The organism is Paenalicyclobacillus macrosporangiidus, from assembly GCF_900116805.1.
GTDB lineage: Bacteria > Bacillota > Bacilli > Alicyclobacillales > Alicyclobacillaceae > Alicyclobacillus_H > Alicyclobacillus_H macrosporangiidus.
In genome coordinates this window covers 57,672-115,342 of record NZ_FPBV01000011.1, presented here as the reverse complement: position 1 = coordinate 115,342, position 57,671 = coordinate 57,672, and the positions used below count along the sequence as shown (strand labels likewise).

Here is a 57,671-nt window from a genome sequence, read left to right as displayed (position 1 = left end):
CAAAAAATTCAGGACGATGTCGGCGACCTGGTTCGCCTGCGCGCTGTAACACAACATGTGTCCCGCGTTCGGGATCAAGTGCAGTTCCTTGACCGGGCTTTGTACCGCGCCGTGAACATACAGCGCGGATCGCGGCTCCACCACTTCGTCCTTTTCCCCATGCACCACGCACACCGGCAGCGTGAGATACGGCAGCGCGGACTTGCCCAACTGCACCGCGCGCCGGAATTGCATCAAGCTCTGCAGCGGCGTGTTCGCCACCTTGTCGATCCGCTGGCGCAACTGGCCCGGCGTCGCCCTCGTCGCCCAGGTGTCCTTGATCACCCCGGCGATCTGCCGGAACATCTGCGTCGGCCCCGCATAATACACGGCCGGCGCCAGCATGGTCAGCGAAGCCACCGTCTGCCGGCGGGCCACGGTGGCGCAGATCATCGCGCCCATGGAGAACCCCACCAGATGCACCGGCTTGGTTCCGGCGGCCGCGCGCACGTGAGAGACCACACTCTGGATCCACGCGCTGGCCGTCGCCCGCCTCAGATCATCCTTTGCCTGGCCGTGGCCGGCCAACAACGGCAGGGCCACCTCATAATGGGCTTCGCGCAGCCTGTCCGCAAGCGGAGTCAGTTCTTCCGGGGAACCCGTGAACCCGTGCACCAATACACACAACCCGGCCGTCATCGCGTGACCTCCTCCTGCATGGGCGTATCCCTTCGTTCATGCTGCGCGCCGCGGCTTGCGCAGCAGAAGCGAAACGGCCCGCCCGGCCCGCGCAAACAGAAAAGTGCCGTCCCGCGACGGCACTCACCGAAGTCCTTCAGGATTGATGCACAAAGAGGTAGGCGATGGTGAACGTGGTGATGAAGAACAGCACCGCGAGAACCACGGTCACCTTGGCCAAGAACGAATCCATGCCGCGCGCACGGCGGCCCACCATCTGGTCGGGCCCTCCCGTGATGACACCCGACAGGCCCGCGCTGCGCCCCGATTGCAGCAGAATCACCGCAATGAGGATCACCGACAGGACGGCCAACACCACTTTTGCGGCCGCAAGCATCCTATCACCCCCTGCCTTCCACCCTCTCCGAACACCCGCCCGGACGGGCAGGCTTGGGCGGAGACACGCCGGTATCCACAGATGCCTTCAGTCTATCACGGAACCCGGCAGGCTGACAATGGACAGCCCTCGACCGGAATGGCCGTGTAAAACCCGCCTGGAACGGAAACCCTGTGGAAACGAGCGCCATCCGGTGCGCACAACGAGGGAGGGTTTTGGCGTGCTGCAGAAGACCATGTTTGAACTCATGGGCGGAGAGGCCAAGCTGGACGGGCTGTTGGACGAGTTCTTCCGCCGTGTCCAAGCGGATCCCGACCTGGGACCGTTGTATCCCGACGACATTTCGCCCATCAAAGCGGCCTACAAGGATTTCGCCATGGAGATGCTCGGCGGACCCAAACGATGGACCCAAAGGCACAGCGACTTTCGCATGCACGAGGCGCATCGGCACATCCCCATCACCGAAGACCGAGCGAACGCGATGATCCGCTGTGCGAAAGACGCGATGAACCAGTTCCGGATCCCGAAGTTCGTCCAGGAGGCAGCCCGGCAACGGTTGGAGAGCGTGATCTACGACCTGGTCAACACGCCCGCCGCGACGTTCGCGGATCCCCCGGCGGAGAAAGGGGACCCGCCGCAGCCTTGGGCGTGACGGCGTGACAAAGGGGGGCGTTTTACGCCCCCCTCTTCGTGCACCACGCGCTTGTGAAGCTCCTCCAGCCGCCGGTTCACCCGGTCACTGCGGCAACTTCGCGAATGCGACCGCCCCCGCGTACACCGCGGCAGACCCCAACTGCTCCTCGATGCGCAGAAGCTGATTGTACTTGGCGACCCGGTCGGTGCGGCTCGGCGCCCCCGTCTTAATCTGCCCGGCATTCGTCGCCACGGCGATGTCGGCGATGGTCGTATCCTCCGTCTCCCCCGAGCGGTGGGAAATGATGGCGGTGTACCCGGCCGTCTTCGCCATCTCGACGCAGGCGAACGTCTCGGTCAGGGTGCCGATCTGGTTGACCTTCACCAGGATGGAGTTGCCGACCCCCCGGGCGATGCCCTGGCTGAGGCGCTCCGTGTTGGTGACGAAGAGGTCATCCCCCACCAGCTGGACGCGGCCGCCGAGAGCCCGGGTGAGGTTCTCCCACCCCTCCCAGTCGTCCTCCGCCAGTCCGTCCTCAATGGAGAGGATGGGATAGCGGGAGATGAGCTCCTCCAGATAGCGGATCATCTCGTCGGAGGTGCGCGTCACGCCTTCGCCCGCGAACACGTAGCGGCCGTCCTGGTACAGCTCCGAGGAGGCGACGTCCAGCGCGATGGACACCTGATCCCCCGGTGTGTAACCCGCCTTCTCGATGGCCCGAACAATCAGGGCGATGGCGTCCTCGTTGGTCTTCACGTTCGGCGCGAAGCCGCCCTCGTCGCCGACGGTGGTGGCGAGGCCCTGGTCCTTCAGGACGGCCTTCAGGTGGTGGAACACCTCGGTGCCCATGCGCAGCGCCTCACGGAACGTCTTGGCCCCGTGCGGCACCACCATGAACTCCTGGATATCCACCGTGTTGTCCGCGTGCTTGCCGCCGTTGAGGATGTTCATCATCGGCACCGGCAACAGGCGCGCGTTGAAGCCGCCCAGATAGCGGTACAGCGGCATGTCCGCATCCGCCGCGGCCGCTTTGGCCACCGCCATGGAGACGCCGAGGATGGCGTTGGCGCCCAACTTGCCCTTGTTCGGCGTGCCGTCGAGGGCAATGAGGGTCTGGTCGATGGCGACGAGATCGTTCGCGTCTTCGCCAATCAATTCCGGTCCGATGATTTCGATCACGTTCTTGACCGCCTGCCGCACACCCTTGCCGAGGTAGCGCTGCTTGTCGTTGTCGCGCAACTCCACGGCCTCATGGGTGCCGGTGGACGCGCCGGACGGCACAATCGCCCGCCCGATGGCCCCGGTCTCCAGTTGCACCTCCACCTCGACGGTGGGATTGCCGCGCGAGTCGAGCACCTCGCGGGCGTGGATGTCAAAGATCTCGGACATGGGATCCCCCTCTTTTTTCGGTGGACCGGCCGCCGCGGCCGGCGCCACACGGTGTCATCCTCAGGATTTCACAATCAGCGAATGGCCGGTCATCTCTTTGGGCTGGGCCACGCCGAGCAGATCGAGCATGGTCGGCGCCAGGTCGGCCAGGATGCCCTCCTGGAGCGCGATGCCCGGTTTCGTGACGATGAGCGGCACCCGGCTCAGGGTGTGCGTGGTGCACGGCCCGCCGTCCGGGTTAATCATGATGTCGGCGTTGCCGTGATCGGCCGTCACCAGAGCGATGCCTCCCTGGGCGAGCACGGCGTCCACCACCTTGCCGAGGCACTCGTCCACGGCCTCGACGGCTTTGACCGCCGCCTCCATGACGCCGGTGTGCCCGACCATGTCCGGGTTGGCAAAGTTGAGGATCATCACGTCAATCTCCCCGGACCGAATCCGTTCCACCGCCACGTCGGCCACCTCGTACGCGCTCATCTCCGGCTTGAGGTCGTAGGTCGCCACCTTCGGCGACGGGATGAGCACCCGCTCCTCCCCCGGGAACGGGTCCTCGCGCCCGCCCGAGAAGAAGAACGTCACGTGCGGGTACTTCTCCGTCTCGGCGATGCGCAGCTGCCGCAGGCCGTTTTGCGCAAACACCTCGCCCGCGGTGTTATCCAAATTCACGGGCTGGTAGGCGACCGTCCCGCCGACCAGCTCACTGAACTTCGTCATGCACACGTAGTGCACGTGCGGGAATTTGGGTCCGCGATCGAACTCGCGGAAATCTTCATTAGTGAACACCCTGGAGATCTGGATGGCCCGGTCAGGCCGGAAATTGAACATGATGACCGCGTCGCCGTCCTGAATCAGCCCCACCGGCTTGCCGTCCTCGCCGACGATGACGGTCGGGAGGATGAACTCGTCCGTGATGCTCCTGCGGTAGCTGTCCTCCAGGGCCTGCAGGGGATCGGTCGCCCGCTCGCCCTCCCCGTACACCATCGCCCGGTAGGCCTTCTCCGTGCGCTCCCAACGGTTGTCCCGATCCATGGCATAGTAACGCCCTTGGATGGTCGCGATGCGCCCGGTGCCCAGGTTCTCCATCTCGGCCATCAGGCGCTCGATGTCCTGCCGCCCCGAATGCGGGTCTACGTCACGTCCGTCGAGAAATGCGTGCACGAACACCTTCGGCACGCGCATCCGGTGCGCCATCTGCAGCAGCGCCACCAGGTGCCGGACGTGGCTGTGCACGCCCCCGTCCGACACCAGCCCGTACAGGTGCAACGCCGTCCCGTGGCGCAGCACGTGCTCCATCGCCCCGCGCAAGGCCGGGTTCTCGAAAAACGCGCCCGTCTCGATGTCCTTGTTGATGCGCGTCAGGTCCTGGTAGAGGATGCGCCCGGCGCCGATGTTGGAGTGGCCGACCTCGGAGTTGCCGAACTGCCCTTCCGGAAGCCCCACCGCCTCTTCGCTCGCCTTGAGTGTCGTGTGCGGGTACTTCGCCCACAGGGCGTCGAACACCGGCTTTCGCGCCTGCGCCACCGCGTTGCCGTACGTCTCCTCGCGCAGGCCGAAGCCGTCCAGGATGATGAGCGCGACCATCCCGACGCCCGAGGGCGGCCGCCGCCGCTCAAACGGATCGCTCGACCAGGTGTGCTGCCCGACCGTCATGCGCTCGCCCCTTTCGTGATGGCTTTGGCCATGCGGACGAACCCGTCCGGTTGGAGGCTCGCCCCGCCGACCAGCGCCCCGTCGATGTCCGGCTGCGCGGTGAATCCAGCGATGTTGTCGGCCGTGACGCTGCCCCCGTACAGGATCCGCACGCGCCCGGCCGCCTCCTTGCCCTTCTCCTGTTCCACCACGCGGCGAATGTGCGCGACCACCCGCTGCGCGTCCTCCGGCGCCGGAGTCTGGCCGCTGCCGATGGCCCACACCGGCTCGTACGCGATCACCACTTCACCGGCCCGGCCCGCATCGACCCCGGCCAGCGCGGCCTTCGTCTGCCGTTCGACCACGCGCTCGGTGTGGCCCAACTGCCGCTCGCGCAGGTCCTCACCGACGCACAGGATGGGCGTCATCCCCGCGCCCAGCACCGCTTCCACTTTCTTGCCGACCAAGGCGTCCGTCTCCCCGAACAGGTGACGCCGCTCGGAGTGCCCGACAATCACGTACCGGACCCCGGCTTCCGCCAGCATCTCGGCCGACACCTCGCCCGTGAACGCGCCCTTCGGCTCGAAGTACACATTCTGCGCCCCGAGCGCGACGCGCGCCGGCAGCGTGACGCGCAGGACGTGCAGCGCGGTGAAAGGCGGACACACCGCGAAATCCGCCTCGCCCGCAAACGCGTCCGCCTGTCGCCCGATAGCCTCCGCGAACGCCCGCGCCTCGGCCACCGTCTTGTTCATCTTCCAGTTGCCCGCCAACAATTGCCGCCGCGTCATCAGGATTCCCCCTTATCGCGCAACGCGGCGACCCCGGGCAAGGTCTTGCCCTCGAGGAACTCGAGCGACGCCCCGCCGCCGGTCGACACGTGCGTCATCCGATCCGCGAGTCCGGCCTGCTCCACCGCCGCGACGGAGTCTCCCCCGCCGACGATGGTCACGCCCTGCGCCTGTGCCATCGCCTCCGCGATGGCCAACGTCCCGCCGGCGAACGCGGGCATCTCGAACACGCCCATGGGGCCGTTCCAGATCACCGTCCTGGCCTGCCGGATGACCGCCTGATACTTCGCCGCCGTCTCCGGGCCGATGTCGAGGGCCATCCCGTCCGGCGGAACCTCACCCGCAGCGCACACGCGGCGCTCCGCGTCCGCGGCGAACCGGTCCGCCACCACCAGGTCGACCGGCAACCACAACTGCGCCCCGCTGTCCGCCGCCGCCTGCAACAACCGGCGCGCCGTGTCCAGGGCCTCCGTCTCCACCAGCGACTTGCCCATGTCGTGTCCCTGGACCGCGAGGAACGTGTTCGCCATCCCGCCGCCGATGAGCAGGTGGTCGACTTTCGGCAACAGGTTCTCAATCACGCCGATCTTGTCGGACACCTTCGCCCCGCCGATGATGGCCGCGAACGGCCGCTCGGGCTGCTCCAGCGCCCGCCCCATCACGTCAATCTCCCGCTCCATCAACAACCCGGCCACCGCGGGGAGGTAACGGGCCACCCCTTCCGTCGAGGCGTGGGCTCGGTGGGCGGCGCCGAAGGCGTCGTTCACGTACACATCCCCGAGGCGGGCCAGTGCCTGCGCGAAAGCGGGATCGTTTTTCTCCTCCTCCGGGTGAAAGCGCAGGTTCTCCAGCACGAGCACCTGCCCAGGCGCGAGGCCGCGGGCGGCCTGCTCCGCCTCGTCTCCGACGCAGTCCGTCGCGAAGCGGACCTCGACGCCCGGCAAGAGCGCCCGCAGGTGCTCCGCGACGGGCTCAAGCGAGTATTTCTCCACCCGCTGCCCCTTGGGGCGGCCGAGATGGCTCATCAGGATCACGGCGGCGCCGCGTTCGAGCAGGTAGCGCAGCGTCGGCAGCGCGGCCCGCATGCGCGTGTCGTCGGTGATGCGCCGGTCCTGCATCGGCACGTTGAAATCCACCCGCACCAGGGCTCGTCTGCCCTTCCAGTCGACATCGCGCACCGTCTGTTTGTTCATACGGTTCACCTCTAAAATGGTGTGGGGCGCGGCGCTTCGCTTCTGCTGCGCAAGCCGCTGCGCGCCGCGCCCCACCCCCTCCTCCAGCAACTAAACGAGCGGCCCCCGCCGCACCGGGAGCCGCCCATGCCACCCTGCGGCGAGCTGCGTGAGCAGTCGTCCCGCGCCCGTTCGGCCGCCGTGTATCGTCAGCCAAATCGTAACACACACAGGGATGATTTTCATCTCGTCTGCTGCATGGGCGTTTCGCGAAGTGACTTGCGCAGCCACACACGGAGCGAAACGCCCGTGAAACCTTGGCGGACTCAGCGGACGGCCGCCGGCAGCTTGCTCGCGATGTAGGCCGCGAGATCGACCACGCGGTTGGAGTAACCCCACTCGTTGTCGTACCAGGCGACGACCTTCACCAGGTTGCCTTCCATCACCATGGTGGACAGGCCGTCCACGATGGCCGAGTGCGGGTCGCCGTTGAAGTCCCGCGACACCAGCGGCTGGTCGGTGAAGGCAAGGATGCCCTTGAGCCCGTCCGCGGCCGCCGCCTGCAGCGCACCGTTGATCTCCTCCACGGTGGCCGGGCGCTTCAACTCCGCCGTCAGGTCGACCACCGACACGTTCGGCGTCGGTACGCGCATCGCCATGCCGTTCAGCTTGCCTTTGAGGTGCGGCAGCACCAGGCCGACCGCCTTCGCGGCGCCCGTCGTCGTCGGGATGATGGACAGCGCGGCGGCGCGGGCCCGGCGCAGGTCTTTGTGCGGCAGATCGAGGATCTGCTGATCATTCGTGTACGAGTGCACGGTGGTCATCAGGCCGCGGACGATCCCGAAGGTGTCGTCGAGGACCTTGGCCACCGGCGCCAGGCAGTTGGTCGTGCAGGACGCGTTCGAGATCACGTGATGGCGTTCCGGATCGTACGCCTGCTCGTTGACCCCCATGACGATGGTGATGTCCTCGTTTTTCGCCGGGGCGGAGATGATGACCTTCTTCGCGCCGCCGTGGGTGATATGCACCTGGGCCTTCTCCTTGTCGGTGAAGCGCCCGGTCGACTCAATCACCAATTCAACTCCCAGCTCGGCCCAGGGCAGATTGGCCGGGTCGCGCTCGGCCAGCACCCGGACGCGGCGCCCGTCGACGATGAGCGCCCCCTCCTCGGCCCGGACCTCGGTGCCGAGGCGGCCGTGCACCGAGTCGTACTCCAGCAGCATCGCCAGGGTCTTCGCGTCCGTCAGGTCGTTGACCGCCACAATCTCGACCTCTGGACGCTTGAGCGCCGCCCGGAAGACGTTGCGGCCAATGCGCCCGAAACCGTTGATCCCCACGCGGATTGTCATGATTCGTCCCCTCCTGTACGATGTTGCACACCATCCGCCAGGATGGTGGTTGCAGCGCCTTCATCTGTCACCAACACGTCCATCCGGTACGCTTTGGCGGCAGCGGCGATGGCCTTGGCCTTCGAGGCACCGCCCGCCACCGCGATGACGAGGCGGAGCTGGGCCAAATCCTCAAGCCGCAGCCCGACGGTCGTCATGGCGTGGACCGCTTCGCCTTGGGCGTCGAAAAAGTACCCGAAAGCCTCGGCGACCGCCCCCCGCGCGCGCAGGACAGCCAGTTCTTCGGCCGCCAACTGCCGCCGGCGGGCCATCGTCAGGGCGTCCCCAATACCGTGGACGACGACGGTGGCCTCGCGAACCTCCTGCAGCCGCTCCTGCACCAGCGGTTCACTGGTCAAGTGCTCCAACGTCTCCGGGCTCAACTGATCCGGGACGTGCAGCATGATGGAGGTGCCGCCCAGGCGCTCCGCCAGGCGCGCCGCGATGGTGTTCGCCTGGATGTCGACGTTCTCCCCGAGTCCGCCGCGGGCGGGGACGACCCGGATCCGCAGCCGCGGGCCCTTGGCCGGCATCATCTCGGCGACCGCCGACATCGTCGTGCCACCGGTCACCGCCAGGACGTCTCCCTCCGTCAGGGTCTCGCGCAGGTACAGTGCGGTCTGCAGGCCGAGGGTGTCCTTCACCCAGGCCTCCTCGTCGGAGTCGCCCTGCACCACCGTCACATGCGGGATGCCGAGCGCGCGCGACAGGCGTTGGGCGAGTTCTCCTCTGCCCTCGACGGCCGCCAGCACCCCTTCCAATTGTTCAAGAAGAGCGTACCCCTGTTCGGAGAGCGACATGCCCGCCGGGTTGAACACCAGCAGCCCCTGCCGGCGCAGGAATTCGACCTCCGCACGCAGCACCCGTTCCGTGATTCCCATCGCCGCGGCCAACGCCCGCCGGCCCACCGGCTGCAGCAGGCGAATGCGGTGCAGGATCTGGACCCGGGCCTGCAGCGTCTCCATCAATTCCGGCACGATCCGCCGAACGGCGGACAGCTCCAACACATCCACGCCTGTCGACCTCCGGGACCTTTTTGGTCCCTGTGTACTAAAAAATGTCCCACATGGAGGAAAAGAAACCGCGCCCGAGGAGCGCTCGTTCTTGACTCCATTGTATGCCAAGGCGCGGCCAAACGCAAATCAGAATGCGCCTTCAAAACGCGGGTGCAACGCGTCATTCGGCGAACCGCCGCCGCCGCCACGACGGCGGAATCTGCATCTCCTCACGGTACTTGGCCACGGTCCGCCGGGAGATGTACATGCCTTCGTCCTGCAGGCGGTGCGCCAGCGCTTCGTCGGAGAGCGGGTGCTGCGGGTCTTCCGCTTCGATGAGGCGCCGGATGGCGAACTTCACGGCGCCGGCCGAGGTCGATCCGCCGGCCGCCGCCACCTCGGCAGTGAAAAAGTATTTCATCTCGAACAGTCCGCGCGGCGTCAGCATGTACTTTCCGCGCGTCGCCCGGCTGATGGTCGATTCGTGAAGCCCCAGGGCCTCGCCCACCTGGCGAAGTGTCAGCGGTTTCAACGCGGAGACACCGTGATCGAAAAAGGCGCGCTGGTACTCGACAATCGCTTCCCCGACCCGGTACAGCGTCACCCGGCGCTGCTCCAGGCAGCGCGCGAACCACTGCACGGCGTGCAGCTTCTTGGCCAGGTACTGGCGGGTCTCCTCGTCCTCCGCCCGCGCCAGCATGCGGTGGTAGTGCGGATTGACGCGCAGCGAAGGCTCGGCGTGGTCGTTGTGCAGGACGACGTACCGGGCCCCGTCGCGATGCACCAAGAGATCTGGCACGATGTACTCGGGGCGCCCTGCCTTGTAGGCATACCCCGGACGCGGGTTGAGGCGGCGCAGCTCGTCCACGGCGGCCTGCACCTCTCTGGGGGAGGTGTGCAGTTGCTTGGCAATCGCGGCCAACTTGCCCGCCGCCACGGCGTCCAGGTGGTGATCAATCAGGGTCCGCACCAGGTCCCGCCGTCCGGCCGGCACCCGGTCCAACTGCAGGCGCAGACACTCGCGCAGGTGGCGGGCGCCAATGCCCGGCGGATCGCAGGACTGCAAAAGCGCCAGCGCCTCGGCAAACAGTTCCCGGGAGACACCCAGGGCTTCCCGCAAGGCATCCTCGGGCTCCCGCAGGTATCCGCTTTCATCCAGGCAACCCGCCAAAAACTCGGCACAGCGCACGACGGGCAGAGGTGCGGGCATCAGCCGCAGCTGCCGCACGAGCGCTTGAGTGAGGGTGTCCTCAGCCGCCACCACCTGCTCGAACGGAAACCCCGCCGCATCCTTGCGCACGCCGCCTGTGCCCGGCGCCGTGCGCCACCAGGGCTCCTGCCACAGCGCGGGCGGGGGCTCCACCTCCGCCAGCGGGTTGCTGTCGGCCAACTCCGCCAATTTCTCAATCAACTCCAGCGCATTGCACTGCAGCAGTTCGATGGCCTGTTTCATCTGCTGGGTCATGACCAAACGCTGCATCTGCTCCTGATACAGCCCGTACCCGAGATTCATCCCGGCCATCTCCCGTCCGTTGTGGTGTTGAAAAGACGATTCGACACGATTGGCACGATTCCTGCTAAAAGCGCTTACCTCATTCCACCATATGCGCGTCATGCTGTGAGCAATTCGCGTTCAGGCGAATACACATAAGTAAGCGGCGCCACGGCATTGGCCCGGCCAGGCGCACCCGCAGCCAGCGCGATCCCAAGGCACATTGGAGGCGAGACCATGCGCATCGGTGTCATCGGAACGGGGACCATCGGCAGCATGTTGGCCCAAGCGTTTGCCGTCAACCCACAGCACGAGATATGGGTCGTCAACCGGACCCGTGAAAAGGCGGACGCGATCGCCCGCTCCGCACCGAACATCCGCGTGGCCTGCGGCTTGGCGGACTTGACGGACCGCAGCCAACTGGTCTTTCTGTGCACCAAGGCACACGACGGCCGGCGGTTGATGCACGAACTCGGCCCGCTGCTGCGGCCGGACCAGATGCTGGCGGTCACCATCAGCTCGCTGCCCATCGCCTGGATCGAGCAGCGCGTCGCCTGCCCGGCCGCCAAAGTGATCCCGAGCGTGGTGCAGCTCGCCCGCAGCGGCGTCATCCTGGTCTGCCACGGGACGCGCGCCACCGATGCCGACCGAGCGCGGTTGGAGTCCGCACTGTCGGAGATCGCCACCCCGCACGCCGTCGAAGAGGACCAGATCCGCGTGGCCAGCGACCTCACCAGCTGCGGACCGGCGTTTCTCGCTGCCCTGCTGCGGCACTGGGCGGAGGCGGCCGAACAGACCGGGGCGATGACGCAGGAGGAGGCGGAACGGCTCCTCTCGGGCACCCTCGCAGGCATGACGCAACTGCTCCAGAGCGGGATGACCTTCTCCGACATCATCCACCGCGTCTGTGTCCCGGGCGGCGTCACCGAAGCCGGGTTGGTCTCCATTCGCCAAGAGGCCCCCGCGGTCTTCACCCGGCTGCACCAGACCACCCAACTCTTCTCCCAGGGCAGCGTGTTGGTCGTCCGTCTGCCGGGATGACGGCGCCCCCCGAACCATGCCCCGGCAGGTCCGTCCCGTGTCGCGCAGCCACCGCCTGTCGAATCCTGTCTACTTTTGTGGACAGCCTCCGATCCGGCGCGAATTCGCTTGTTCGCTGACAATAAAGTGAAGATAATAAGATTAATCACTTTCGGTTCGGGATGACTCGCGCGCGCAGGCGCGCGTAAGGGTGTGAATAAAACATGCGCCATCCGTCGACAAGAGCTCCGGGACAAGCCCTCCTGGGCAGCGCCCCGGTTTTTGGCACCCGTCTGCCGGAGCTGGGGGAGGGCCTCTCCGGGTTTCTGCAAAACGACGATTTGGTCCGGAAGAACCTGAATCTTCTCAAGGCATTCCGCAAACAGACGGCGGCATTCCAAAGGAGACCGCAGGCGGGCATCGCGGCCATCGCCATCTGCGACCGGGACGCCAAGGTGTTCGATCTCGCCGGCCCCTCGGACACCCTGCAGACCCTGCACGCCAGCGGTCTGGATGTGGGGACGGACGTATCGGAGCAGGAACTTGGGCGCAATCCGCTCGGCACCGCCCTCGCGGAGGGGGAGACCGTTTACATCCCGGCCGATCCCGCGGCCCCCTGGGCGGGTTTGGCCGGAGCCGGATCGCCCGTGCGGGGAGATCGCGGGCCGCTGGCGGGGGCCTTGGCCGTGATCGCCGACGCGGCCTTCCCCGGGTCCATGCTGGCCTCGCTCGCCGAATCACTGGCGTCGTCCGTGTATCACGTCTGGCAATTGGAGGAATCCCGCCAGGACATCCTGCGCGTGTTTCGAAGCCTGGTCAGCCATCTGGACTGTCACGTGCTCGTTCTGGACACCCGCAACCGGATGCTGGAGGAGCGCCACCCGATTCCGGTGACGGAGGAGATCCGGGATGCGATGATCCACATCGCGCAGTTGCCGGATCAGTACGAGCTGGAGGTGTCGCTGGGCGATCGGACGTATGTGGCCAACGTGCGGTCCCTGACCGATCACCGGGGGTATCTGCGCTGCAAACTGGCGATCTTCAAAGACATCACGAACCACAAGAAACTGGAGTCGCGCATCCTGGACGCCGAAAAGTGGTCGGTGCTGACCTCGCTCGCCGCCGGCATTGCCCACGAGATCCGCAATCCGCTGACGACCGCCCGCGGGTTCCTGCAGCTGTTCCTGGAGCGGTTGTGCGACGAGACGGACCGGCGCTTCCTGCGCCTGACCATCGACGAGCTGGACCGCATCCAGCGGCTGGTCACGGACTTCATGTCGCTCGCCAAACCGGGGCAATCCGTGTTCGGACTGGTCGACCTCGCCGCCGCCCTGAAGGAGGTTGCGGAATTCATCTCCCCGCAGGCGGCGTTGTCAAACGTGACGCTGGAGACGGAGCTGGAGGTCAACGACGCCTGGGTGTGGGGAGACGCCAATCAGCTCAAGCAGGTCGTCCTCAACCTCTTGCAGAATGCGTTTCAGGCCTGCAAACCGAAGGACACGGTCCGCCTGCGCCTGCATGTGCAGGCCGGCCTGGTGACGGTGGAAGTGGCGGACACCGGTTGCGGCATGACCCCCGAACAGATGGCTCGCCTCTTTCAACCGTACTACACCACCAAAACCACCGGCACCGGACTCGGGTTGACGGTCACCAAGCAGATCATGGAACGGCACGGCGGCGATGTCCGCATCAGCAGCCGGCCCGGAGAGGGCACCCTGGTCACCTTGGAGTTGCACCAGGCGGTGCAATCTCTTCCGAACGCTCCCATTTGAGCGGATGCACTTGCGCGACGGGCCGCTCCCAGGTGACCCATGCGGCGGCCTCATCCTCCCGGGCACTCGTCACGGACACCGCCGCGGCGAACCCGTGCTTGGTGAAGAAACGCTGCGCACGGGCGTTGTTGCGGGACAGCCGGACCGACGCCGCATCGCCCAGGTTCGCCAAGCGCACGAACTCAAGCAGTTTCTCCAGGGCTTGTCCGCCCAGCCCGCTTCTCCGCCAAGCGGGCAGAACGTAGATCCCCCGGATCTCCGCCCCGTGCGATCCCGCGCCGACCGCGCACATCCCTGCGAGTTCCTCGGCCTCGCCTCCGAAGGTGGCGAGGATGAAAAACGCGTGCACCCCCTCCGCCCTCCAGGCCCTTGCGGACCATCCCAAGGGCGCCCCGTCCGGTCCGGCAGGGGGGCGCCGTCCCTCGAGGGCCCAGACCTCCTCGGCGAGATCGTCGAGCAGGGATTGGAGCATTCCTTCCTGCTCCGGGCGAACGCGATCCAGCCGCACCGACGCCGTCCCCCGCCCGGACGCGGCGACGACGCGCTGGCCGGGAGACGCGGCTGCGGACGGGCGCGGACGGACGCGCGCCCGCTCCCGCCGCCGGATGCTCGCCTGGCGGCTGATCTCGTCGAAGAACCAAAAGACGCAGAACACCCCGCCATACGCCATCGCCACCTCGTCCCACAGCGGCGGCGCGAGGCCGTACGCGCGCCGCCAGCCCCAGATGGCGAAGGAGGCGAAGGCGATGAAGACGGAGATCACCAACACCGCTCGGCGCGCCCTTCTGCCGTCCACAGCCATCCCTCCCCAACCTCGCGCTCCCGGTCTGCCAGTGTTACGCCTGCAGCAAGGCGGCGAGATCGTCCACCAATCGCGTGAACAGGCGCAGAGTCTCCCGCACCGGCTCCGGCGACTCCATGTCGACCCCCGCCCGGCGCAGGAGGGGAATGGGATAATCGGACGCCCCGCCTTTCAGGAAGGACAGGTACGCCTCCACCGCCGGCTCGCCTTCGCGCAGGATCTTCTGCGACAGCGCGGTCGCCGCTGAAATGCCGGTAGCGTACTTGTACACGTAGAACGCGCTGTAGAAGTGCGGAATGCGCGCCCACTCCATCTCAATCGGGCGATCCACCGTGCACTCCGCCGAGAAGTAGTCGCTCACCAGTTGATAGTAGGTCTCGCACAGCCACTCCGGCGTCAGCGCCCCGCCCTCCTGAGCATGGCGATGCACCAGCTTCTCGAACTCCGCGAACATCGTCTGGCGGAACAAGGTCCCGCGCAGCGTCTCCAGGTGGTGGTTGATGAGGTATGCCCGCATCTTCGGATCGTCCGTCGTCTCGAGCAGGTGATGCGTCAGCAACGCCTCGTTGCAGGTCGAAGCCACCTCGGCCACGAAAATGGTGTAGTTGGCGTACACGAACGGCTGCGCGTTCATGGAGTAGTAGTAATGCATCGCGTGACCCAGCTCGTGCGCCAGCGTGAACATGTCGTTGAGCGTATCCTGGTGGTTGAGCAGGATATACGGATGCACCCCGTAGGTCGCCCAGGAATACGCGCCGCTCGTCTTGCCGCGCGTCTCAAACACGTCCACCCAGCCGGACGCCAGCCCTTCGGCGGCGACCCGCTGATACTCCTCGCCGAGCGGGCGGATGGCCTCCTTGACCGTCTCCACCGCCTGATCGTACGGGATCTTGACGTCCAAATCGGGCACGAGCGGCGTGTACAGGTCGTACATGTGCAGCTCGTCGAGCCCGAGTACCCGCTTGCGCAGCGCCAGGTACTTGTGCAACGCCGGCAAGGACTCGCGCACGGCGGCAATCAGGTTGTCGTACACCGCGACCGGAACGTCGTCCTCGTCGAGGGCGGCCTCGAGCGCCCCTGGGTAACGGCGCACCTGCGCGTAGAACAGGTCCTTTTTCACGCTCGCGGAATAGATGGCGGCGAGCGTGTTGCGGTTCTTCCGGTACGTCTCGAGCACGCCCTCGAAGGCCTCCCGGCGCACCCGCCGGTCGCGGCTCTGCAACATCTGCATGTAGCGCCCGTGCGTGAGTTGAACCGGTTTGCCCGATTCGTCCTCAATCACGGGGAACTGGATGTCCGCGTCATTGAACATGCTGAAGATGTGGCTCGGCGCGCTCGCCATCTCTCCCGTGCCGGCCAAGAGCTGCTCCTGTTCCGCCGAGAGGACGTGCGGTTTCTGGCGGATCAACTGTTCCAGGTAGAACCGGTACAGCGCGAGGCCCGGTTCCTGCTCCACATACGCGCGCAGAGTCTCCTCCGGCGTGGCCAGGATCTCCGGCACGACGAACGCCTTCTCGCTGTCCACCTGCACCGCGATGGACGTCGCCCGATCCGTCAACGCCTGGTACTTCGGATTGGCGTTGTCCTCGTCCCGCCGCATCTTCGCGTACACGAACAACCGGGACAGCCGCTCGTTGACCTGGTCCTGCAGCTTCAGCCCCTCGAGCAGGGTCGCTGCGGATGCCGTCAGCCGTCCCTTCAGCGACGCCAGTTTCCGGACGTCCTCGAGGACTTGTTTCGCGTCCGCCTCCCAACAGTCTTCATCCGGGTAGATGTCTTCCAGCCGCCACTTGTACCGGTCTTCCACCTCGCTGCGCAGGGGCAACTGCCCCGCGCCGCAGTTCACGCCTCCGGCTTCGCCGTCCGCCTCTCTGCGGATATCCTCCACCATGCCAAGCATCGTTCGATTCCTCACGCCACACCCTCCATTCGCCTCATCGACCGCCCGCCATCTGCGCGGGCCCAAATGCATCCGGCAACAGCTCCCCGACTGTCGTCCGCCGGACGGCACCGTCCGTGTTCGCCAGCCACACCGGCGTCTCGGGGCTGCAGAACTCGGCCAGCACCTGCCGGCACGCGCCGCAGGGCGCGACCGGATCGGGACTGTCCGCCATCACCGCCACCGCCACCACCCGGATTCCCTCAGCCCGGGCCGGCGAGGCGGCCCACTGAAACAGGGCCGTGCGCTCCGCACAGTTCGTCAGCCCGTACGAGGCGTTCTCCACATTCGCACCGGTGACCACTGTCCCGTCGGACAATCGCAGCGCCGCCCCCACGGGGAACCGGGAGTAGGGTGCGTAGGCGTGCTGCATGGCCCCCCGCGCCGCGGCCAGCAGGGCCTCGTCGAGGGCCTCGCCGGGGGCCGTCGCTGTTCGGGGAGTGGCCTCGTCTGCCGACGCATGGCCTCCTGCGGGATAGACCGCCCCGGACGTCGGCCCCTCCGCCGCAGTGCCGGCCCGGATGATCTCCAGGACCAGCGGAGGCGTGAACGGATGGCCCGCCGCCAGGGTGATGCACCCGCGAAGCCCGCGCGCTGCCTCCTCCGCCGCCGCTTCGCTCGCGGCGTGGATCTCCGCCACCACCTCGCCCCGGACCACCGGATCGCCCACCTTGCGGTGCAGCACAATGCCGACGGCGGGATCGATGGCATCCCCATGTTTCGCCCGGCCAGCGCCGAGGCGCATGGCGATAAGCCCAATCTCCTCCGCCTGCATCCCGGTCACCACGCCGTCCGCCCATGCGTGCAGGGGGCGGACGACCGGCGCCTTTGGCAGGAGTGAGAGATCGTCCGCGACACGGTCATCGCCGCCCTGCGCCCGGACGAATTCCTTCCACTTCGCGAGGGCGCTGCCGTCCGCCAAGGCCCGCTCCAACATCGCGCGGGCTGCCGCCGCTTCCTTCGCCTTGCCCGCCAGGAGGACCATCTCCGTGCCCAAGGTAAGGCAAAGTTCCGTCAGATCCGGCGGCCCCTGCCCGCGCAGCGTGAGCACAGCCTCGCGAACCTCCAGCGCGTTGCCGACGGCGTGCCCCAGGGGTTCGTCCATATTGGTCAGCACGGCGACCGTCCGCCGCCCGGCCAACTGGCCGATGGACACCATCGTCCGCGCGAGCCGCCGCGCCTGGTCCAGGTCTTTCATGAACGCGCCCGCCCCCACCTTGACGTCGAGGACGATGGCGTCGGCGCCGCTCGCGATCTTCTTGCTCATGACGGAACTCGCGATGAGCGGGATGGATTCCACCGTGTCCGTCACGTCGCGCAGCGCGTACAGCTTCTTGTCCGCCGGCGCCAGTTCCGCCGTCTGGGCGGCCACCGCGACGCCGATGCGGCGCACCTGGTCAAGGAACGCCTCCATCGACAGCTCGCAGGAGAATCCCGGGATGGACTCCAGCTTGTCGATGGTGCCGCCCGTGTGCCCCAGACCGCGGCCCGACATCTTGGCCACCGGCACCCCGACCGAAGCCACCAGCGGCGCCAGCACCAGGGTGGTGGTGTCCCCCACGCCGCCCGTGCTGTGTTTGTCGACCTTGACGCCCGGAATGGACGAGAGATCGAGCACATGACCCGATTTGGCCATCGCCAGGGTGAGGTCGGTCGTCTCCTCGTCGGTCATCCCGCGCCAGACGACCGCCATGGCGAACGCGCTCATCTGCTCATCCGGCACCTCTCCCCGGACGTACGCGTCGACCATCCACTCAATCTCGCTGCGTACCAGCACCTGCCCGGTGCGTTTTTTGTGAATGAGGTCGTACATCCGCATCGGCAACACCCTCATCGCGATGCACGCGTTTTCCCGGATCATACCACAGTCGGCAGACACATGCCTATTTCTCCAACCTTGCCGAGCCTGCGCACCCGTGGTACTTTCAGAACGTCGACGCCTCCAACGGGCAGGGCTTGGCCAGAGCCGGACAGCGCGGGCCAGAGCCGGAGGGTGCCGGCCAGTCCGGGACCCGCGTGCAAATTGGCGGGGCTTGGCCAGAGCTGCACCGGGGAGGCACAGAGAAGGAGGGACGGGCGTGAGCACCTCACGCACCACCTTGTTCACCATGATCTACAAGGGTGTCCTGTCGGGGCTCGGCTTCTTGAGCAGCGCCGCCCTGGCGTGGGCGCTCTCCAAAGCGGATCGCGTTGAATTCCAGTTCGCCGGCACCGTCGCCCAGACGGGGATGACGTTTGTCGGCGGATTCACCAATTATTACGCCTACGCGCTGCCCAAGCACCCGGAGGATGCCCGGGGCGTGGTACAGACAGGGAATCTGTTCGTGGGCCTCGCGAGCATCGTCGTCCTGCTGGTGGCGGGTGCCAGCTTCCTTGCGGGAGGGTTCGGAGGCGACGGGGATCGACCGTGGCGGTGGGCGCTGTTGTGCATGCCGCTCACCTTCATCTTCGGGTACGGATCGCGCCTGCTTCAAGCGGCGGACGAGATTTCCTGGTTGAACCGGGTGAACACCCTGCAACCGCTGATCTTCCTGCTGTTCGTCGGCGGGTTGTTCGCCTTGCCCTACGCGGAAAGAGACGCCGCCCGGCTCACGGGAGCCTATGCCGCGTGGATCGCCAGTTTCGCATTGGCGGCGGGCCTGACCATGGTCATCGCCTACCGGCGCCTCGGCATGCCACACGGATGGTCCTGGCGGCTGCACCCTCGGCACTGGCGGGGCACCTGGCAATACGGCGGATGGTCGTCCATCGCCCAGGTGGTCAACATCCTCAACTACCGCATGGACTTCTGGCTGGTGTACCACTTCCTGCCCGCCACCGAGGCGTCTGTGTACGGCATCGCCGTCGTCGCCTCGGAGGTGCTCCTGAACATCTCGGGTTCCATCCAGTCGGTGATGTTCCGGCGGATGACGGGAACTGACCAACGAGACGCCATCGCGGCGACGGAGCTGTCCTGCCGGCACACGTTGCTGTCCTCGGCCTTGGTCGCGATCGCGATGTTCGCGACCTTCCCATGGCTCATCCTGGTCGCCTATCCCGGGTACGGGGCGGCCATTGTGCCGTTCTTCATCCTCCTGCCCGGGCTCGTGGTCAAGGCCGCGAGTAACATCGTGATCCAATACGCCACCAACGCCCTCGGCCAGCCGAAGACGTCCATCTGGATGAACGGCGTGTCAGCGTTGGTCAACGCCGCCGCCTGCCTGATCCTGCTACCCACCCTCGGCATGGTGGGCGGCGCCATCGCCTCCACCCTGTCGTACGCGATCTCGTTCGTCATCTACATCATCTGGTTCGGCCGCGTCACCCGCGTCCATCCGTCCGGCTTGTACCGCATCAGGCGGACCGACCTGGCGCCCTACCTGCGCATGTGGTCGGCGGTTCGCCGACGTTTCGGCGGAAACCCGAGTTAATGAAGGGCACGGGTGACGGAAGGGGCTCGGCGGCGGAAGGCTCCGGCGGTGGCCGTCGGGTGTCCGAGGCCAATAAAGCCCCCACGGCCCTGGGGTCCGCCCGTCCCGTGTGGTTGGCACCGCACGGGGCCTACCTTGGCACAGCCCGGCTCTGCACGACGGGTCACATCGTGATCTGCGTGGGAATGGGGGAATGGGTTGCCAATGGGGTGTGAATGGGGGGAATGGGGGATCAATGGGTTGATGGATTGTCCACGATGGCCATTTCGAAATGCAAAGCGCCCGTCCCCCTGCATCCAGGGGACGGGCGCTGGCGGGCGCTCGGCGTCGTCCGCGACTCGCGCGAACACCGGCTCCCGATTCACGCAATCGCTGGCTCCCGACTCACACGAACACCGGCTCCTTGAGATCCTCCAGCTTCACGAGCGAGTGATCGGCGACATCCTTGTGCAAGGAGTTGCCGTGGGCGTCCATGGTGACGATCGCGGGGAACGCCTCCACCTCCAGGTGCCACATGGCCTCCGGGATACCGAATTGCTCGAGCAGGTCGACCCCGTTGACCTTCTTGATGCACCGGGCGTAGTACTGGGCCGCACCCCCGATGGCGTTCAGGTACACCGCGCCCGACTTCTGCAGGCCGGCCAGGGTCTTGGCCCCCATGCCGCCCTTGCCGATGACCGCCCGGATACCGAACTTCTCGATGATGTCCGCCTGATAGGGCTCCTCGCGCGAGCTGGTGGTCGGGCCTGCCGCCTTGACCTGCCAGTTGCCCTGCTCGTCCTTGAGCATCACCGGGCCGCAGTGGTAGATGATGCCGCCCCGCAGATCCACCGGTGCGTCGTGCTTCATGAGGTACTTGTGGATCTCGTCGCGACCTGTGTGAATCTCGCCTTCGATGAGCACCACGTCGCCCACCTTGAGCGAGCGGATCTGCTCCTCCGAGATGGGGGCGCGCAGGACAATGGCGTTCTTGACATCAAATCCACCCTGCGGGCGCTCCATCGCCTCGGGCTTGTCGCGATAGAGCCACTCTTTGATTTCCCCGGTCTTAGCGTCAACGACGATGCCGAGGCGCCGGAACGCCCAGCAGTTGTACGCCACGGAGACGTAGAAGCTCGCCGGAATCCGGTTCATCACGCCGATCTTGCAGCCGAGCAAGGTGACCTTGCCGCCGAAGCCCATCGTTCCGATGTCCAACTGGTTGGCGGTCTTCAGGATGTACTCCTCCAGCTCCGCCAACACCGGGTTCGGGTTGGTGTCCTCGAGGGGACGGAACAGTTGCTCCTTGGCCAACTCGTATCCGCTCGTGCGATCCCCGCCGATGCCGACCCCGATGAACCCGGCGCTGCAGCCTTGACCCTGCGCCTGGTAGACGGCGTGGAGGATGCATTTGCGAATGCCGTCGAGATCGCGGCCCGCACGGCCGAGGCCCGGCAGGTCGGTGGGCAGGGCGTACTGGATGTTCTTGTTCTCACATCCGCCGCCTTTGAGAATCAGTTTGATCTCGACGTCGTCCCGCTCCCACTGGTGGAAGTGCACCACCGGGGTGCCGGGACCCAGGTTGTCGCCGGAGTTTTTGCCGGTCAGCGGATCGACCGAATTGGGACGCAGTTTCCCAAGCCGCGTGGCCTCCGCCGTGGCCGCGCGGATCTCCTTCTCGAGTTCAATTTGGTTGTAGCCGACCGGTGTATGCACGATAAACGTCGGCATGCCCGTATCCTGGCAGATGGGTTGTACGTCCTCTTCCGCCGAGATAATGTTGTCGATGATGGTATTGAGCGCCAGCGCTGCGCGGGTGCCCACTTCCTCCTGAAGCTGAGCCCGCTTGATGGCCCGACGGACATCCGGGGGCAGGTTGGTGGAGGTCTCGGTGATCAAGCGGACGAGACTATCGCGAATCGCGCTCATGTCGGATGCCTCCTTGTGTGCGTTCGCCCCTCATTATATCACCTCTACCTCGGACCGGCGCCAGAACAGGAAAGGGGAACCGGCTCCGCGGTTCCCATCGAAGCGTTGGCCCCGCGGCGCAATTGGCGTACAATGCGGGCAGGGGTAGATTTGCTCCTCGGAGAGGAGGTCGGCCATGCTCCAAATGACCGCGGCGGCCCAACGATTTCTGCAAGCTGTGCTGGCGCAGGAACCGGGATCGCTCATTCGCATCCACATCGCTCCTGGGTGTAGCGGACCCCGGTACTTCGCGGTTCTGGAGGAGTCCGCTTCAGCGCACGACACGCGGATCGACGTCGAAGGCATCCCGTTCGTGTACCCGTCGAATCTCGCATATTTAATGGAAGACCTCGTGCTGGACTGCGAGGAGTCGTGGGAGGGTCCGGAACTGGTGTTCCGGTCGCTGCGCGGAGGATGCTGCTGATCCGCCCAGCCCCATCAGCCCCGGCGCAGCGGCCGATCCTGCCGCAGCAGATCCTCCCACGTCTCGCGCTCGACCACGACAGTCGCCTCCCCGTCCCGGACGAACACCACCGCCGGGATGGGGTTGCGGTTGTAATGGCTGGCCATGGAGTAGTTGTACGCCCCCGTGCAGAACACCGCGAGGATGTCCCCCGGGCGCGGATCCGGCAGCGGCGCCTCCCAGATCAACATATCTCCGCTCTCGCAGCACTTGCCCGCGACCGCCCAGACCCCTGTCGGCGCATCCACCGCCCGGTTGGCCAGCAGCGCCTCGTACTTCGCCCCGTACAATGCGAGCCGCGGGTTGTCCGTCATCCCGCCGTCGACGGAGACATAGTTGCGCACCCCCGGGATCAACTTGTGCGTCCCGACCGTGTACAGCGTCGTCCCCGCTTCGCCGACGATGCTGCGACCTGGCTCCACCGCCACCTCGGGCAGCGGCAGCCTGTGCACCGCGAACGCCGATCTCACCGCATCCACGATGGTGTGGATCTGCCGGCGAATGGGCTCCGGATCGTCCTCGGCCGTGTAGCGGATGCCAAATCCGCCGCCCACGTTCAGCACGCGCAACGGCAGGCCCAGCGCCACCCCTTCGGCATACAGTTCTGTGACCCGCTCAATCGCCTTGACGAATCCGCCCGCGTCAAAGATCTGCGATCCGATGTGCGAATGCAACCCGATGCAACGCAGATGCCGGCAGGCCGCCACCCGCCGCACCGCTTCCCGGGCCTGTCCGTTCTCCCAGTCGAATCCGAACTTGCTGTCCTGCTGGCCGGTCGAGATATACTCGTGCGTGTGGGCCTCAATTCCCGGCGCCACGCGCAGCAGCACATCCACCGTCGCGCCCGCCGCCGCGGCCACCGCGTCCAGCATCTCCAGCTCGACAAAGTTGTCAACGATAATGTATCCGATCCCGCTGCGCACCGCCAGCTCCAGCTCGGCCTGCGTCTTGTTGTTGCCGTGCAGGTGGATCCGCTGCCGTTCCACACCCGCGCGCAGCGCCGTCAACAGTTCCCCGCCAGAGACGGCGTCCACCGCCAGTCCTTCCTCCGCCGCAAGTTCGCACATCGCCAGCGTGCAGAACGCCTTCGCCGCGTAAGCGATCTCGTAGGTCAGACCGGTCTCCCGGAACGCCTGGTGGAACGCCCGGATGCGATCACGGATGAGCGTCTCGTCGTAGACGAACAACGGGGTCCCGAATCGCCGCGCCAACTCCACGGTGTCGCACCCGCCGATCCACAGGTGTCCCTCCGGCCCAATCCGCATCGTGCCGCGTAGCGGCACACGCACGGCGCACGCCGGGTCGCGCCGCACCTCGTCATCCTCCGGGTGTTGTGGCTCCAACTCCGTCCACTCCTGCTGGGGTGTCTCTGTGCGCACTCCGCTCCGCTCCTCTGTGCTGTGCTTTTATAAGCCATAAGTATAACACGGAAGCGGGCACCCGGCCGTGGAAAGTTTGTGGGCGGCGAAAGCGGCGGGATCGGGGCAAATTTTTATTGGCACAATGCTCAGGAAGACGGGGACCGCGGAAGAGGGGGTCCGATTGAGTAAGAATCGCATCCATATAGGATGTGTTCTACGCTGCGCACGGATTATCCAACACTCGTTAGCTGAACTGAAGTGTCTCGACCATTGATGGTGAATTTTACAGTCCCATTCGACTCGATTTTCGGACTCACAGGCACCTTTTGTCCCGTGTTTAAATTCAACACCACAATCGCATGATCCAAGCCTGCTGATGCATTGGGCATCTGCTTGTCATAGACAAGATAACCGTCGCTGGCACCATAACTGAAATGATATCCACTAGCCACTCGATAGTCCGTAATTTTTGTATTCTTGTTGGTGTTTGTATCAAACATCCATAATTCAGGACCGAATGGCTGTGGTGCATCCGGTACAATGTAGAACACATTATAGAGCACGACTCCGTTTGTGGCGGAGACGGAGGACACTTCGATATATTCTTTTTGGCCGTTTTGGATCACATATAACGGTTCCGTCAACAACAGTTTCGCCTTGTCGGGCGTCAGTGTGGTCTCGCCTTTTTTACTCAGATACAAGGCATAGGGTTGGTCCGGACGGCCGTTCATCGCGTCCAAGTGCGGTATTCTTACCCACACCGCACCATTTGACATCGGTGCAATTTGAGCTTTTAGGAATGTTTCAGATTCTCCGTTGGGAGCCGCTATCCGATATTCCGTGGTTCCTACAGTCACAGTTACCAACTTCGTTGGAGTGAAACTGGAAGTACTGTTGGGCATTGACCTGGACGCAGAGTTGACTGCAACGGTGGGAGAGCTGGTGGATTCAAGTCTTGAACAACCCGATAAAAACGTTAGACTGGTCGCAACAAGCAACCAAAGGTTTTGTGATTTCACCGATCCCCCTCCCCATTCGCATGATCCATCTCAATGTTCTAAAACAAGATTCCATGGTGTCAACAGAAAAAAGCACAAGATTCTCAATGAACGGGAATCTTGTGCTTTGAATGAGCACTTTCTGGGGATCACCAAGCCGGCGTCGCCACTCTCACTGTTGAGCTAAGGCATCATTGCGACGAATGGAAGCCAAGTTTCGTCAATGTTGTCAGGAGGTGCAACGGGGGGAATGGATGGAAATCCCGAGACCGCAATTGAAGAACTGTTTGATTCATACGCAAGCGATGTGTACCGCTTTGTACGCTACATGATTGGGGACAGTCCGGATATCGACGATATCATACAAGAAATATTTTATCGGGCGTACAAATCATGGCACCAGTTTCGAGGTCAAGCGAGTGCAAAGACCTGGTTGTTACGTATGGCTCGGAACTACGTGATCGACCAGCTTCGCAGAACAAAACGGAGACCCAAGTATCTTGACATTGCGGACTGTCAAATAGCGGTCCAGCATGATCCGCTGGCGCGTATCGAAATGGAAGAGTTGATCTTGAAACTCCCGGCAAAATACCGACAAGTGATTATCCTTCGTTACGTGGAGGCATGCTCAGTCCACGATACTGCGATCGTGCTTGGCTGGAGCGAGTCAAAGGTCCGAACTTGTGCTCACCGGGCACTCAAGATGCTCCGCTCGATCCTTGAGGAATCTTGCATGAAAGGGGCTGGGACGAGTGGAATTTAAGGATATCGAACGACAACTTGCTCATCTTGGACAGATGGACCTTCCTGCCGAACGAAAGGAACGCATTCGACTGAAGCTGCGAGAGCAAATGCGTCGGCCGATCTCGCAGAAACCCCGTCGTCGCCTCTCGATGGCTTCTCTGGGTGTTGCGGTGTGTGCCGTGGTGCTGGCAGGCATCATGACATCCGTAATTCAACACAGCCGGATAAACTTACGCGAACCTGCCGGGGCGGACCGCTCGAATGCGACAAAAAATTCACTAACGACACCCTTTGAAACCAATCCGGGGTTGCAAAACATTCAAATGGTGTCCTCACAGGTAGGATACGGAACCGCTCCGGTGGCTGGGACATTGAGCAGCCGTGTCTTCCGAACCACGGATGGCGGGCATTCATGGACCGACGTCACGCCGAGCCAGCTTGCGAAAAATGCTCAAAACGTCGGACCTGCGAAGGGAGCCATCGTGCACTTCCTCGATACGAAGCATGGTTTTGTCGTCGTTTCGATGATGTCTACAGACGCACAGCATGACAATGCGACCGTCTTACATCCAACAGTTTTTGCGACGGGTGACGGGGGAGCCACTTGGACAGAATCCGTGATCCCAACCAAGACGACTTTTGAAGTTCCGATTGACGTCGAATTTGTAAGTCCACAAACCGGATTTGTCCTGACCAAGTTTAACCCACAAGCTGACGAAACCCCCACCAGACAGATTTATCGCACAACGGATGGTGGGAAGCATTGGACGCTCGTCAGTACCACACAGGGCATGCAAGATTTGAACGATGACAGTTCCTTCAATTGGATAAGGTTCATCAATGAACAGATTGGGTTCACATCTGAAAATGGCCCGTCCGCCATGTCGAGCCTAATGCGAACCACGGATGGGGGAAGAACATGGTCGAGGGTGCAATTGCCAGCCTCACCCTCATCAACGCTGAAACAGTTGATACCTCCCACCGTGTTCCCGAACGGCGTGGTCTTGGTAGCAGGTTGGTCAACGGACGGATCACCGTCAACCGCGACATTGACCGTCTATCGTTCGACCGATTTCGGAAGGACGTTTCGTGAATTGGGGAGTGTGGCATTCACGCCCAAGTCAACGACGTATGAAGGGGGATTTCCTGACGAATCGCATGGTTGGTTTTGGATTGGAGGGAACCTCGTGAGGACAAATGACGGAGGGAGAACACTGTTGCTTGTGCACGAAGGCGCACCTGTACCTGTTGAGGGAACCAGCATGATCTTTGTGGACGCGAACACTGGATACGCTGTCGGACAGAATGGACTGTGGACAACGCATGATGGCGGTGCGAGCTGGACTCTGATCGGAAACGGCCACCGGTAACACCGGTGGCCGTTTCTCCAGTACACCATCAGCCGTATGCGTGGTTCGCCATGTAGGTTTTCAGGTTCAGGTATCCTGTACCTTCATTCCCGGGGCCTGGGCACCATCCAATGCACTCTCTTTTCCCAACCGAGCAATTCGATAAGCCACAACTCGTTGACCAAATTCCACCGTTCTCCTACGATAGAGGACAAATATGGCATTCGCCGTGGTCCCATGCGCGGATGCCCGGCCCCACCATCTCTCCATCCTGTGAGACTTCCAGGGAGGCCCGGAATGACAGCGGTTTTGTCTGTGCACGACGTGACCATCTCGCGTGGGTCCACACCGGTTGTCCGCGGTGTCAGCTTCGACATCCACGCCGGTGAAATTCTCGGATTGATTGGCCCCAATGGGGCCGGGAAAAGCACGACCATCGGCGGGTTGTTGGGCTACTATCCGGTGACCGGCGGCCAGATGGCGTTCAGGGGGCAGCCGTACACGTTTGGCGACGGCAAGGAGATCCCGTTTGAGGTCAAGCGAAAATTCGCCTATATTCCGGAGCAACCGGTGTACTATGCGGATTTGACGCTGGCGGAACATCTGGAGTGGAAGATGAGGCTGTGGGGGTTGGCCGGTGGATCGGATGCGACGGTGCACGCCCGGATGGAAGATTTGGTCCATCAGCTCCAACTGGAACCCCACCTGTCCAAGTTCCCGCATCAGTGTTCAAAAGGGACACTGCAGAAATTGATGGTGGTCTCCGCTTTTCTGTTTCCGTTTGACGTGCTGATTGTGGATGAACCGTTCATCGGCCTGGATGTGATTGCAATCCGCCAGGTGCGCGAGTGGATCGAACGCGCCCGCTTGGACGGCGCCGCGGTGCTGCTCTCCACCCACGTGTTGGACTCGGCCGAGCGCATGTGCCAGCGTTTTGCCTTCATGATGGACGGCGAAGTGTTTGCGGCGGGATCCCTGGAAGAATTGCGGGCTGCACAGGGGAACGCCGCTGCCTCGCTGGAAGATCTGTTCATCGCCTTGTTTCATGCGCGAAGGGCGGTGCAGCCGTGAACGCCCTGGTCGTGCTCACGTCCTGGTCGGGCAGGCGCATCATTTCCCGCCTGAAGTTCTGGACCCTTGTGTTTCGCCTCGTGTTTGACTGGGTGACGGCTCTATACATCCTTGTGCCCGGCGCAGCGGCCGCCGTTTGGGGAATGCACAAGTACTACACCATGCCCCTCCCCGCTCCACAAGATCACTGGATCCTGGGCCTGCCCTTTTCCACCGGTGTCCTCGCGCTGCTGTCGTTGGCGCTGCTGGCGCTGCACGTCTCCTGGTACGGAGACATGTCGTTGCCGCTGGAGAGCGGGGATCGTCTGTTTGTGCTGTTGTCTCCCCTTCGCCGGTCGTGGTTGTGGATGTGCCTCTGGATGGAGCGGTGGCTGTTTCACCTGCTGGCCGTGTTCATCCTTTGGACCCTGTCGATCCCGCTCGTCCGCGCATGTCATGTGCCCGCCGGCGCCTGGGCCGGGGAGCTGGTGGTGTTCGCCGGCTATGAAGCCGCCGTGCGATTGGCGAGCCAATGGATGAACGCGCGGGATCGCCTGACCTGGAAGCGGTGGTTGTTGTATCACGCGGGCCGTTACCTCTCGTATCTGCCGGTGGCGCTCACCTTGCGGCTTGTGTTCGGCGGATGGCCTTGGCTCACGGACCTCCTTTTTGCCGGTTTCACCATCCTGGTCATGGCCATCTCCATGAGATATGCTCTGCGGACCGAATGGGATGCGTTCTTTCAAGCGCGCCCCTATACGTTGCTCGCGCAACTGCTGCCAAAGGATCTCGACACGTCGGCTCAAGTTCAGTTCCGAATGAGAAGGATATCCGCCGCCGTTGTGCGATGGGTGGAGCGCCTCATGGGCCGCCGCCTGCACCCCGTGGCGTGGCTCCTTTTGATCCGGATGCTGCGCCGCAAGGGGACCTTTCGCGACTTCGTGATGCTGTCGGTGGTCGCGGTGACCAGCATGACCGTGGCGCCGTTGCTCTGGGTCAAACTGGTCTGTTTAGGCTTCTGCGGATTCATGTTTTACCAATGGTGGGAAATCTCCATCCGGCCCCAGGCGGAGACGGCGATTCAGAGTCAAGGATTCGTCGATCCGTGGACGCTCCGCGTGGCCGCAAATCGGTGCCGCACCGGAGTGCTCGCGGGCATGTGCGGGTTCTGGCTCCTGGTGTGGGCGGCGCGCAGCCTCAGTGGATGATGCATGCCACCTGCGTACGGACGCCAACAGGCAGCTTGGAAGCATAAAAGAATGGACGCATGAGGGCATGAAGGCATACACGCATGGACGCATGAGGTCATCTTGCAGGACGGCCGCGGACATGGTCCGCGGCCGTCCGTCTACCCGTGTGTATGGCTCCCCTCGCAGTCCAATCTCGCTGCGCTGGTCACGAATACCGTGCGGTCACCATCTTGCGCCGAGTGTAGAATTCCACGCCGTCGCGCCCGTTGGCGTGCAGGTCGCCGTAGAACGACTTCTTCCAGCCGGAGAACGGGAAGAACGCCATCGGCGCCGGAACCCCGACGTTGATGCCGAGCATGCCGGCGTCAATCTCCTCGCGGAACTGGCGGATGGCCTTGGCGCTGTCGGTGTAGATGCAGGCGCCGTTGGCGAACTCCGACTGGTTCGCCACCGCGATGGCCTCGTCCAACGTTTTCACCCGCACGATGGACAGCACCGGCGCGAAGATCTCGTCCTTCCAGATCTTCATGCCCGGCCGGACGTGATCGAAGATGGTCGGCCCGAGGAAGTAGCCTTCCCGCATGCCCTCGACGTCCTTGCGACCGTCGCGGACCAGGATGGCCCCCTCGTTGATGCCCGTCTCGATGTACTGCACCGTCCGCTCCTTGTGCGCCGCCCGGATGACCGGCCCCAGGAAAACGCCTTCTTCCAAGCCGTTGCCAATCTTGATCTCGCCGGCCGCCTTCACCAGCCGCTGCACCAGTTCGTCGGCGATGTCCCCGACGGCGACCACGACGGAGCAGGCCATGCAGCGCTCGCCCGCCGATCCGAACGCCGCCGCGATGATCCCCTTGACGGCCTCGTCCAAGTCGGCGTCCGGCATGACGATGGTATGGTTCTTCGCTCCCGCCAACGCCTGCACGCGCTTGCCGTTGGCCGCCGCCGTCTTGTACACGTACTCCGCCACCGGCTGCGATCCGACAAACGACACCGCCCGGATGTCCGGGTGCTCCAGGATTCCGTTGACGGCGTCATGCGCCCCGTGGACGACGTTGAGCACGCCTTCCGGCAGGCCCGCCTCCGTGAACAGCTCCGCCAGCCGGTTGGCCGACAGGGGCGTCCGCTCCGACGGCTTGAGCACGAATGTGTTGCCGCAGACGATGGCCAGCGGAAACATCCAGCAGGGCACCATCATCGGGAAGTTGAACGGCGTGATGCCCCCGACGATGCCCACCGGATACCGCCACATCCCGGATTCCATGTTCGTCGCGATGTCCGGCAACTGCGTGCCCATCAGCAGGGTCGGCGCTCCGGCCGCGAATTCCACGCATTCGATGCCGCGCTGCACCTCGCCGTACGCTTCGTCAAAGCTCTTGCCGTTCTCCAGCGTGATCAGGCGAGCGAGCTCATCCCAGTGCTCCACCAACAACTGCTGGTAGCGAAACAGGATGCGGGCCCGCTTGGGCACCGGGGTCTTGCTCCAGGTTTTGAAGGCCTCCTTGGCCGCCGCCACCGCGCGGTCCAGATCCCCCCGCGTTGAGAGCGGCACCTGCGCCAGGGTCTCGCCGGTCGCAGGATTCGGAACCACCTCGAAGCGGTCCGTCTCGGCCGCCACCCATCGACCGCCGATGTAGTTTTTCAAAGTGTGCACACCCGTGGTGTTGCTCATCGTGGCCATCCCTCCCGTTTTGAACATTCGCGCTGTGGCGTCCGATTCCTCTTTCCCGCCCACGCCCTCCCTTCAACGGCCAGGCCGTCCCATCGTCCTCGCCACCGCGTCCTTCCAGCCCGCGTACAGACGATCCCGCTCGTCCTGCGCCATCGTCGGCACATACCGTTCATCCAAGCCCCAGTTGCGCTGAATCTCCACCTGGCTCTCCCAGAAGCCGACCGCCAGCCCGGCCAGGTACGCCGCGCCGAGCGCGGTGGTCTCCGTGACCTTCGGCACCTCCACCGGCACCCCGAGCACATCCGCCTGAAACTGCATCAAGAAGCGGTTGGCGGCGGCGCCCCCGTCCGCGCGCAACGCGGACAGCCGCTCGCCGGCATCGCGTTCCATCGCTTCCAGCACGTCTCTCGACTGATAAGCGATGGACTCCAGCGTGGCGCGGACCAGGTGCTCCCTCGTGCTCCCCCGGGTCAGTCCGAATACGGCGCCGCGCGCTTCCATATCCCAGTAAGGGGCCCCGAGTCCGACGAACGCGGGCACCACGTACACGCCGTCGGACGACGGAACGCGCTCCGCGTACCGCTCCGACTCGGCCGCCGTGTGGATCACACGCAGCCCGTCCCGCAGCCACTGCACCGCCGCCCCCGCGATGAATACGCTTCCCTCGAGGGCGTACGCCACGCGACCGCCCACCCCCCAGGCGATGGTGGTGAGCAGGCCATGGCTGGACGCCATCGGCCGCTCGCCGGTGTTCATCAGGAGAAAGCAGCCCGTCCCGTACGTGTTCTTCGCCAGACCTGGGGAGAAGCAGGCCTGGCCGAACAGGGCCGCCTGTTGGTCGCCGGCGATGCCGGCAATCGGGATCGACACGCCGTCCAACAGGGCAGGGTCGGTGTGCGCGTACACCTCGCTGGAAGGGCGCACCTGCGGCAACATCGCCGCCGGCACGCCGAACAGCCGGAGCAAGTCGTCGTCCCAGCACAGGTCGTGGATATTGAACAGCATCGTGCGCGACGCGTTGGAATAGTCGGTCACATGCGCCTTTCCGCCGCTGAGCTTCCACACCAGCCAGGTGTCGATGGTGCCGAACAACAGCTCGCCTTTCGCCGCCCGCTCCCGCGCGCCGGCAATGTGGTCGAGGATCCACTGGACCTTGCTGGCTGAGAAGTAGGCGTCCACCACGAGGCCCGTCTTCTGCCGGATGAGCGGCTCGTGGCCAGCCTCCTGCAAGCAGCGGCAGATGTCGGCCGTCTGGCGGCTTTGCCACACGATGGCCGGGTAGACCGGACGGCCGCTGTCGCGCTCCCATACCACGGTCGTCTCCCGTTGGTTCGTGATGCCGATGGCCGCCACCTGGGCGGGCGGCACGTGCGCATCCGCCAAGACCCGGCGGACCACCTGCACGGTGGTCTGCCAGATCTCCTCCGGGTCGTGCTCCACCCACCCCGGCTGCGGGTAGTGCTGCGCGAACTCCTGCTGGGCCATCGCCGCAATGGTTCCATCGTGATGGAACAGAATCGCACGCGTGCTGGTCGTCCCCTGGTCGATGGCCAATACGTGCGTACACGTGCTCATGTTCACCCCTCCTTGCGGACCTGCAGCGCGACGTCCGGTTGGTTGGAGATCAGGATGTCGACACCCTGGCGCAGAAACGCACGGATGCAATCCGGGGGATCCACGGTCCACACGCACACCCGCACACCGTGCGCTTGGCACGCCGCCACCACGTCCGCCGCAAATCGATGGTCCAGGTTGACCGAATAGGCACCGAGGTCTTTCGCCCGGCGCCACGGCTCTTGCACAGGTCCCTCGTACAAGAGGCCAATCTCCACTCCGGGATAGCGCGACTTCAAGTACGCCAGACAGCCGTGGTGGAATGACGAAAAGACCACCCGCGACGCCAGGGGATGGGCCAGGACCAACGGGAGAACGCGATCCACCAACTCGCGGCCGTCGCCGTCGTACACCTTGAGTTCCACGTTGTACAAGCCGCCCGGATACCGGACATATGCGAGATCGAGCACTTCCTGCAAGGTGGGGATGGGCTGCGCCTCCCCGCTGTGGGCCCCGGCGAACCGGGCGGCCGCGTTCAAGCGGCGCAGCTCCGCAAACGTCAGGTCCGCCACGCGGCCACTGCCGCCGGTGGTGCGATCCACCGTCGGATCGTGCAGGATAACGGGAACTTCATCTGCCGTCAACTGCACATCAAATTCGAGTCCGTCGCAGCCCAGGTCCAGGGCCTGGCTGAACGCCAACAGGGTGTTCTCAGGGTAGCGCGCGCTCCAGCCGCGGTGCCCCAGGATGAGCGTGTCGGTCATAGCGGTCTCTCCTGATCTTTTGATTCTCCGGAACTCTTGAATGCCACCGCAGCACAAGACACTTGATTCCATTTCTCCACCTGATGCTGAACTTCCTCCGGACCCCAGCCGAACAGGGCGGCGGCAAAGCGCGTGAGGTTCGGCAGCCAACGCGCCACCTCTTCCCGCTCAAAAAACAGACGCCCCGTTCGACGGATGAGAAAGTCATTGAGATCGGTGACCATTTCCTCCTGGACGCCGTACTCAAACTCCGCCAGGACGACGGCCGTGTGGATGTCTTCCCGCGCATCCGAGTTTGCCATCTCCAACGCCCTGGTCCACACGATGTCCGCATGGGCGCCGTACTTGTGGTAGAGCGACCGCAGCATCCGGTCCATGTCGCCGGGAACGTCATTCACGGGGCCTGCGCGACGCATGTGCGCGAGCATCTCCGCTTCCTCCGCGTCGCCCCCGGAAAGGACGATGCGGTCGGTCCGGCACGGCTGGAACGCCCGCCCTTCCTCGCGGCCGAGCTCTCGCATCACCAGATCCACCACGCGTTCCGCCATTTTCCGGTAACCGGTCAACTTGCCCCCCGCGATGCTGACGAGCCCCGACTCGGACACGAAGATCTCGTCCTTGCGGGACAGTTCGGAGGGTGATTTCCCGTCCTCATGGATCAGCGGACGCAGGCCCGCCCAACTGGAGCGAACATCCTCCAGGCCGAGACGGACACTCGGAAACATGTGATTCACCGCACGCAGCAGGTAGACCACATCTTCCCTGAGCACCGGAGGTTCCTCCAGCGGCCCTTCATAATCCGTGTCCGTCGTGCCCACATAGGTGACCTCCCCCCGCGGGATGGCAAACACCATTCGGCCGTCCTCCACGTCGAAATACACCGACTGACGGACGGGCATCCGGGTTCTGGGGACCACGATGTGCACCCCTTTGGTCAAGTGCAGACGCTTGCCGGTCAGGGACCCATCCGCACGGCGCAGCTCATCCACCCAGGGCCCGGCGGCATTCACCACATTCTTCGCCATCACGCGGTAATGCTCTCCTGTCAGGCGATCCCGCACGATGGCGCCGGCGACACGTCCGTCCCCATACCACAATTCGACAGCCTCCGCGTGGTTCACACACAGCGCGCCCAGGCGGGCGGCTGTCTTCAGGACTTCCATCGTCAGCCTGGCGTCATCGGTGCGGTATTCGTAATACAGGCCGCCGCCGCGCAAACCTTCGGCAGCCAGGAGGGGTTCCGCGGCCAACGTTTCGGCTTTGGTCAACATGACACGCCGCTCATGCCGGTGCACACCGGCCAGCCGGTCGTACAGCCACAGGCCGAATGACGTCGCGAGTCTCCCGTAGGTCCCGCCGCGGACGATGGGCAGGAGCATCTTCTCCGGGATCACGAGGTGTCGGGCGTTTCGGTGCAGGATCGCCCGCTCGCGTCCGACCTCGCGCACCAACCCGATCTCCCCCTGTTTCAGGTACCGGAGCCCGCCATGGATCAGCTTGGTCGAACGACTGCTCGTGCCCTCGGCGAAGTCCTGCTTCTCGACGAGTCCCACGCGCAAACCTCGGTCGACGGCGTCGAGCGCAATGCCCGCACCCGTGATGCCTCCGCCAATGATGAGGAGATCCAGGGGCTCCTCCGTCATCTCCCGCAACATCGACGGGCGAGAGAACGCCGACAATCGTTTGACGCGTGCTGCCATCCTTCATCTCTCCCACACATTTTCTGTCTCACCGTGTTGTGTCCGTCGAAGTCTCCTCCGCAACGGATGCAAGGAAAACGACCACCGTGAATGCGTCGCATTCCTGCGGTGGTCGTCTCCTCGTCTCAAGACCGTATGCGGTATGAACTTGTCGATGGCATGACGGGATCAGGCGACCGTCAGATTGTAGTTCTTGATGGCATCGGTGACCTTCTTGGCCGCGTCATCCAACGCGGGTTGCGGCTGCTGCTTGCCGAGCAGCACCGCCTGCAACATATCCTGGACGGTCTGCCGCGCTTGCGGGAAGACCCCCATCAGGCCGCCCTGCGTCGCATAGGTCAGCTTCGAACTGTGCAGTTGGTCAACCGCCACCTGGAAGTCGGGATACTGCTTGAGCCAGTCCTTGAACCCCGGGTCATCATACACCGCCTTCGTGATGGGGAAGTACCCGGTGGTCTCCGTCCAGTACGCCTGCTCCTGCGGCGATGCCGCGAACTTCACGAATTCCCATGCGGCGTCCTGCTGCGCTTTGGGCTGATCCTTGGTGATCCAGAGGGAACCGCCGCCGATGATGGTTCCTCCTGTCGCTCCCGCGGGCCGAGGCAGTGGCCCGATGCCGACCTCGAACTTGCCCTTGGCACCTTTCACCAGGTTTCCATAAACGCCGGACGAGTCGATGATCATCGCGCATTTCCCTGCCAGGAACGCATTCTGCGTCTGGGAGGTGACGGGGCCCAGGTTCAAGTCGACGCCCGCATCATACAATGATTTCCACCAATTCACGATCTTCAGCCCTTCAGGACCATTGAAGACCGCTTGTGTGGCCGTGCCGGTGCGGCCATTGTCGTGATCGACATAATCCGCGCCCTGGGTGGCCAACATCTGCTCGAAGAACCATCCGTATGTCGCCAGTCCGATCCCGTACACGGCGACCTTGCCATCCGGACCTTTCTTCGTCAACTTTTTGGCATCGGCCAGCACGTCATCGTACGTCTTGGGCGGCTCCGCGATACCGGCGTCCTTAAACATGTCCTTATTGTAGTACAACACGGGTTGCGAAGAGTTGAACGGCATCGAGTAGAGCTTTCCCCCGACACTGTAATACCCGAGAATGTTGGGTTCGAGTTGAGAGATGTCGAAATGGCTTTGATCAATGAAGTCCTGCATCGGAACGATATCCTGTGAATCAATCATGAACTTGGTTCCGATGTCGTACACCTGCATGATGTTCGGTCCGTCCTTGCCACCTTGCCCCTGCGTCGCCTTCCACTTGTTGAACTCGTCGTCATACTGGCCTTGATAGACGGCCGTTACGTGAATCTTCGATTGCGACTTATTGAAATCATCGACGATGTGCTGCAGCGCCTGACCGGGGACCCCGCCCATGGCGTGCCACAGCTTCAGCTCTATCACACCGTTGTTGGCTCCGCCACCGCCACCGGCGGCGTTCTCGTCGCTCCCCGTATTGCCCCCTCCGCAACCGGCCAACAGCGCCGTCAAGCCAAAGCTGGCAGCGACCGTCCACATGGCGGTCTTGCGAATCCACGGCCGGCGTGACGCGTTTTGGTTTCGTTCCATCTCCATCCCCCTTTGTCCTCAAGAACCCCTGAGTGGTTCCTTCTATGTCACAGGTGACGCGTACCGGCACGCACCCGGTGAGCGTCAACCCTTGACAGCACCAGCGGTCAGACCCTTCACCAGGTGCTTTTGCGCGAAGAACAACAGAATCAACGTCGGAAGCGAGATGATCACCACGCCCGCCATCGTCAGATTCCATGAGAGCGCATCCTGGTTCTGCAGCATCCCAAGCCCCACCTGAACGGTGCGCATGGAAGTCGAGTTGGTCGTCAACAGCGGCCACAGATACATGTTCCAGGACTGCAGGAACACATACACAGCCAGGGTCGCGAGAATCGGGCGCGACAGGGGAACAACCACGCTGATCAGAAATCGCCAGTGACCGGCCCCGTCCATCTTCGCCGCCTCAAACAGTTCGTAAGGCAACTGCAACAGGTATTGGCGCAGCAAGAAGATGCCGAAGGCATTGGCCAGAAAGGGAACGGTGAGACCGGCGAACGAATCGAGCCATCCCAGCGACCGTATGGTCATGTAGTTTGGAATCATGGTCACTTCGGTCGGGATCATCATGGTGGCGAGAAACACCAGGAACAGGACTCCCCTGCCTCGAAAACGAAGGTAGACAAAGGCATACGCGGCGAGCAGGGACGTGACGATTTGACCACACACGATGATGGCGGACATGATAAAGCTGTTCAGCAAAAACCGACCCAGCGGAGCGGCCTGCAACGCCTCCGCGTAGCTGGCAAAATGAAAGGGATGTGGCCACAGCTGCGGAGGATACGTCGACACGTGTTCGGACGTCTCCAAACTGATCAACAAACTGTATAATATCGGAAAACACACCACGAGCGACGCGATGATCAACAGAATGTACCGAATGACAAGCCACACCCGATTTTCCTTCACGAGTAATGCACCCTCCTTTCCACGACGAGGAACTGCAGCAGCGTGAGGACCAGAACGATGAGGAACAGGACCACGGCTTGTGCAGACGCCAAACCGTATTGGAAATTGAAGAACGCGTTGCGGTAAATCGAATACACCACCAGGTTCGTGCTGCCTGCCGGGCCACCCTGGGTCAAGATGTTGACCTGCCCGAACGTCTGAAACGACCCGATCATCGAAACCACGAACACGAAGAACAAGGTGGGCGAGATCGATGGAAGCGTGATGTAATACAGACGCTGCAAGGCATTGACGCCATCCACCCGAGCGCTGTCATACAGTTCTTGTGAGACATTGCGCAAGGCCCCAAGCAACACGATGGTGCTGAAACCGAGGTTCATCCAAATGGTCACGATGGAAATCGCCAGGAGCGCCGTCCATGGCCCGTTCAACCAGTTGATGTTCGGAATGCCGAACAGGTTTGACAAGATCCAGTTCAACAGGCTCACGCTGGGATTGAACGCCATCAGGCCGATGGTCGACACGGCGGCCACCGACATGCTGATGGGGGAAAAAAGGATGGTTTGAAAGACGGACAGACCACGAATCTGCTTTTCCAGCAGCAGTGCCAACAGGAGCGCGATGAAGACCCCGGGAATCACCGTCAACAGGACAAACTCCAGCGTCACTCGCAAGCTCTGGATAAAATCCGGAGACGTAAACAGTTCGACATACTGTTGCATGCCGACAAAGTGTTTGGCCACACCCTTGCTGTTGGTCAGGTAAAGGCTGAGATAGACGACCTTGACAATCGGGTAGAAAAAGAAAACCGTAAACAGCAGCAGGGCAGGCAACAAGAACGGAGACGCTTGCAGGAACGCCACCATTTCCTTCATGTGCCTGCGTGGCGGCACGGGCATTGTGGTCTTCGTCGCCGCAGTCTGCATGGCTCTTCCCCCACTGTCCAAGAAATTGAAGATCACCCGTTCCCCAATTCAAGAAAACCATGCCCCATACGGGATAGTGTAAAGATTCCGTTTGAACTGTCTGTAAAGAACCGACAAAGAAGATGTAAAACCCGGCCTGCACCAGGAAAAACAAACAGGGACGAACCAACCGCAGGATGCCCTTGGACCATGCGGACATCCCGTGTACCGGTGGTCGTCCCTACTCTTCATCTCCAGGAACGATGTCCTTCAGACGAATCAATTGGAAACGCGCGATTGATTGCGCTTTCAAAGCAGATTATATAAAATCGCAACGAATTTCTCAACAGGTCTCCGGTTGTCCGTCAGGGCGACCCCTCACACATTTCCCTTGATCACGATCGACCCGATGACGTCCGCGGCTTCGTCCGCCCGGTCCGCGCTGTTGCTCAGATGGCGGTACACTTCACGCACCTTGAAGATGTGGTGCATGTCGGTGAGATCGAACAGGTCCGCGTTGGCCCGCCGGTACAAATCCTCGATGCGATTCTCCGCCTTCTTGGCCGCGACGATGTGTTGCACCGCTCGGCGCGGCTCATCCACCATGTATTGAATCGCCTGGCGCAAGGCGACCACCCCGTCGTACAATGCGGCGACCATGTCCACCATCTCCGGCGTGGGGTCCACATGGTACAGCACCAGCTCCTTGATGGTTGAATCCGCGTAATCGAGGATATCGTCCACGCTGCGCGACAGGTTGTAAATGTCCTCACGGTCGATGGGCGTGACAAACGTGTCCAACAGTTCCTGGATGATGAGCCGGCGGATGTCGTCCCCCTGTTTCTCCAAGTCACTCATGCGCACAATCTGCTCATCCCGGTCCTCCCCCTGCGGGCGCTCGGTGACGAACCGGTGGAGCACGCGCACCCCTTGGACGGTCACTTCCGCCTGCTGAATGAGATACTGCACGAACCGGTTCTCTCGCGGCAGCAGAATTTCTTTCAATCGTTTCACAGGACGCCACCCGCCTTACACAGAAGTGCCAGCACCACCGCCACCATGAACGCCAACGGCATGGTCACGCCCCATACCACCAGCATACGCCGGACAAACGACCAACGGATGCGCTCCTTGCCCGCGCACACGCCGACGCCGACCAGGGCGCTGTCGATGGTCTGCGTGCTGCTGACCGGGCCGCCGAGCGCGGACGCCCCGATGACAACGGCGGCCGACGCCACCTGCGTGGCGAACGCATGCACCGGACGGGCCCGGAAGACGTGAAAGCCGACGGATCGGGCGACGCGCCACCCGCCCCAGAGAAGCCCGATGAAAAACACGATCCCCGGCGCGATGACCATCCACGGGGTGACGCGGAACGGCTCGTGATGAGCGACGGCGCTCACGGTGGCCAGAAGGCCGACCGACTTTTCCGCGTCATTGGCCCCGTATCCGATGCACAAGAGCGCGGCGGACAGATACTGCAGATACCCCACCCGCCCCCCCAGGCGCGCCGAGGCGCGCCGGAGGAAGAAATACAGGCCATAATAAGTCACATAACCCGCCAGACCACCCAGGACGACGGCAAGGACCATCGACAGCCCCACCTGCAAGAGCCCCCACCACACCACCGCCTGTGGCCCGAGTACAGCCAGGCCCGCACCGCTCAACCCACCGACGAGCGCAAACGAGGTGCTCGTGGGCACCTTGAGCCGCCAGCACACCAACAGCGTGACCAGCGTGGCGGCCAAGCTGACATTGAGCACATCCATCCCCGCCTGACGGATGTCGACGATGCGCGTGCCAATCGTCGTGGCCACCGCCGTGCCGAGGAGAAACGGCGCCAGCAGCACGCTCGCCAGGATGATCGCCAACACGGCGGCAGCATGCATCACCCGGGTATTCAAAAACGTCGCCAACAGGTTTCCCCCGTCATTGAACCCGCACAGAACAGTGAACCCCATGACCAGCGCGACGGCCAGCAGGTCGCTCATGTCGCCTCTCCCCCGTCGCTCGTATCGGAGCCCAAAATCACGAAAATACAAATAAAAACAAAGAGATCCCCACGAACCAACCATCCTGCCGACACGGCATGGCAGTACGGGAATCTCTTCGTCTCCGACCCATACCGAAAACTGAATATAGTATAATATATAGCTTGAAATGCAAACGAATGCAACCCGCACGCAACCGCAGCCTCCGACAGGCCTGCGGATTCCAGAGGAGGTGAAGCGCCATCGACACGATGTCCTACGCGCTGCGCAAAAAGCCGATTGTCACCGCCATCACCCGTGATGCCGATCTGGCCGATGCCGTGTCCTCCTCTGCCAACGTCGCGTTTCTGCTGGGCGCCGACATCCTCACCCTGGCCGGAAGCGTGGAACGCCTGCACGCGGCCGGCAAACTGAGCTTCGTCCACCTGGACCTCATGACCGGGATTGCACGCGACACTTCGGGCATCCGTTACCTGGCAGAGACCATTGGCGTGGATGGCGTCGTCACCACGCGAACCAGTCTCATTGCCGCCGCGAAGCAGCATGGCCTCATTGCGGTTCAGCGCACGTTCATCCTCGATTCGGTCTCCATCGACCAAACCCTGAAAATGCTCCAGGACTCTCGCCCGGACGCCATCGAGGTCCTGCCCGGGTTGGTGATCCCGCACGTGATGCACCTGCTGAAACCCTCTCGCCATACGCCCATCATCGCCGGAGGATTGCTCTCAACCCCTGAGCACGTCCGGAGTGTGCTGGCTTCCGGGTGTATCGGAGCATCCACCAGCTCGCGTGCCTTGTGGCGTTGGCAGGACGCCGGGTTCCCGGACGGGCCGGACGCGTCGTGGACTTAGGCACCCGGCTGGCCGACCGACCGGCAAATGGGATTGACACGGTATTTTTTCCATGGTATAGTCACCCTATCGCGTTCCGCAGTCCATTTTTCGAGAGGAGGTCACGCCCCATGCGACAGGGTTTCGGAAGGATCTCAGCGAACCGAATCGGCTTGCATGCGATGGCTGACCTCGTGGTGCGGATGTGCTGATCCCCTGATGTATTCTTCATGAGCACACTCGACTCCAGGTGGTACGCCTGGAGTTTTTTTGCGCCCTCCAGGCCCCCTTCGGAGCACCCCGATGCGAAGCCGCGGATGCAAGCCCGTCCGCGGCTTTTTGCGTGTAAAGGAGGCCTGTTCTGCCGTGACGTCTCCCCCTCAGCGATCTATGCTCTGGCTGATGCGCTACATCCTCCCGGTCAAGTGGCGGATGGCCGGGCTGCTCGCCCTGCTGCTGCTGACGACCGCGATGCAGCTCGCCAATCCGCAGATGGTGCAGCATTTCATCGACACGGCCGCCGGAGGCGGACCCGTCTCCCGCTTGCTGGGACTCGCCAGTGCGTATCTGGCCATCGCCGTGTGCACGCAGTTGACGAGCGTCGCCGTCAGCTACCTCGGCAACGACGTGGCGTGGCGCGCGACCAACCAACTGCGGGCGGATTTGCTGCGGCACTGTCTCGGGCTGGACATGCGCTTCCACAATCTCCGGACGCCCGGGGAGATGATGGAACGCATCGACGGGGACGTAACCCACATGTCGAACTTCTTCGCCATGTTCATCGTGCAGATGTTCGGCAGCGCCGTCCTCTTGGCGGGCATCCTCGGCCTCATGTTCGCGCAAAACGTGCCCATCGCGGCCATCATGACGGCATTCACCCTCCTGTCGCTCGCCGCCATGGTCCGCATCCGCGACGTGGGCGTGGCCGCTTCGCAGGCGGAGCGCCAAGCCAACGCGGCGCTGTTTGGCCTGATAGAGGAGCGGATCGCCGGCATCGAGGACGTGCAGACGAGCGGCGCCGTTCCGCACGTGATGAACCGGTTCCACCGGGCCATGCGCCACGTGTTCCAGACCGGCCGCAGAGCCTGGATGATGCGCGTGATCCCGTGGAACGTCACCGTTGTCCTGTACGCGATGGCCGTCACCGGCGTGCTGATGATGGGCATCCACCTGTACCTGACCAGGGGCGCGACGCTTGGCACGCTCTATCTGTTCTACCAGTACACGCAGATGTTGAACGATCCGATTGAGCAGCTGGGGAATCAGCTGCAGGACTATCAGCGGGCGAAGTCCGGCATGCGCCGGTCTCTGGAGCTGCTGTCGATGCGCAGCGAGATTGAAGAAGGACAACGGACCGACCTCCCCGAAGGCCCCCTCGGTGTCGCGTTCGAGCACGTGCACTTCAGCTACCAACCGGGAGAACCGGTGTTGCACGACATCCATTTCGAGCTCAGACCCGGGGAGCGGCTCGGCATTGTCGGGCGCACGGGCAGCGGGAAGTCGAGCATCAGCCGGCTCCTGCTGCGGCTGTACAACCTCGATAGCGGCGTCATCCGCCTCGGGGGCGTGGACATCCGCGAGCTGCGCCTCGACACCCTGTACGAGCGGGTTGGGATGGTGACGCAAGACGTGCAACTGTTCGACGGGACGCTGCGGGACAACCTGACGCTGTTCAACCCCGGCGTGCCGGAAGCAGAGATCCTCGCCGTCGTCGACCGGCTCGGCCTGCGGCCGTTGTTGGACCGGCTGCCAGAGGGGCTCGACACCCGCCTGGCGGCCGGGGGATCGTCCCTGTCGGCCGGCGAGGCGCAGCTGGTCGCCCTCACGCGCGTGTTCCTGACAAAACCCAGCCTGGTGATCCTCGATGAGCCGTCATCTCGCCTCGATCCCGCCACCGAGGCGACCCTTCAGACCGCCATCGATCACCTGTTGGAACACTGCACCGGAATCGTCATCGCCCACCGGCTCTCGACGCTCGCCAAGGTGGACAAGATCCTCGTGCTCGGGCAGGGCCGCATGTTGGAATTCGGTGACCGGGCGGCATTGGCGGACGATCCCGCTTCTCACTTCGCAGCCCTGCTGCGCAAGGATCGACTGGAGGTATGGGCATGACCGTCACTTCATTCATCGCGCGTCTGCTCCGGTTTCGGCTGACGCTGTACATCGTGGACGCCTGTCTGTGGACGGCGTTCCACGCCCTGCCCGTGGTCGTCGGGCTGGGGATGCAATGGTTCTTCGACCGGGTCACGGACGGCTCGCGCAGCCTGTGGTGGCTCACCGCGCCGCTGTGGGTGGTCCTCGGCGTGCGATGGTTCCGGGCCGGCGTGTTCTTCGCCGCCTTTTACACCTGGGTGACGCACATCTACCACGTGCAGGCCATCCTGCGCCGCAACCTGCTGGCCGGCATTCTGCGCTGGCCGGGGCGCAACCTCCCCGCCTCCCCGGGCGAGGCCATGACGCGCTTTCGCGACGATGTGCAGGAGGTCGTCGAGTACGTCGAGTCCTGGACCGACTTCTGGGGCTGTCTCCTCTTCGCGGCGATCTCGCTCGGGATCATGCTAAGGGTGAATGGGTGGGTCACCCTGGCGGCCATCCTGCCGCTGGGTGTGGTGACCCTGTTGAACAACCTGACCGGACGCCGCGCCCGCCGGTACAGCCGGGTCAACCGCGAGGCGACGGGCCGCGTGACCGGATTCATCGCGGAGATCTTCGGCGGCGTTCAGGCCATCCGGCTCGGCCGGGCCGAGGTGCATGTGCTCCGGCGGTTCCACCAGCTCAACGAACAGCGGCGGCAGGCCGCGCTCAAGGACAACCTGTTCAAGCAGTGGGTGCAGTCGTTGAACCAGCACGTGCTCAGCATCTCGACGGGCGCCATTCTGCTGGTGAGCGCGGCGCAAATGCGCGCCGGCCGGTTCACCGTCGGAGACTTCGCCCTGTTCACGACCTACCTGGCTTGGCTCGCCACCAGCATCTCGCTGTTCGGATACATGATCTTTCAGCACAAGCGGCTGCGGGTGGCGCTCGACCGGATGACCTTGCTGTTCCGGCCTGGCGAGGCGGACCGATTGATGGAGCCCGCCGACATTTACCTGTATGACGATCCGCCCGCGGTGCCGCAGCCGGTGCTGGAGCCGGCGGATCGGTTGCGGACGCTGACCGTGGCCCATCTCACCTACCGGCATCCGGGATCCGGCCGCGGCATCCACGACGTCCATTTCCAGGTCCGGCGGGGAGAGTTTCTGGTCATCACCGGCCGCATCGGATCGGGCAAGTCGACGCTGGTGCGGACGCTGTTGGGACTGCTGCCAAGGGACGACGGGCAGATCTGGTGGAACGGGCGCCCCGTCGAGGACCCCGCAGCGTTTCTGGTGCCGCCGCGAGCCGCGTACACGCCGCAGGTGCCGCGCCTCTTCAGCGACACGCTGCGGGACAACATCACCTTGGGACGACCAGCCACGCCGGAGCGGATGGACCAGGTCCTGCGCGCGGCTGTCCTCGAGCGCGACGTGGAGATGCTGGAACACGGCCTCGACACGTACGTCGGGCCGCGCGGCGTGATGCTCTCCGGCGGACAGATTCAGCGGGCGGCCGCCGCCCGGATGATCATGACCGGAGCGGAGCTGTTCATCTTCGATGACCTGTCGAGCGCCCTCGACGTGGAGACGGAGGAACGGCTGTGGTCCCGCCTGTTCGCCAGCCCGGACATCACCTGCATCGCCGTGTCGCATCGGCGGGCGGCGCTGGCGCGCGCGGATCGCATCCTGCTGCTCAAGGACGGGCGCGTGGAGGCGGAAGGCACGCTGGAGACGCTGCTGGCGACCAGCGCAGAGATGCGCCGGATCTGGGACGGAGAGGCTGGAACGCCTGCGGGATCGGCCAGCGCCGTCCGGCTGGAGGACGGAGATGCCGTGGAACAGTGGGCCTGAAGGAAGGCGCGGGCGCCACCCCCTCGGGCCGCGGGACGGTGCAGGGCTTCCTGTCCGAGGGCCGAGGGGGTACGAGCGGATGAGGGATTTCAACGCCCTTGAATGAGAATCCGATGGGACCTACGCGTTTATCGCCGTCCGGGCCTGTGCGCCGGCGCCGCGGGTGAAGGCGCTCACGGCGAAGGTCACAACCAGGTTGATCACCATCGCCACGATCCCGATGTTCAGGTCCTTCACCCACTGCGGCATGAACGGCAGCAGGAGGCCCACCGTCTTGCTGGTGATGGTCGTGTAGGCGACCACCAGCTCGCCGGCCAGGATGCCAAAGATTGCGCCCCACTTGGTGATGGGGTTGCGCTTCATGAAACTGAACACGATGGCCGGGAAGAACTGCGTCACCAGGCTGTAGCCCATGAGCAGCAACGCCACGATGGTCTGGCCGTTGAACGTGAAGTACAGCGCAACCAGGGCCACCACCGGCACCAGATAATGGGCCAGACGGGACACGCTCTCCTCGGACGCCTTCGGATTGATGACCTTGTACAGATTCTTCGAAATCATGGTCGCACTCGTCATCAACAGCATCGACCCGGGGACGATGGCGCACAACAGGCCCGACGCGCCAATCAGGCCGACCACCCACTTCGGGAAGGTCTGCACCGACAGGATCAACAGCGAGTTGTCCCCGGCCGAGCCCTGCAGCGGCGGCTTCACCGTCAGGATGGCCGCGAAGCCCACGAAGAAGACGAACAAGAGAATCAGTTGGTACAGCGGAAACACCATGGCGTTGCGCCGGAACGTCTGCTCGTTCTTCGCGGTGTACACCGCCTGGAACGCATGGGGCCAGGTGTAGAAGCCGAGGGCCGTCAACAGCACCGTCGAGATGAACCAGTACACGCTGTTGCCCGTGGCCGGCAGCGCCAGGTAGCCCGGTTTTGCCTGATCAATCGCGTGGAACATCTGGCCGATGCCGCCGTAGTAGTGCACCGGCAGGTAGATGCCGAGGAACACCACGACCACCAGCACCAGGCCGTCCTTCAGCACCGCCGTCCACGCGGTGCCGTGCACGCCGGAAGCCATGACGTAAATCGTCACCGCGATGACTCCGATCCACACGGCCAGCGTCGACGAGATGCTGCCGTAGGAAGCGATCTCCATGATGGCGCCGAGGCCCTTCAACTGCGTCACGAGATACGGAATCATCGCAATGATGCCGATGAGGGAAACCAGCACCCCGAGCGCCGGGCTGTTGTACTTCGCGACGAAGAAGTCCGATTGCGACAGCAGGTTGTGTTGTTTCGCGTAGCGCCAGATGGCGGGCAGCATCCAATACGACAGGATGTAGGCCAGCGCCCCGTACCACAGGATGTAGAACGCCGGGCCCCCTTTGCCGTACGCCCAGCCGCTGCCGCCGAGGAAGGTGAAGGTGGTGTAGATCTCGCCGGCCGACAGCAGGAAGACGAACAGCGTCCCGAAACTGCGACCGCCCGTGCTCCACTGCTCCAGGTTCATCGTCTTGCCGCGGCGGGCCTGCAGACCGAGGTAGATGGACAACAGAAGAAACAGGAGGATGACAATCAGGGCGCTGTTCACGAGCGGTCACCCCCTCGGTTGACCGGATCCGTCTTGTACACGATGAACATGATGACCGACGTCAGCACGACCCAGAGCACCGTCCAGAACAGGATGAACGGCAAGCCGAGGACGTACGGCTCGGTGCGGTTGGCGAAAAACATCCCGACAACCAAGGCCAGAAACGGTAACGCCGCGAGCCACTTCATACCGCTCCCTCCTCTCATCGCCCCCGATCCCTCCGGACCGGGCGCCCGCGGGCGGCGGGGCCCGCCCGCCGCCCGCCTGCCACCGGATCGCCGGCGCGGTCCCGCCCGAACGCCGGACGAGGGCGCGCCTGCGAAAGGATGGTCACGCCAATCCGTTGAATTTGGCGACAATCTGCAAGAACGCCGCGACACCCGCGGGCAGCGCGTCCTCGTCGATGGTAAAGCGGGGATGGTGATGCGGATACACGATGCCCTTTTCCGGATTGCCCGCGCCGATGAAGAAGAACGTCCCCGGCACCACCGCCTGGAAGGCGGAGAAGTCCTCGCCGCCCATGGTCGGCGTCGCCTCCTGGACGAGCTCATCGCCGAAGGCCTCGAGCAGCGCCTCGCGCACCTTGCCGGTGACCGCTTCGTCGTTGAGCACCGGGCGGTAGCCCCTCTCGTAGCGGAACTCGTAGTCCGCCCCGTGAGCCGAGGTCACGCCCCGAATGATGCGCTCCATCAGCTCCGGCACCCGGTCGCGCAACTCCGGATTGAGCGTGCGCACGGTGCCGACCAGCTCCACGGTGTTCGGGATGATGTTGTGGGCCGTCCCGCCGTGGAACTGGCAGACGGAGACCACGATAGGATCGAGCGGATCGACATTGCGCGAGGCGATGTGCTGCAGATTGAGCACCACCTGGGCCCCGATGACAATCGGATCGACCGTCTCGTTCGGATGGGCCGCGTGGCCACCCTTCCCCTTGATGGTGATATAGAAGGCGTCCGGCGCTGCCATCAGAGCCCCCGCCTTGATGAGCACCTTGCCGACCCGCTCGGATGCCCACAGGTGCGCGCCGACCACCGCGTCCACGCCGTCGGTGACCCCCGCCTTGACCATCTCCTCCGCGCCGCCCGGGTGCAGCTCCTCCGCATGCTGGAAGAAGAAGCGCACCTCGCCGCGGATGCGATCCTTGAGTCCGGCCAGGACCTTGGCCGTTCCGAGGAGCATCGCCGTGTGGCCATCGTGGCCGCAGGCGTGCATGACGCCCGGATTCTTGGAGACGAACTCGAACGTGTTCTCCTCCGTGATGGGCAGTGCGTCCATGTCGGCGCGCAAGGCCAGCACGGGCCCGGGCTGGCTGCCGATGAGCCGGGCCACGACGCTGGTCTTGGTCGGCCGGGACAGCTCAAAGGCGCCGAAGGACGCCAGCGTGTCGTACACGAACTGGGAGGTCTTCTCCTCCTGGAACGACAGTTCCGGGTTCATGTGCAGATGCCGCCGCCAGCGGACCACATCCTCCTTCACCGAATCGACCAACGCCCGCAGATCCTGAATCTGTGTGGACATGTGCCTCTCTCCTCTCCCTCGTGTGCAATCAGATCCGGACCGCCTCGGAGGCCAACTGCAACAAGGTGTGCATCAGAACGTCCGCCCCCGCGGCGCAGTCCTCCGGAGACGTGTACTCGGCCGGGTCGTGGCTGATGCCGTCCTTGGAGCGGACGAAGATCATGCCGACCGGGCACAGATCGCGCAACTGCATGCCGTCGTGCCCGGCGCCGCTGACCAGCGTCATGGACGGCAGCCCGAGCTGGCCGCAGGCGTCCCCGATGATGCCCTGGATGGCGGGCGCGCACGGTACCGGCGGGATGCGCTGCAGTGTCTCCACCGTCAACCGCAGGCCGCGCGCGCCGCAGACCGCCCGCGCTTCCGCCAGGATGGCCGCCTCCGCCGCGTCCCGCTCCGCCTCGTCAACGTCGCGCAGATCCAACGTGAACGCCACCCGCCCGGGGATGATGTTCACCCCGCCCGGGTGCACCTCCAGTTGGCCGACGGTGCCGACCGTGTGGGCACGGCGGCGGCACTCCGCCTCGATGGCCTGCACGATGGCCGCCGCGCCGACGAGCGGGTCGCGCCGCAGATTCATCGGCGTCGCGCCGGCGTGGCCAGCCTCGCCCTCGACGGTGAACCGGAGCCACAGGGGCCCCGCCATCCCGCTGACCACGCCGACGGCCAAGCCGGCGTTCTCCAACACCCGGCCCTGCTCGATGTGCAGCTCCACGTACGCCTTGACGGATCCCTTCGATCTCGCCGCCTCCCGGAAAGCCCCCGGCTCCAGCCCGTACGCCCGCATCGCCTCCGCGATGGAGACGCCGTCCGCGTCCCGGTGCTCCAGCTCCTCCGCGGTCAGCGTCCCTGCCACCGCGCGGCTGCCGGTCATGCCGAAGCGGAAGCGCGCGCCCTCCTCATCGGTGAAGGAGACAACCTCCACGGGGTGATCCGTCTCCAGCCCGTTCTCCCGCAGGGTCTGCAGGGCCTCCACCGCCGCCAGCACGCCAAGCGGACCATCGAAGTTCCCGCCGTGAAACACGGAATCCAGGTGCGATCCCGTGAGGACCACTGGTAACTCCGGCCGCCGGCCGGGCCAGCGCCCAATCAGGTTGCCGACGGCGTCCTCCCGCACCTCCAGGCCGGCTTCACGCATGAAGCCCGCCACGTGCTCCTTCGCTTGTCTCCACTCCGGGGTAAACGCCAACCGGGTCACCCCGCCGTCCGGCTGGCGGCCGATCTCGGCCAGGGCCATCAGCCGGTCCCACAATCGCTGCCGATTTACCTGAACCATGGTCTCTCCTCAATTTCGGTGGATTTTCAGGCCAGACGGGATATACGGATTATATCATTTTATATCCTTCTCCACCGGTCCCATCGACGCCACGGGGCTGACCGCCCCCGCCGTCTTCATACTGCCATGATACGCCGGAATGGTCCGATCAGACGAGTTCCTTTGGAGGGCCACCCCTCCCCCGTATGGATGGGAACATGGTCCAATGGGGTGACGTCCTGTTGTCCATGTGTGCAGGCCCGATGGAAGGAGGCGAATTGCTCCGTTACGGTCTGCCGCAACCCCCTGCGGCGGCGGTACGCTTGGAAACGGAGACGTCGGATGGCCATCCGCCCGCTCTGGGGAGAATGAGGGGGAAAGGCATATGGGCAAGTGCCCGAAACGGTACACAGGATGGAAGTGGGTCGTGGTGGTGCTGGCCGCGGCGGGGTTGACGGGGACGGTGGCCGGATGCAGCGACAGCACAGCCAATGCGCCGCAGACCACCACGGCGCCGGTGAGCGCCACAGGGCAGACGAAGACGGCCATCGCCCCGCTCGGGACGGGCAGCCAGGGCGAGCCCAAGCAGGCGGACGGACTGCGCCTGCTCCCTTACACGATGAAGGATGGCTACAAGGTGTTCCATCTCACCATCCAGCCTGTGTACTGGCAGACCCAGCCTGGCAGCAAGCCGGTCGAGGCGTGGGCGTTCAACGGCACGGTTCCCGGGCCGGAGATCAAGGTCAACCAGGGGGACAAAGTGAGGATCCAAGTCACCAACAAGCTGCCGGAGGCCACTTCGGTGCACTGGCATGGCCTGGACGTCCCGTTCGCGCAAGACGGCGTGGGCGGCCTGTCGCAGCCGGACATTCAACCCGGGCAAACGTGGACCTATACATTCACCGTCAACGTGCCGCCCGGCGCCTACATGTACCACAGCCATCCGATGAACGACATGATGAAAGAAGAGACCATGGGCGCCTTCGGACCTTTCATCGTCGAACCGAAAGGGACCGGGTGGCAGCAGGTGCACCCGGGTTACCAGCGGGAGTACACGCTCATGCTCAACGACTCGTCCCAGTTCGGGTACACCATCAACGGGCTGTCGTACCCGGCCACGCCGGCCTTGCCCGCGAAAGTGGGCGACAAGGTCCTGGTGCACCTCATCAACATCGGCGACATGAACCACCCAATGCACATGCATGGGATGCACTTCCAGGAGATCGGCCAGGATGGCTACCCGCTCCCGGCGCCCATCACGATGGACACCATCGACACGGCGCCCGGCACCACATACGACCTGTCGTTCCAGATGAACCAGCCAGGCAAGTGGCTCTTCCACTGCCACATCCTTCCTCACGTGACGAGCGGCACCGACATGAGCGGAATGATCACGCTGTTCGACGTGTCGGACAACTCCTGACCGAAGCCGGGCGGCGGGCAGGGCACAACGGACCCTCCGCCGCCCCGCGGCCCCGCATCAATTCCCCCGCGCCTGCTCGCGGTTGCCGCGCCGCCGCAACCAATACCCGAAGCCCCAAAACACGCCCACGCCGATCACGCCGATCAACACCCACCACACGAACCCCTCGAGTACCCCGAGGAAGATGAGCGCCGCACCGATGAAGTAGGGCAGGATGGACACCGCTGCCGTCCACACGAACGGCCATAACCGGACGGAGGGCATGGTCCCGACGATGTAGCTGACGACGAACCCGGGGATGGGCAGCAGGCGCGCGAACAACAGGCCCCATACGCCGTGGCGCCGGATCCAGGCGTCCACCTGCTCGAACCGGGCCGGCGTGATGAGCGACTGAAACAGCGGTTTGCCGAGGTTTCTCGCCAGGGCGTACACCACGAACGAACTGAGCACCGCGCCCGCCCAGCCGTACAGGACGCCCCACCACGCGCCGTACATCTTCATGTACAGCACCAACAGGGCGTCGGAGGGCATCGGCGTGATGCTGACCAACGCCATGAAGAGGATGCTCAGTACGATGCCGATGGCGCCCCAGGACCGGATGGTGTCCGAAAGGGCGTCGTGCCGGTCGAGGTACAGGTACACCCCGACCCCGATGACCGAGACGGCGAACAGGATGAAAGTCCACGAAGTTGGTTTGAAGCGGCTGCCTTCGAGCATCAGAGGACGTCCTTTCCGTGCAATCGCGCGGCCCGCACGCGCTCCAGCCCTGCGAGCGCGGCCTCCACCACGGCGTCGGCCGCGCCGGGGCGCGCCAACTGCCGACACCGCTCTTTCATCCGTCTCACCTCACCGGGAAAATCGGGGCGGTTCAGGGCCGACCGCAACGCTTCGACATTGCGCACGGCCAGGCCGGCACCCATCGCCTGCAGGAATTTCGCGTTGTCCGCCTCCTGGCCGGGCAGAGGCTTGTAAAAGATCATCGGGCATCCGCTCGCCAGGCACTCACTGACGGTGACGCCGCCCGCCTTCACGAAGGCCAGCGTGGCGTGCTGCAGCCACGGCGCCACGCTCTCGATGAATCCCACGGCCATCACCCGGGGTTCCCCGCGCGCCGCCACCCACCGCTGCATCCGTTCGTTGCGGCCGCACAACACCACCAGCCGGTGGTCCGGCATGGCGGTCAGCACCGTGTCCATGACGCTGGACAGATCGGGAAACAGCCCCCGCCCGCCAGTCATGAAAAGAACGTACGGCCCCTGCCCGGCCTCCGCCGGCCGCGGCTGCGGATGTTGAAACTGGCGACGAACCGGGATCCCCGACGGAATGACGCGGACGGAACCCGCGAACCGGGACGCGCCTTCCGCCAATGCCTCGTGCGCGACAAAATAGGCGTCCGCGGCGCGGTGAAACCAGTGGCCGTGCACGCTGAAATCGGTCAGGACGACGCCGAGCCACGGCCCCGCGGCGGCCGCGGAGACCATGGCCGGACCGTGATCGGGAAACAGTTGCAAGACGACATCGGGCCGGTACTCGGCGAGCATCCTGCGGTACGCCCGGCGGGAGAACAGGGCCAAAGCCGCCCACAGGGGCGACCGCGGGCCCCAATGCTGCGTCCAGTCGTAACTCCATCCGTACAGCCAAGGGGCGGTGCGAGTGATGGTGTGGTACATCCACTCGTTGAAGCCGGCCAGCGCCCGGTTGGTCTGCTGAAACGCGTCCAGCTCGTACACGTCCGCCCCGCGAGCCAGGCAGGCCTCCCGAAGGGCATTGGCGACCTGCCGGTGGCCGTCGCCGAACCCGGCCGACATCAACATCACCCTCGTCATCCCATCCTCCTCCCGCGCTTCCTCTCTCAGTGTACGGAAATGCGAACTGGCCGCGCAACCAGCCCCGCCGGGGCATTCATCCGTTCACGCCGTGCGCCGCCACGTAGCCGAGGCAGATCACGACCACCACCAGGGCCACGACCGCCGTCCCCCATACCGGCGTCGTGGCAATCACGCCGATGAAGATGAGCGCCAGCGCCAGGATAGCGAGCCCCGCTCCCCAGCGCAGGCCGGGACGGATCGGCACGCCCGCGCGGCCACTGCGCAGGTACGCCCACGCGAGCGTGATCCAGACGAGGATCACGGAATATCCCGGGATGGTCATCAAGTAGTCGAACGTGTGCCCCTTGGCGAAAAACGCGACAATCACGCCGACGTACAGGAACACGGTGCTCGTGAGCAAGGCCCGCACCGGCACGTTGCGGGACGACAGGTGTGCGAACCACCGCGGCGCCTGCCCGCGCAGGGCCTGGTTGTACAGCATCCGCGAGGCGGCATACATGCCGCTGTTGGTCGCCGACAGGACGGCCGTCAGCATGACGAAGTTCATGAGATCCGGCACGTACGGGACGCCGACCGACTGGAACACCGCGACGAACGGGCTGTCCCCCTTGCCCAACTGGTTCCACGGCACCAGGCTCACGATGACGAGGATGGGCAGGACGTAGAACAGGAGGATTCGGACGATGACACCGCGCGCCGCGCGCGGGATGGTCCGCTCGGGGTCTTCCGTCTCGCCGAGCGTCATGCCAATCATCTCCGTCCCGCCGAACGAGAACATCACCACCAGGAGAGACGCCAGAAAACCGTGCCAGCCGTGCGGGAACCACCCGCCCTGGTCGGTCAGGTGATGAAAACCGGGCCCCGGATGGCCGCCGAAACCGGTGAACAAGAGGATGAGGCCGAAGATGACGAACAGGGCCAGCACCGCGATCTTGATGAACGCCAGCCAATACTCCGTCTCCCCGTACACGCGCACCTGAAACAGGTTGATGACGGTCATCGCCACCGAGACGATGAGAGCGAGCAGCCAGATGGGCACGCTGCTGAACCAGTACGACAAGAACCCGGCCGCCGCGGCGGTCTCGGCAGCCATCACCAACACCCAGTCGAGCCAATACATCCAGCCGACAAAGTGCCCCATGAACGGCCCGAGCACCGGCGACACCAGGTCGCGAAACGTCCGCGCGTCGCGCCGGCGCGCCGCCATCTCGCCGAGGCCCTGCATCACCATCAGCAGGATGACCCCGCCGAGGAGATAGGCGAAGACCGCTCCCGGCCCGGTCTGGCTGATGGAGGTGTCCGATCCCCGGAACAGCCCCGCCCCGATGGCCCCGCCGAGGGCCATCATGATGACGTGGCGGGGTTTCAACTGCCGCTCCAACTCCTGCCCCGGTCGGGCCGGGGGATGCTTCCGTGCGTCCTCCATCGTCACCAACCCCACACGCTGCCGGCCACGTTGACCACCAGCTCCAGCTTGCGCCACTGCTCATCCTCGCTGAGCAGGTTCCCTTCTTCCGTCGAGGCGAAGCCGCACTGTGGGCTGAGGCACAGTTGCTCGAGCGGCACGAAACGGGTCGCCTCGTCGATGCGGCGTTTGAGGTCGTCCGGCTTCTCCAGCTCCCCGAACTTCGAGGTCACCAGGCCGAGGACAATCTTGAGGTCCGTCCGCTCCACAAACCGCAGCGGCTCGAATCCTCCCGCCCGGTCAGTGTCGTACTCGAGGAAGAACCCGTCGATGGGCAGTTGGGTGAACAGCACCTCCGCCACCGGCTCGTACCCGCCGGATGCGATCCAGGTCGAGCGGAAGTTGCCCCGGCAGATGTGCATCGTGATGGTGAGGTCCTCCGGCCGCCCGGCCACCGCTTCCTGGATGGTGCGGGCGTAACGCTGGGCCAACACGTCCGGTTCCCAGCCCTTGGCCCGGATCTCGGCACGCTGTTCCTCCGAGCACAGGTACGCCCACGCTGTGTCATCCAGCTGCAGATACCGGCAGCCGGCCTCGTAGAACCCCCGGATGGCCTGTCGATAGGCGGCCGCGAGATCGGCGAAGAACTCGTCCGGGTCCGGATACACCGCCGGATCGATTTGACCCCGAAAATGGAGCATGCTCGGGCTCGGAATGGTCATCTTCGCCGTGTTGTCGCCGGCCACCGACTGGAGATAGCGAAAGTGTGCCAGCATCGGGTGACCGGTGAAGCCGAGCTTGCCAGTGACGCGGATGCCGCGCGCCTTCGTCTGCACCTGCTGAAATTGGATTCCGTGATCCGCCTCATACGCCTCGACGCCGTCGAGGTGTTCGAGAAAGTCGAAATGCCACCAGGCACGCCGAAACTCTCCGTCCGTCACCGCCCGCAGACCGATGTCCCGCTGCTGGCGCACGACGCGCCGGATCTCCTCGTCTTCAACGCGGGCCAACTCCTCCGCCGGAAGGCGCCCGGCCTCCCGTGCCCGGCGAGCCTCCTTCAGGCGGGCGGGGCGCAACAGACTGCCCACGTGGTCGGCCCGGAACGGGGGTCTGTCCCCAAACTGTCCCATGTGCTGTCCTCCTCTGAACTCATCTCGCTCCTTACCTCAACGCCTATTATACCGTCATTCCCGGACCGCGCGGCCGCATGGCTGTGCCGACACCCATTTTTCACTTGACTTCCGCCGCCATCCGTGCCGCCTCGTCCCATCGGAGAATACCCTGTGGCCACATCATCCGCGATGGAAGCAGGGAGTGCTCGATGCGCGTGTGGGTCTTTACGTTTGAGTACGGACCGTCCATCATCGGCGGGCTGGGTGTGGTGGCAACGCGTTTGTCCCAGGCGTTGGCCGATCTCGGACATGAAGTCACCGTCTTCGCGCGCGCCGGGGGCCAGCCCGGGATCACCCACGACGCGGGCTTGACAGTCATCCGCCTGCCCGCGCGGGCGCCGTTTTACCTTCGGCGGCGCCGCCGTTACAAGATCCATCCGGTCGCAGACCTCGCCGCCGAGCTCGGTCTCAGCCGCCCGGATGTGATCCACGTGCACAGCGTCCCGTTTACCAACGTCGCTCTGCACCTGGGCCGTGTGCACGGCGCACCGGTCTTCTACACCTGCCACTCGCTCGTCCGGGAAGAACCGAAAAGCCCCCTGCGCAACTTGGTCATGCGCCAACAGGAGCGGCTGTTGACGGAGTGCGATTGCGTGATCGTACCGAGTGGGTGGCAGTGGCGCACACTGGAAAGCGCGTATCCCGCCTGCGCCGGCCGGGTGCGGGTGATTGCCAACGGCGTCGACCTCCCGGAAGGGATCCGGCTGGCCACGGCCGCCATGGACGCCGAGCGGGCGCGGCGAGACAGACTGCGATTGTTGTTTGTGGGCCGGTTGGTGGCAGGAAAAGGTGTCCAGAGTCTGCTGAAGGCGGTGGCCATCCTCCGGCGGCGCGGTTTGCCCGTGCAACTGGATGTCGTGGGCCGGGGATCGCAGGCCTACACGAAACACCTGCGGGAAACGGCACGGCGGCTGGGCGTGGCGAAACGGGTACGCTGGCTCGGGTTCCGGGAACCGTCCGCCATGCCGCAAGTGTACCTGGCCCACGATGTGGTCGTGGTGCCGAGCCGGCAGGAATCCTTCGGATTGGTGGCGCTGGAAGCGATGGCTTGGGGTGTGCCGCTGGTCTCGACGCGTTCCGGAGGATTGGCGGACTTTGTCGACCCCCAGGTGGCGGAGGTGATCCCGCGCACCACCGGATTGGCGGTGGCGAATGCCGTCCAACGGATTGTCCGTCAACCTGGGGCGGCCCTGTCCTACGTGGAGGAAGCGCGTCGTCGCGCGGAGGACTACACTTGGCACCGTGTGGCGAAGCGGTATGCGGCTCTGTTCGCCAAATTCTGTCCGCGGACGAATTTGGGATAGGTCCTGCGGGTGCCGTTTGCCCCTTTCCTCTTGGAATGTCAGAATAGAATGTGAGGTTTCAGCGATCTCTGGCATTTCCAGGGTAGCCAATTCGAAAGGGGCAAGGGACCGATGGACCGGGTGAGCGTCATCGGGGCCGGCGTCATGGGGCACGGGATTGCCCAATTGTACGCCATGGCCGGTTTTCGCGTCGGACTGTACGACGTGGATGCATCTGTGCTGGCGAATGCCGTCCAACGAATGGAAGCGAGTTTGCGCGACATGGCGGACGTCGGTGGGTTGACGGCAGAGGACGCCACCGCGGCGTTGGCGCGGGTGGAGACGACCACCGACCTGCGGGAAGCCGTGGCAGGGAGCTGCTGGGTGACGGAAGCCATCCCGGAAGTGCTCCCGCTCAAGCACGACCTGTACGCCCAATTGGAGGAAAAGGTGGCGAAGTCGTGCGTGATCGCGTCCAATACGTCCACGCTGCCGCTGGCCGAGCTCACGGCCCGCGCCAAGCATCCAGAGCGGTTCGTGATCACCCACTTCTTCAACCCTGCGCAGCTTGTCCCGTTGGTGGAGATTGTCCGCGGCCCACAGACGCGGGAGGACGTGGTGCAAGAAGCCGTCGCGATGCTCCGTCGCCTGGGCAAGGCGCCCGTGGTCCTGAAGAAGGACGTCCCCGGATTCATCGCGAACCGGCTGCAGGCAGCCCTGGTCCGGGAGGCATTCCACCTCTTGGCCGAGGGCGTGGCGGATGCGGAAGACATTGACCGGGCCCTGAGCGAAGGACCGGGGTTCCGTTGGGCGTTCATCGGCGCCCTGGCCACCCCGGATTTTGGAGGCCTCGACACCTGGCAACGGGTGTGCGCCAACCTGTTCCCGGTGCTGTCGAACGCCGTGGAACCGCCGGCTTGGTTGGCCGAGAAGGTGGTGGACGGGATGCTCGGCGCCAAAACCGGATCGGGCATTTTCTCATACGCACCAGGGGAATTGGAGGAACGCCTCCGTGCGCGCGACGCGGCGTTCCTGCAGTTGTTGGGCATCAAGCGCGGAAACGCCCTGCCCCCGGCGGGGAACAGCGCGAGGTGACCAGCGGGGACGGGCGGCCGCACAAGCCGGACGTCCCCCGCCCTGCTTGCACCCGTTGTGCCCATGCGGCAGTTGCACCCACCCCCGGGCAGCATGTCCCGGGGGTGGCCGTGGTCTGACGGGTCACGTTGTGAATGTTCCGGGTGGCCGGGTAGCCAGAGCCGCCGGCGTCAAGCGCGGTGTTCTGCCTGCACCATCCGCCGGCCACGCCATTGCCGCCACAACAGGACCGACAGGGCGGCGACAATCAGCAGCGCCTGGGGCAACGCGCTCTGCCAAGACGGATACAGCGCCAACACGTCCACGCTGGGCAGCCACGGCGTCACCGTGGAGGGCAGGACGCCGGCGAGTTGCAGACTGTGGATGCCCATGCCGGTGAACTTCACGCACAGGTAGAAGACTATCAAGCTCGACACCAGGAAGAACGGCCGCAGCGGGAGTTTCATGCCGAGCCCCAGCATGAGGACGGCGATCACCGCCAGCACGGCGAGTCCGATGGCCAACCCGAGAATCAGCTGGTGCAGGCTGATCTGATTCACCATTCCGATGATGAACAGTACCGTCTCGGTGCCCTCGCGGAACACCGCCAAGAACGACAAGAAAGCCAGCGACAACATGCGTCCCGTTCCGAGGGCCTGTGCGGTCTGCGTCCGGATGTACTGGTTCCAGTCGGCAATCTGGGACTT

General features: G+C 64.3%; 48 protein-coding genes (2 of these 48 cut by a window edge). 15 read left to right on the top strand and 33 right to left on the bottom strand.

The features are described from left to right. Nucleotides 1-678, bottom strand: partial view of an alpha/beta hydrolase gene (locus BM357_RS10825; protein WP_074952877.1) — the 5' portion only. Its footprint begins 51 nt before the window's first position; only the first 678 of its 729 coding nucleotides appear in the window; its start codon is at nt 676-678; its stop codon lies off the left edge, out of view. 136 nt (nt 679-814) lie between these two features. After that, entirely contained in the window at nt 815-1,054 is a 240-nt protein-coding gene (gene secG, locus BM357_RS19340) for a preprotein translocase subunit SecG (RefSeq protein WP_074952875.1), read from the bottom strand. Between the two features lie 220 nt (nt 1,055-1,274). On the opposite strand from secG, the gene BM357_RS19870 reads away from it, so the two are divergent. Then, a complete protein-coding gene (locus BM357_RS19870; RefSeq protein WP_074952872.1) occupies nt 1,275-1,706 on the top strand; it encodes a globin domain-containing protein in 432 nt (143 codons plus the stop codon). An 84-nt stretch (nt 1,707-1,790) separates the two neighbouring features. Here BM357_RS19870 and eno read toward each other — a convergent pair whose 3' ends face one another. From eno to rpoN, 7 genes are all read right to left on the bottom strand, one after another. Beyond that, on the bottom strand, nt 1,791-3,077 hold the full coding sequence (gene eno / locus BM357_RS10810; RefSeq protein ID WP_074952943.1) for a phosphopyruvate hydratase: 1,287 nt from the start codon (nt 3,075-3,077) through the stop codon (nt 1,791-1,793). Nucleotides 3,078-3,137: 60 nt separating this feature from the next. Next, complete coding sequence (gene gpmI, locus BM357_RS10805) at nt 3,138-4,658, bottom strand: 2,3-bisphosphoglycerate-independent phosphoglycerate mutase (RefSeq protein ID WP_074952941.1); 1,521 nt, start codon at nt 4,656-4,658, stop codon at nt 3,138-3,140. A gap of 65 nt (nt 4,659-4,723) precedes the next feature. Beyond that, nucleotides 4,724-5,497: a triose-phosphate isomerase gene (tpiA, locus tag BM357_RS10800; protein ID WP_074952869.1), complete on the bottom strand. Its 774-nt coding sequence runs from the start codon at nt 5,495-5,497 to the stop codon at nt 4,724-4,726. Then, nucleotides 5,497-6,690, bottom strand: coding sequence for a phosphoglycerate kinase (locus BM357_RS10795; protein ID WP_074952938.1), 1,194 nt, complete (start codon nt 6,688-6,690; stop codon nt 5,497-5,499). Before BM357_RS10795 ends, tpiA begins: the two co-directional genes overlap by 1 nt. 305 nt (nt 6,691-6,995) lie before the next feature. Next, nucleotides 6,996-8,018: a type I glyceraldehyde-3-phosphate dehydrogenase gene (gene gap, locus BM357_RS10790; protein WP_074952866.1), complete on the bottom strand. Its 1,023-nt coding sequence runs from the start codon at nt 8,016-8,018 to the stop codon at nt 6,996-6,998. Further along, nucleotides 8,015-9,070 (bottom strand): sugar-binding transcriptional regulator, encoded by a 1,056-nt coding sequence (locus BM357_RS10785; RefSeq protein WP_342741617.1) that lies wholly within the window; start codon nt 9,068-9,070, stop codon nt 8,015-8,017. Before BM357_RS10785 ends, gap begins: the two co-directional genes overlap by 4 nt. A gap of 163 nt (nt 9,071-9,233) precedes the next feature. Beyond that, nucleotides 9,234-10,565: an RNA polymerase factor sigma-54 gene (gene rpoN / locus BM357_RS10780; RefSeq protein ID WP_074952863.1), complete on the bottom strand. Its 1,332-nt coding sequence runs from the start codon at nt 10,563-10,565 to the stop codon at nt 9,234-9,236. 216 nt (nt 10,566-10,781) lie between these two features. Between rpoN and BM357_RS10775 the strand changes: the two genes are divergently transcribed. Both BM357_RS10775 and BM357_RS10770 read left to right on the top strand, forming a co-directional pair. Continuing rightward, nucleotides 10,782-11,585: a pyrroline-5-carboxylate reductase dimerization domain-containing protein gene (locus BM357_RS10775; protein WP_074952860.1), complete on the top strand. Its 804-nt coding sequence runs from the start codon at nt 10,782-10,784 to the stop codon at nt 11,583-11,585. A gap of 203 nt (nt 11,586-11,788) precedes the next feature. Continuing rightward, complete coding sequence (locus tag BM357_RS10770; protein ID WP_074952857.1) at nt 11,789-13,336, top strand: ATP-binding protein; 1,548 nt, start codon at nt 11,789-11,791, stop codon at nt 13,334-13,336. On the opposite strand, the gene BM357_RS10765 is transcribed toward BM357_RS10770, so the two are convergent. The 3 genes from BM357_RS10765 to BM357_RS10755 are packed head-to-tail and all read right to left on the bottom strand — an operon-like array spanning nt 13,284 to nt 17,896. Further along, entirely contained in the window at nt 13,284-14,132 is an 849-nt protein-coding gene (locus tag BM357_RS10765; RefSeq protein ID WP_074952854.1) for a GNAT family N-acetyltransferase, read from the bottom strand. The two genes, BM357_RS10770 and BM357_RS10765, sit on opposite strands and share 53 nt — an antisense overlap. Nucleotides 14,133-14,172: 40 nt before the next feature. After that, on the bottom strand, nt 14,173-16,053 hold the full coding sequence (gene pepF / locus BM357_RS10760) for an oligoendopeptidase F (protein WP_245783946.1): 1,881 nt from the start codon (nt 16,051-16,053) through the stop codon (nt 14,173-14,175). 19 nt (nt 16,054-16,072) lie between these two features. After that, entirely contained in the window at nt 16,073-17,896 is a 1,824-nt protein-coding gene (locus BM357_RS10755; RefSeq protein WP_074952928.1) for a pyrimidine-nucleoside phosphorylase, read from the bottom strand. Nucleotides 17,897-18,155: 259 nt separating this feature from the next. Here BM357_RS10755 and BM357_RS10750 point away from each other — a divergent pair, with 259 nt between their 5' ends. Further along, nucleotides 18,156-19,487 (top strand): MATE family efflux transporter, encoded by a 1,332-nt coding sequence (locus BM357_RS10750; RefSeq protein ID WP_175511508.1) that lies wholly within the window; start codon nt 18,156-18,158, stop codon nt 19,485-19,487. Nucleotides 19,488-19,871: 384 nt separating this feature from the next. Here the strand turns inward: BM357_RS10750 and BM357_RS10745 are convergent, their stop codons facing one another. Next, the gene (locus tag BM357_RS10745; protein ID WP_074952851.1) at nt 19,872-21,395 is read right to left on the bottom strand and encodes a fumarate hydratase; all 1,524 of its coding nucleotides are present in this window, start codon (nt 21,393-21,395) and stop codon (nt 19,872-19,874) included. A gap of 175 nt (nt 21,396-21,570) precedes the next feature. Between BM357_RS10745 and BM357_RS10740 the strand changes: the two genes are divergently transcribed. After that, the gene (locus tag BM357_RS10740; protein ID WP_074952849.1) at nt 21,571-21,858 is read left to right on the top strand and encodes an iron-sulfur cluster biosynthesis family protein; all 288 of its coding nucleotides are present in this window, start codon (nt 21,571-21,573) and stop codon (nt 21,856-21,858) included. A gap of 14 nt (nt 21,859-21,872) precedes the next feature. On the opposite strand, the gene lysA is transcribed toward BM357_RS10740, so the two are convergent. Then, nucleotides 21,873-23,180, bottom strand: coding sequence for a diaminopimelate decarboxylase (gene lysA, locus BM357_RS10735; RefSeq protein WP_074952922.1), 1,308 nt, complete (start codon nt 23,178-23,180; stop codon nt 21,873-21,875). Nucleotides 23,181-23,488: 308 nt separating this feature from the next. Next, the gene (locus BM357_RS19335; RefSeq protein ID WP_139234666.1) at nt 23,489-24,277 is read right to left on the bottom strand and encodes a hypothetical protein; all 789 of its coding nucleotides are present in this window, start codon (nt 24,275-24,277) and stop codon (nt 23,489-23,491) included. A 202-nt stretch (nt 24,278-24,479) separates the two neighbouring features. Between BM357_RS19335 and BM357_RS20710 the strand changes: the two genes are divergently transcribed. The 4 genes from BM357_RS20710 (at nt 24,480) to BM357_RS10715 (ending at nt 28,607) form a co-directional block, all read left to right on the top strand. Continuing rightward, the gene (locus BM357_RS20710; RefSeq protein WP_083430409.1) at nt 24,480-25,019 is read left to right on the top strand and encodes an RNA polymerase sigma factor; all 540 of its coding nucleotides are present in this window, start codon (nt 24,480-24,482) and stop codon (nt 25,017-25,019) included. Then, nucleotides 25,009-26,370 (top strand): WD40/YVTN/BNR-like repeat-containing protein, encoded by a 1,362-nt coding sequence (locus tag BM357_RS19330; RefSeq protein ID WP_139234665.1) that lies wholly within the window; start codon nt 25,009-25,011, stop codon nt 26,368-26,370. Before BM357_RS20710 ends, BM357_RS19330 begins: the two co-directional genes overlap by 11 nt. 276 nt (nt 26,371-26,646) lie before the next feature. Further along, complete coding sequence (locus BM357_RS10720) at nt 26,647-27,420, top strand: ABC transporter ATP-binding protein (RefSeq protein WP_074952840.1); 774 nt, start codon at nt 26,647-26,649, stop codon at nt 27,418-27,420. Continuing rightward, nucleotides 27,417-28,607 (top strand): hypothetical protein, encoded by a 1,191-nt coding sequence (locus BM357_RS10715; protein ID WP_074952837.1) that lies wholly within the window; start codon nt 27,417-27,419, stop codon nt 28,605-28,607. The genes BM357_RS10720 and BM357_RS10715 overlap by 4 nt, the downstream gene beginning before the upstream one ends. Nucleotides 28,608-28,794: 187 nt before the next feature. Here BM357_RS10715 and BM357_RS10710 read toward each other — a convergent pair whose 3' ends face one another. From BM357_RS10710 to BM357_RS10670, 9 genes are all read right to left on the bottom strand, one after another. Further along, nucleotides 28,795-30,258 (bottom strand): CoA-acylating methylmalonate-semialdehyde dehydrogenase, encoded by a 1,464-nt coding sequence (locus BM357_RS10710; protein ID WP_074952919.1) that lies wholly within the window; start codon nt 30,256-30,258, stop codon nt 28,795-28,797. Between the two features lie 72 nt (nt 30,259-30,330). Continuing rightward, nucleotides 30,331-31,833, bottom strand: coding sequence for a glycerol kinase GlpK (glpK, locus tag BM357_RS10705; RefSeq protein ID WP_074952834.1), 1,503 nt, complete (start codon nt 31,831-31,833; stop codon nt 30,331-30,333). Between the two features lie 2 nt (nt 31,834-31,835). After that, entirely contained in the window at nt 31,836-32,576 is a 741-nt protein-coding gene (locus BM357_RS10700; protein WP_074952830.1) for a glycerophosphodiester phosphodiesterase, read from the bottom strand. Continuing rightward, nucleotides 32,573-34,231, bottom strand: coding sequence for a glycerol-3-phosphate dehydrogenase/oxidase (locus BM357_RS10695; protein WP_425426539.1), 1,659 nt, complete (start codon nt 34,229-34,231; stop codon nt 32,573-32,575). The genes BM357_RS10700 and BM357_RS10695 overlap by 4 nt, the downstream gene beginning before the upstream one ends. A 213-nt stretch (nt 34,232-34,444) precedes the next feature. Next, nucleotides 34,445-35,854, bottom strand: coding sequence for an ABC transporter substrate-binding protein (locus tag BM357_RS10690; RefSeq protein WP_245783945.1), 1,410 nt, complete (start codon nt 35,852-35,854; stop codon nt 34,445-34,447). 84 nt (nt 35,855-35,938) lie between these two features. Next, complete coding sequence (locus BM357_RS10685; RefSeq protein WP_074952823.1) at nt 35,939-36,763, bottom strand: carbohydrate ABC transporter permease; 825 nt, start codon at nt 36,761-36,763, stop codon at nt 35,939-35,941. Next, nucleotides 36,760-37,689, bottom strand: coding sequence for a carbohydrate ABC transporter permease (locus BM357_RS10680; protein ID WP_245783944.1), 930 nt, complete (start codon nt 37,687-37,689; stop codon nt 36,760-36,762). The genes BM357_RS10685 and BM357_RS10680 overlap by 4 nt, the downstream gene beginning before the upstream one ends. A 357-nt stretch (nt 37,690-38,046) precedes the next feature. Continuing rightward, the gene (locus tag BM357_RS10675; protein WP_074952820.1) at nt 38,047-38,682 is read right to left on the bottom strand and encodes a DUF47 domain-containing protein; all 636 of its coding nucleotides are present in this window, start codon (nt 38,680-38,682) and stop codon (nt 38,047-38,049) included. Continuing rightward, entirely contained in the window at nt 38,679-39,659 is a 981-nt protein-coding gene (locus tag BM357_RS10670) for an inorganic phosphate transporter (protein WP_074952818.1), read from the bottom strand. Before BM357_RS10670 ends, BM357_RS10675 begins: the two co-directional genes overlap by 4 nt. A 251-nt stretch (nt 39,660-39,910) precedes the next feature. Between BM357_RS10670 and BM357_RS10665 the strand changes: the two genes are divergently transcribed. The 3 genes from BM357_RS10665 (at nt 39,911) to BM357_RS10655 (ending at nt 44,415) form a co-directional block, all read left to right on the top strand. Continuing rightward, nucleotides 39,911-40,510: a glycerol-3-phosphate responsive antiterminator gene (locus BM357_RS10665; RefSeq protein ID WP_074952815.1), complete on the top strand. Its 600-nt coding sequence runs from the start codon at nt 39,911-39,913 to the stop codon at nt 40,508-40,510. Between the two features lie 345 nt (nt 40,511-40,855). Then, complete coding sequence (locus BM357_RS10660; RefSeq protein WP_245783943.1) at nt 40,856-42,601, top strand: ABC transporter ATP-binding protein; 1,746 nt, start codon at nt 40,856-40,858, stop codon at nt 42,599-42,601. Further along, on the top strand, nt 42,598-44,415 hold the full coding sequence (locus BM357_RS10655; protein ID WP_074952811.1) for an ABC transporter ATP-binding protein: 1,818 nt from the start codon (nt 42,598-42,600) through the stop codon (nt 44,413-44,415). The genes BM357_RS10660 and BM357_RS10655 overlap by 4 nt, the downstream gene beginning before the upstream one ends. A 120-nt stretch (nt 44,416-44,535) precedes the next feature. Here the strand turns inward: BM357_RS10655 and BM357_RS10650 are convergent, their stop codons facing one another. From BM357_RS10650 to BM357_RS10635, 4 genes are all read right to left on the bottom strand, one after another. After that, on the bottom strand, nt 44,536-46,008 hold the full coding sequence (locus BM357_RS10650; RefSeq protein ID WP_074952808.1) for a sodium:solute symporter family protein: 1,473 nt from the start codon (nt 46,006-46,008) through the stop codon (nt 44,536-44,538). Next, nucleotides 46,005-46,196, bottom strand: coding sequence for a DUF3311 domain-containing protein (locus tag BM357_RS10645; RefSeq protein WP_074952805.1), 192 nt, complete (start codon nt 46,194-46,196; stop codon nt 46,005-46,007). Before BM357_RS10645 ends, BM357_RS10650 begins: the two co-directional genes overlap by 4 nt. Before the next feature lie 142 nt (nt 46,197-46,338). Beyond that, nucleotides 46,339-47,526, bottom strand: a complete 1,188-nt coding sequence (locus BM357_RS10640; RefSeq protein WP_074952802.1) for a M20 family metallopeptidase — start codon at nt 47,524-47,526, stop codon at nt 46,339-46,341. Nucleotides 47,527-47,554: 28 nt separating this feature from the next. After that, nucleotides 47,555-48,799 carry a Zn-dependent hydrolase gene (locus tag BM357_RS10635; protein ID WP_074952799.1) on the bottom strand — a complete coding sequence of 415 codons (1,245 nt, stop codon included), beginning with the start codon at nt 48,797-48,799 and terminating at the stop codon, nt 47,555-47,557. A gap of 364 nt (nt 48,800-49,163) precedes the next feature. Between BM357_RS10635 and BM357_RS10630 the strand changes: the two genes are divergently transcribed. Next, nucleotides 49,164-50,201, top strand: coding sequence for a multicopper oxidase family protein (locus BM357_RS10630; protein WP_074952796.1), 1,038 nt, complete (start codon nt 49,164-49,166; stop codon nt 50,199-50,201). A 57-nt stretch (nt 50,202-50,258) separates the two neighbouring features. Here the strand turns inward: BM357_RS10630 and BM357_RS10625 are convergent, their stop codons facing one another. The 4 genes from BM357_RS10625 to BM357_RS10610 all read right to left on the bottom strand — a co-directional run bounded on the left by BM357_RS10625 (nt 50,259) and on the right by BM357_RS10610 (nt 54,565). Next, on the bottom strand, nt 50,259-50,918 hold the full coding sequence (locus BM357_RS10625) for a TVP38/TMEM64 family protein (protein WP_083430405.1): 660 nt from the start codon (nt 50,916-50,918) through the stop codon (nt 50,259-50,261). Then, nucleotides 50,918-52,027, bottom strand: a complete 1,110-nt coding sequence (locus BM357_RS10620; RefSeq protein ID WP_074952792.1) for an MGDG synthase family glycosyltransferase — start codon at nt 52,025-52,027, stop codon at nt 50,918-50,920. Before BM357_RS10620 ends, BM357_RS10625 begins: the two co-directional genes overlap by 1 nt. 76 nt (nt 52,028-52,103) lie before the next feature. Further along, on the bottom strand, nt 52,104-53,456 hold the full coding sequence (locus tag BM357_RS10615; RefSeq protein WP_074952904.1) for an amino acid permease: 1,353 nt from the start codon (nt 53,454-53,456) through the stop codon (nt 52,104-52,106). Between the two features lie 2 nt (nt 53,457-53,458). Beyond that, entirely contained in the window at nt 53,459-54,565 is a 1,107-nt protein-coding gene (locus BM357_RS10610) for a 5-methyltetrahydropteroyltriglutamate--homocysteine S-methyltransferase (RefSeq protein WP_074952789.1), read from the bottom strand. Between the two features lie 191 nt (nt 54,566-54,756). Between BM357_RS10610 and BM357_RS10605 the strand changes: the two genes are divergently transcribed. Further along, on the top strand, nt 54,757-55,911 hold the full coding sequence (locus BM357_RS10605) for a glycosyltransferase family 4 protein (RefSeq protein WP_074952786.1): 1,155 nt from the start codon (nt 54,757-54,759) through the stop codon (nt 55,909-55,911). A gap of 111 nt (nt 55,912-56,022) precedes the next feature. Then, nucleotides 56,023-56,985, top strand: coding sequence for a 3-hydroxyacyl-CoA dehydrogenase family protein (locus tag BM357_RS10600; RefSeq protein ID WP_074952783.1), 963 nt, complete (start codon nt 56,023-56,025; stop codon nt 56,983-56,985). Nucleotides 56,986-57,155: 170 nt separating this feature from the next. Here BM357_RS10600 and BM357_RS10595 read toward each other — a convergent pair whose 3' ends face one another. Beyond that, on the bottom strand, nt 57,156-57,671 hold the end of the coding sequence (locus tag BM357_RS10595; protein ID WP_245783942.1) for an FTR1 family iron permease. Its footprint extends 975 nt past the window's final position; 516 of the gene's 1,491 nt are visible here — the last part of the coding sequence; its start codon lies beyond the right edge, outside the window; its stop codon occupies nt 57,156-57,158.

What these genes read in the sequence shown, in the direction of transcription:
- secG (WP_074952875.1), bottom strand. Translation starts at nt 1,054, where the DNA reads ATGCTTGCGGCCGCAAAAGTGGTGTTGGCCGTCCTGTCGGTGATCCTC.
- eno (WP_074952943.1), bottom strand. Translation starts at nt 3,077, where the DNA reads ATGTCCGAGATCTTTGACATCCACGCCCGCGAGGTGCTCGACTCGCGC.
- gpmI (WP_074952941.1), bottom strand. Translation starts at nt 4,658, where the DNA reads ATGGTCGCGCTCATCATCCTGGACGGCTTCGGCCTGCGCGAGGAGACG.
- tpiA (WP_074952869.1), bottom strand. Translation starts at nt 5,497, where the DNA reads ATGACGCGGCGGCAATTGTTGGCGGGCAACTGGAAGATGAACAAGACG.
- BM357_RS10795 (WP_074952938.1), bottom strand. Translation starts at nt 6,690, where the DNA reads ATGAACAAACAGACGGTGCGCGATGTCGACTGGAAGGGCAGACGAGCC.
- gap (WP_074952866.1), bottom strand. Translation starts at nt 8,018, where the DNA reads ATGACAATCCGCGTGGGGATCAACGGTTTCGGGCGCATTGGCCGCAAC.
- rpoN (WP_074952863.1), bottom strand. Translation starts at nt 10,565, where the DNA reads ATGAATCTCGGGTACGGGCTGTATCAGGAGCAGATGCAGCGTTTGGTC.
- BM357_RS10775 (WP_074952860.1), top strand. Translation starts at nt 10,782, where the DNA reads ATGCGCATCGGTGTCATCGGAACGGGGACCATCGGCAGCATGTTGGCC.
- BM357_RS10770 (WP_074952857.1), top strand. Translation starts at nt 11,789, where the DNA reads ATGCGCCATCCGTCGACAAGAGCTCCGGGACAAGCCCTCCTGGGCAGC.
- BM357_RS10755 (WP_074952928.1), bottom strand. Translation starts at nt 17,896, where the DNA reads ATGCGGATGTACGACCTCATTCACAAAAAACGCACCGGGCAGGTGCTG.
- BM357_RS10745 (WP_074952851.1), bottom strand. Translation starts at nt 21,395, where the DNA reads ATGAGCGCGATTCGCGATAGTCTCGTCCGCTTGATCACCGAGACCTCC.
- BM357_RS10740 (WP_074952849.1), top strand. Translation starts at nt 21,571, where the DNA reads ATGCTCCAAATGACCGCGGCGGCCCAACGATTTCTGCAAGCTGTGCTG.
- BM357_RS20710 (WP_083430409.1), top strand. Translation starts at nt 24,480, where the DNA reads ATGTTGTCAGGAGGTGCAACGGGGGGAATGGATGGAAATCCCGAGACC.
- BM357_RS10720 (WP_074952840.1), top strand. Translation starts at nt 26,647, where the DNA reads ATGACAGCGGTTTTGTCTGTGCACGACGTGACCATCTCGCGTGGGTCC.
- BM357_RS10710 (WP_074952919.1), bottom strand. Translation starts at nt 30,258, where the DNA reads ATGAGCAACACCACGGGTGTGCACACTTTGAAAAACTACATCGGCGGT.
- glpK (WP_074952834.1), bottom strand. Translation starts at nt 31,833, where the DNA reads ATGAGCACGTGTACGCACGTATTGGCCATCGACCAGGGGACGACCAGC.
- BM357_RS10700 (WP_074952830.1), bottom strand. Translation starts at nt 32,576, where the DNA reads ATGACCGACACGCTCATCCTGGGGCACCGCGGCTGGAGCGCGCGCTAC.
- BM357_RS10695 (WP_425426539.1), bottom strand. Translation starts at nt 34,231, where the DNA reads ATGTTGCGGGAGATGACGGAGGAGCCCCTGGATCTCCTCATCATTGGC.
- BM357_RS10690 (WP_245783945.1), bottom strand. Translation starts at nt 35,854, where the DNA reads ATGGAACGAAACCAAAACGCGTCACGCCGGCCGTGGATTCGCAAGACC.
- BM357_RS10680 (WP_245783944.1), bottom strand. Translation starts at nt 37,689, where the DNA reads ATGCAGACTGCGGCGACGAAGACCACAATGCCCGTGCCGCCACGCAGG.
- BM357_RS10670 (WP_074952818.1), bottom strand. Translation starts at nt 39,659, where the DNA reads ATGAGCGACCTGCTGGCCGTCGCGCTGGTCATGGGGTTCACTGTTCTG.
- BM357_RS10665 (WP_074952815.1), top strand. Translation starts at nt 39,911, where the DNA reads ATGTCCTACGCGCTGCGCAAAAAGCCGATTGTCACCGCCATCACCCGT.
- BM357_RS10655 (WP_074952811.1), top strand. Translation starts at nt 42,598, where the DNA reads ATGACCGTCACTTCATTCATCGCGCGTCTGCTCCGGTTTCGGCTGACG.
- BM357_RS10645 (WP_074952805.1), bottom strand. Translation starts at nt 46,196, where the DNA reads ATGAAGTGGCTCGCGGCGTTACCGTTTCTGGCCTTGGTTGTCGGGATG.
- BM357_RS10640 (WP_074952802.1), bottom strand. Translation starts at nt 47,526, where the DNA reads ATGTCCACACAGATTCAGGATCTGCGGGCGTTGGTCGATTCGGTGAAG.
- BM357_RS10635 (WP_074952799.1), bottom strand. Translation starts at nt 48,799, where the DNA reads ATGGTTCAGGTAAATCGGCAGCGATTGTGGGACCGGCTGATGGCCCTG.
- BM357_RS10630 (WP_074952796.1), top strand. Translation starts at nt 49,164, where the DNA reads ATGGGCAAGTGCCCGAAACGGTACACAGGATGGAAGTGGGTCGTGGTG.
- BM357_RS10625 (WP_083430405.1), bottom strand. Translation starts at nt 50,918, where the DNA reads ATGCTCGAAGGCAGCCGCTTCAAACCAACTTCGTGGACTTTCATCCTG.
- BM357_RS10620 (WP_074952792.1), bottom strand. Translation starts at nt 52,027, where the DNA reads ATGACGAGGGTGATGTTGATGTCGGCCGGGTTCGGCGACGGCCACCGG.
- BM357_RS10615 (WP_074952904.1), bottom strand. Translation starts at nt 53,456, where the DNA reads ATGGAGGACGCACGGAAGCATCCCCCGGCCCGACCGGGGCAGGAGTTG.
- BM357_RS10610 (WP_074952789.1), bottom strand. Translation starts at nt 54,565, where the DNA reads ATGGGACAGTTTGGGGACAGACCCCCGTTCCGGGCCGACCACGTGGGC.
- BM357_RS10605 (WP_074952786.1), top strand. Translation starts at nt 54,757, where the DNA reads ATGCGCGTGTGGGTCTTTACGTTTGAGTACGGACCGTCCATCATCGGC.
- BM357_RS10600 (WP_074952783.1), top strand. Translation starts at nt 56,023, where the DNA reads ATGGACCGGGTGAGCGTCATCGGGGCCGGCGTCATGGGGCACGGGATT.